This is a genomic window from Pedobacter sp. W3I1 (assembly GCF_030816015.1).
Taxonomy (GTDB): Bacteria; Bacteroidota; Bacteroidia; order Sphingobacteriales; family Sphingobacteriaceae; genus Pedobacter.
This window is the reverse complement of the sequence record NZ_JAUSXN010000001.1, coordinates 4,035,540-4,093,210: the sequence shown is the minus strand read 5'-3', so window position 1 is coordinate 4,093,210 and position 57,671 is coordinate 4,035,540. Positions and strand designations below refer to the sequence as shown.

At 38.9% G+C, this 57,671-nt stretch carries 34 protein-coding genes and 1 tRNA gene (2 of these 35 cut by a window edge); 24 read left to right on the top strand and 11 right to left on the bottom strand.

Features of this window, described 5'->3' with window-relative positions; all coding sequences use genetic code 11:
* The 19 genes from QF042_RS16760 to QF042_RS16670 form a co-directional block, all read left to right on the top strand.
* Positions 1-211 carry the 3' portion of a M1 family metallopeptidase gene (locus tag QF042_RS16760; RefSeq protein WP_307530433.1) on the top strand. 1,466 nt of this gene lie to the left of the window's left edge, so the window shows 211 of its 1,677 coding nt (coding positions 1,467-1,677); the start codon falls outside the window, past its left edge; it ends in the stop codon at positions 209-211.
* Positions 212-653: 442 nt separating this feature from the next.
* Positions 654-1,571 (top strand): dihydrodipicolinate synthase family protein, encoded by a 918-nt coding sequence (locus QF042_RS16755; RefSeq protein WP_307530431.1) that lies wholly within the window; start codon positions 654-656, stop codon positions 1,569-1,571.
* A gap of 15 nt (positions 1,572-1,586) precedes the next feature.
* Entirely contained in the window at positions 1,587-3,173 is a 1,587-nt protein-coding gene (locus tag QF042_RS16750) for an aldehyde dehydrogenase (NADP(+)) (protein ID WP_307530429.1), read from the top strand.
* The gene (locus tag QF042_RS16745; RefSeq protein ID WP_307530427.1) at positions 3,166-4,167 is read left to right on the top strand and encodes a 4-hydroxyproline epimerase; all 1,002 of its coding nucleotides are present in this window, start codon (positions 3,166-3,168) and stop codon (positions 4,165-4,167) included. Before QF042_RS16750 ends, QF042_RS16745 begins: the two co-directional genes overlap by 8 nt.
* Before the next feature lie 40 nt (positions 4,168-4,207).
* Positions 4,208-5,449: an FAD-binding oxidoreductase gene (locus tag QF042_RS16740; RefSeq protein WP_307530425.1), complete on the top strand. Its 1,242-nt coding sequence runs from the start codon at positions 4,208-4,210 to the stop codon at positions 5,447-5,449.
* A gap of 504 nt (positions 5,450-5,953) precedes the next feature.
* Entirely contained in the window at positions 5,954-6,856 is a 903-nt protein-coding gene (locus QF042_RS16735; protein ID WP_307530423.1) for an AraC family transcriptional regulator, read from the top strand.
* Between the two features lie 88 nt (positions 6,857-6,944).
* Complete coding sequence (locus tag QF042_RS16730; RefSeq protein WP_307530421.1) at positions 6,945-8,723, top strand: DUF885 family protein; 1,779 nt, start codon at positions 6,945-6,947, stop codon at positions 8,721-8,723.
* A 42-nt stretch (positions 8,724-8,765) separates the two neighbouring features.
* On the top strand, positions 8,766-10,214 hold the full coding sequence (locus tag QF042_RS16725; protein ID WP_307530418.1) for an APC family permease: 1,449 nt from the start codon (positions 8,766-8,768) through the stop codon (positions 10,212-10,214).
* A 76-nt stretch (positions 10,215-10,290) separates the two neighbouring features.
* Positions 10,291-12,588 (top strand): S9 family peptidase, encoded by a 2,298-nt coding sequence (locus tag QF042_RS16720; protein ID WP_307530416.1) that lies wholly within the window; start codon positions 10,291-10,293, stop codon positions 12,586-12,588.
* Positions 12,589-12,722: 134 nt separating this feature from the next.
* Positions 12,723-13,511 (top strand): NIPSNAP family protein, encoded by a 789-nt coding sequence (locus QF042_RS16715; RefSeq protein WP_307530414.1) that lies wholly within the window; start codon positions 12,723-12,725, stop codon positions 13,509-13,511.
* A 1,397-nt stretch (positions 13,512-14,908) separates the two neighbouring features.
* Entirely contained in the window at positions 14,909-16,201 is a 1,293-nt protein-coding gene (locus QF042_RS16710) for a glycoside hydrolase family 28 protein (RefSeq protein WP_307530412.1), read from the top strand.
* 734 nt (positions 16,202-16,935) lie between these two features.
* Positions 16,936-17,733 carry an alpha-glucosidase domain-containing protein gene (locus QF042_RS16705; RefSeq protein WP_307530410.1) on the top strand — a complete coding sequence of 266 codons (798 nt, stop codon included), beginning with the start codon at positions 16,936-16,938 and terminating at the stop codon, positions 17,731-17,733.
* Positions 17,714-20,827, top strand: a complete 3,114-nt coding sequence (locus tag QF042_RS16700; RefSeq protein ID WP_307530408.1) for a TIM-barrel domain-containing protein — start codon at positions 17,714-17,716, stop codon at positions 20,825-20,827. The genes QF042_RS16705 and QF042_RS16700 overlap by 20 nt, the downstream gene beginning before the upstream one ends.
* 176 nt (positions 20,828-21,003) lie before the next feature.
* The gene (locus QF042_RS16695; protein WP_307530406.1) at positions 21,004-25,128 is read left to right on the top strand and encodes a two-component regulator propeller domain-containing protein; all 4,125 of its coding nucleotides are present in this window, start codon (positions 21,004-21,006) and stop codon (positions 25,126-25,128) included.
* 228 nt (positions 25,129-25,356) lie between these two features.
* Entirely contained in the window at positions 25,357-28,524 is a 3,168-nt protein-coding gene (locus QF042_RS16690; RefSeq protein ID WP_307530404.1) for a TonB-dependent receptor, read from the top strand.
* 5 nt (positions 28,525-28,529) lie between these two features.
* Positions 28,530-30,230: a RagB/SusD family nutrient uptake outer membrane protein gene (locus tag QF042_RS16685; protein WP_307530401.1), complete on the top strand. Its 1,701-nt coding sequence runs from the start codon at positions 28,530-28,532 to the stop codon at positions 30,228-30,230.
* Positions 30,231-30,251: 21 nt separating this feature from the next.
* The gene (locus tag QF042_RS16680) at positions 30,252-31,763 is read left to right on the top strand and encodes a glycoside hydrolase (RefSeq protein WP_307530399.1); all 1,512 of its coding nucleotides are present in this window, start codon (positions 30,252-30,254) and stop codon (positions 31,761-31,763) included.
* A gap of 132 nt (positions 31,764-31,895) precedes the next feature.
* On the top strand, positions 31,896-33,713 hold the full coding sequence (locus QF042_RS16675) for a beta-galactosidase family protein (protein WP_307530397.1): 1,818 nt from the start codon (positions 31,896-31,898) through the stop codon (positions 33,711-33,713).
* A gap of 57 nt (positions 33,714-33,770) precedes the next feature.
* Positions 33,771-34,829 carry a cellulase family glycosylhydrolase gene (locus QF042_RS16670; protein ID WP_307530395.1) on the top strand — a complete coding sequence of 353 codons (1,059 nt, stop codon included), beginning with the start codon at positions 33,771-33,773 and terminating at the stop codon, positions 34,827-34,829.
* Positions 34,830-35,196: 367 nt separating this feature from the next.
* On the opposite strand, the gene QF042_RS16665 is transcribed toward QF042_RS16670, so the two are convergent.
* The 6 genes from QF042_RS16665 to QF042_RS16640 all read right to left on the bottom strand — a co-directional run bounded on the left by QF042_RS16665 (position 35,197) and on the right by QF042_RS16640 (position 42,872).
* Positions 35,197-37,983 (bottom strand): collagen binding domain-containing protein, encoded by a 2,787-nt coding sequence (locus tag QF042_RS16665; protein ID WP_307530393.1) that lies wholly within the window; start codon positions 37,981-37,983, stop codon positions 35,197-35,199.
* Positions 37,984-37,992: 9 nt separating this feature from the next.
* A complete protein-coding gene (locus tag QF042_RS16660) occupies positions 37,993-39,006 on the bottom strand; it encodes a hypothetical protein (protein ID WP_307530392.1) in 1,014 nt (337 codons plus the stop codon).
* Positions 38,999-39,793: a molecular chaperone gene (locus tag QF042_RS16655; RefSeq protein ID WP_307530390.1), complete on the bottom strand. Its 795-nt coding sequence runs from the start codon at positions 39,791-39,793 to the stop codon at positions 38,999-39,001. The genes QF042_RS16660 and QF042_RS16655 overlap by 8 nt, the downstream gene beginning before the upstream one ends.
* A gap of 91 nt (positions 39,794-39,884) precedes the next feature.
* On the bottom strand, positions 39,885-40,421 hold the full coding sequence (locus QF042_RS16650) for a hypothetical protein (RefSeq protein ID WP_307530388.1): 537 nt from the start codon (positions 40,419-40,421) through the stop codon (positions 39,885-39,887).
* Positions 40,422-40,855: 434 nt separating this feature from the next.
* Positions 40,856-41,734, bottom strand: coding sequence for an AraC family transcriptional regulator (locus tag QF042_RS16645; protein ID WP_307530386.1), 879 nt, complete (start codon positions 41,732-41,734; stop codon positions 40,856-40,858).
* A 217-nt stretch (positions 41,735-41,951) separates the two neighbouring features.
* The gene (locus tag QF042_RS16640; RefSeq protein ID WP_307530384.1) at positions 41,952-42,872 is read right to left on the bottom strand and encodes a hypothetical protein; all 921 of its coding nucleotides are present in this window, start codon (positions 42,870-42,872) and stop codon (positions 41,952-41,954) included.
* A 206-nt stretch (positions 42,873-43,078) separates the two neighbouring features.
* Here QF042_RS16640 and QF042_RS16635 point away from each other — a divergent pair.
* From QF042_RS16635 to QF042_RS16620, 4 genes are all read left to right on the top strand, one after another.
* Positions 43,079-43,151: transfer RNA gene (locus QF042_RS16635), tRNA-Lys, on the top strand.
* A gap of 1,422 nt (positions 43,152-44,573) precedes the next feature.
* The gene (locus QF042_RS16630; protein ID WP_307530383.1) at positions 44,574-47,720 is read left to right on the top strand and encodes an RHS repeat domain-containing protein; all 3,147 of its coding nucleotides are present in this window, start codon (positions 44,574-44,576) and stop codon (positions 47,718-47,720) included.
* A gap of 7 nt (positions 47,721-47,727) precedes the next feature.
* Positions 47,728-51,063: a DUF6443 domain-containing protein gene (locus QF042_RS16625; RefSeq protein WP_307530381.1), complete on the top strand. Its 3,336-nt coding sequence runs from the start codon at positions 47,728-47,730 to the stop codon at positions 51,061-51,063.
* Positions 51,063-51,512, top strand: coding sequence for a hypothetical protein (locus QF042_RS16620; RefSeq protein WP_307530379.1), 450 nt, complete (start codon positions 51,063-51,065; stop codon positions 51,510-51,512). Before QF042_RS16625 ends, QF042_RS16620 begins: the two co-directional genes overlap by 1 nt.
* On the opposite strand, the gene QF042_RS16615 is transcribed toward QF042_RS16620, so the two are convergent.
* On the bottom strand, positions 51,509-52,117 hold the full coding sequence (locus QF042_RS16615) for a hypothetical protein (protein WP_307530377.1): 609 nt from the start codon (positions 52,115-52,117) through the stop codon (positions 51,509-51,511). The two genes, QF042_RS16620 and QF042_RS16615, sit on opposite strands and share 4 nt — an antisense overlap.
* A 1,260-nt stretch (positions 52,118-53,377) precedes the next feature.
* A complete protein-coding gene (locus QF042_RS16610; protein ID WP_307530375.1) occupies positions 53,378-54,358 on the bottom strand; it encodes a GlxA family transcriptional regulator in 981 nt (326 codons plus the stop codon).
* Positions 54,359-54,534: 176 nt separating this feature from the next.
* Here QF042_RS16610 and QF042_RS16605 point away from each other — a divergent pair, with 176 nt between their 5' ends.
* Positions 54,535-55,029: an SRPBCC domain-containing protein gene (locus QF042_RS16605; protein ID WP_307530373.1), complete on the top strand. Its 495-nt coding sequence runs from the start codon at positions 54,535-54,537 to the stop codon at positions 55,027-55,029.
* 66 nt (positions 55,030-55,095) lie between these two features.
* Here the strand turns inward: QF042_RS16605 and QF042_RS16600 are convergent, their stop codons facing one another.
* The 3 genes from QF042_RS16600 to QF042_RS16590 all read right to left on the bottom strand — a co-directional run.
* Complete coding sequence (locus QF042_RS16600) at positions 55,096-55,461, bottom strand: helix-turn-helix domain-containing protein (RefSeq protein ID WP_307530371.1); 366 nt, start codon at positions 55,459-55,461, stop codon at positions 55,096-55,098.
* A 7-nt stretch (positions 55,462-55,468) separates the two neighbouring features.
* Entirely contained in the window at positions 55,469-57,412 is a 1,944-nt protein-coding gene (locus QF042_RS16595) for an LTA synthase family protein (RefSeq protein ID WP_307530370.1), read from the bottom strand.
* A 170-nt stretch (positions 57,413-57,582) separates the two neighbouring features.
* Positions 57,583-57,671, bottom strand: partial view of a hypothetical protein gene (locus tag QF042_RS16590; protein WP_307530368.1) — the end only. 616 nt of this gene lie beyond the right edge of the window; the window shows 89 of its 705 coding nt (coding positions 617-705); the start codon falls outside the window, past its right edge — the gene reads right to left on this strand; the stop codon is at positions 57,583-57,585.

Below are 57,671 nucleotides of genomic sequence, written 5' to 3'. Positions count from 1 at the left end.
CCTCAAAGATGGTAAAGCTTTTTACCGTTATAACAATTGTGTTAAAGGTTTCAATCTGCCTTTAAGCCTGAAAAAAGAGGGGATTAAAACGCTTAAAATTATTCCATCGCAAAACTGGCAGCAGGTTGCATTGGCCAAAGGGCAGGATGCGCTTTTTACAAAACCGGGTATCGAATTTATGTACTACCTAGAGGTGAAAAACACAAAGTAATTCCTGGTGAAATAGACAGGTCAGGAGGATGTTATCCATCCGGCTGATTTTTATTTAAAGAGGGTGTATCGTAATGGCGATTTCACCTCAGATGCTGTCATGTTGAGCCTGTCGAAACACCTTAAAGAGTTATTTAAACGGGTCCTTCGACAGGCTCAGGATGACAAATCTATATTTATGATACAACGTCTTTTTTTGTTATCTCATTTCTCCTACAAGAGCCTCAGCTTTTCCTAATCAATTCTGTCTGATTCAAATGGCGTATTTATGACCAATATCGGTTAAAATCCAACAATATTACTGCCTGGCAATCACCTAACTTTGAATATCGTTTAAATGAATTGATCGTCGATAATTTAATAAATGATTACCAATTATACCAGTTTGGATTAAAAGCCCAGATTAATTTTTTGAACCTTAATTATTAAAACATAACATTACAATGAGTATCAAATGGACCGGGGTTTTCCCTGCTGTAACGACAAAATTTACAGCAAACGATGAGTTAGATTTTCCGGCTTTCGATTTAAATATCGAAGCGCAATTAGAAGCAGGTGCTGAAGGGATTATTTTAGGTGGATCGCTTGGCGAGGCCAGTGTACTAACCGATGAAGAAAAGTTCGGTCTGTTATCGCATACCTTAACCGTGGTAAATGGCCGCGTACCGGTTTTATTGAACATTGCAGAGTCAACTACAAAAAAAGCAATCGAAGTAGCTCAAAAAGCCGAATCGCTTGGCGCACAAGGTTTAATGTTGTTGCCGCCAATGCGCTATAATGCTGCTCCAGACGAAACTTTGGCCTTTTTTGGTGCTATTGCTGAAAGCACAAGCCTGCCGATTATGATTTATAACAATCCTGTTGATTATAAAATCGAAGTAACGCTAGATATGTTTGAGGTTTTGACTAAATATGATAATATTCAGGCGATTAAAGAATCAACCAGAGATGTATCAAACATCACCCGATTGATTAACCGTTTTGGCGATCGTTTCAAAATCTTTACTGGTGTAGATCCATTAGCGATGGAAAGTATTGTGATGGGTGCACATGGATGGGTTGCAGGTTTGGTTGATGCTTTCCCGAGAGAAACAGTTGCCATTTTCAGGTTGATTAAAGAAAACCGCATTGCTGAGGCGCTAACTATTTACCGTTGGTTTTTACCTGTACTAGAGTTGGATATTCATGCCAAATTGGTACAGTACATTAAACTGGCTGAGGTAGCAACCGGATTAGGAACCGAAGCCGTTCGCGCACCGCGTTTACCAATAAGTGGCGCAGAAAGAGAAAAAGTATTGAAAATTATTAACGATGCATTAGCTGTTCGTCCAGAATTACCAGCAGGTAGCTGGGGTAAATAGTTTTAAAAACCAAATATGAACGGGAAAAATATTGTAGCCGGTACTTATATAGAAGTTAATGAAAGAAGCCTTAAAGCTGTTAATCCCGCAACGGGATTAACGCTTGATGGCGAATTTTTTAAAGCAAGCGAAAGTCTTGTTAATGATGCCTTAACGTCGGCAACATTGGCTTTCCAAAGCTATAGAAACCTAAACAAAGATCTTAAAGCCGCATTTTTAAATGCCATTGCCGATGAAATTGCCAATCTTGGCGAGGAGCTGGTAAACAGGGCTTCAGCAGAAAGCGGTTTGCCTTTGGGTCGTTTACAGGGCGAACTGGGCAGAACAACAGGTCAGTTAAGGTTATTTGCCAATCTGGTTGCCGAAGGCTCCTGGGTTGATGCCATTATTGATACTGCACTGCCTGAAAGACAGCCTTTGCCACGACCTGATATCAGACGAATGCTGATCCCAATCGGACCAGTAGTGGTTTTTGGTGCGAGTAATTTTCCGCTTGCTTTTTCAGTTGCAGGTGGCGATACGGCATCAGCACTAGCTTCTGGCTGCCCGGTGGTTGTTAAAGCACACCCTGCACATTACGGAACCAGTGCGCTGGTGGGTGGTGCCATCATTAAAGCTGCCGAAAAAACGGGAATGCCTAAAGGTGTTTTCTCTTTGTTGTATGATGATGGTTATACCATTGGTGCTGGCTTGGTTCAGCATCCATTAACTAAAGCGGTAACTTTTACAGGTTCGTTTAAAGGCGGAATGGCTTTGATTAATCTTGCGCAACAGCGCGAACAGCCTATTCCGGTTTTTGCCGAAATGGGAAGCATTAATCCAGTAATCTTTCTTCCCAAGGTGATCGAAAACCAGGCAGAAGGACTGGCTAAAAAATATGCTGCATCCATTACTTTGGGCGCTGGTCAGTTTTGTACCAATCCGGGTTTATTGCTAGCGGTTCAATCGCCGGCACTCGAAAATTTTAAAGCCGTTTTAAAAGAGGCCATTTCAACTATTCCATCAGCAACTATGCTTACCGAAGGCATTGCCAATAATTATGGTAAACTTTCTGCAGAGGTCGTAAATGAAGGTGGCGTTGCACTTTTATCGGTTTCAACCGTAAAGAATAGTGAGCTTCAAAATCAATCAGAGGCAAAAATCGCTCAGGTAAGTGCTGCCGATTTTATCAAAAATCCAAAACTCCGTGAAGAAATTTTCGGTCCGTATTCACTGTTGGTTGTTGCACAGGATATTACTGAACTAGAAAAAGCCATTGATGTATTGGAAGGACAACTTACGGTAACCTTAATGGCCGATAAACAGGAACTTCAGCATTACCAGGCTTTGATAGGTAAATTGACTGATAAAACCGGAAGAATTATTTTAAATGGTGTGCCTACAGGTGTAGAAGTTTGTGCAGCCATGCAGCATGGTGGACCATTTCCTGCTACTAACGATAGCCGTTTTACTTCAGTTGGTTCTACAGCGATCAATCGTTTTGCAAGGCCATTGGCTTACCAGGATTGGGAGCAGGAATTATTGCCAGATGAATTGAAAGATGGAAATCCTTTAGGGATTTTCAGAATGGTTAACCAGATATTAACGAAATCTCATGAGTAAAACCTTTTTTTGTGTAGATGCACATACTTGCGGAAATCCGGTTAGGTTAGTTGCCGGTGGCGGCCCTCAGCTTATTGGCTCAAATATGAGCGAAAAGCGTCAGCATTTTTTGAAAGAATTCGATTGGATCAGAACAGGTTTAATGTTCGAACCTCGTGGCCATGATATGATGTCGGGCAGTATTCTTTATCCACCTCACGATCCCGCCAATGATATAGCGGTACTTTTTATCGAAACCAGTGGCTGCCTGCCAATGTGCGGCCATGGTACTATCGGTACCATTACCATCGCTATAGAGGAAGGATTGATTCAGCCTAAAATACCAGGGGTGATCAGAATGGAGGCTCCGGCCGGATTGGTCTTGATTGAATACAAACAGGAAGGTAAAAAGGTTAAATCGGTTAAACTTAGAAACGTAGCTTCTTATCTGGCTGCCGAAAATTTAGCGGTAGAATGCCCGGATTTAGGTACGCTTACTTTTGATGTAGCCTATGGCGGTAACTTTTATGCCATTGTAGACCCACAGGAAAATTTCCCGGGACTGGAAAACTATACAGCTTCGCAACTGATTACCTGGAGCCAGACCATTAGAAAACGCATTAACGAGCAATATACTTTTGTGCATCCCTTAGATCCGACGATAAATGGCTGTAGCCACGTATTGTGGACCGGAAAAACAATCGACCCTACATCAACCGCCAGAAATGCAGTTTTTTATGGTGATAAAGCCATCGATCGGTCGCCATGTGGAACGGGTACCTCAGCCCGTTTGGCACAGTGGTTTGCTAAAGGAAAACTAAAACAGGGAGAAGACTTTATCCACGAAAGTTTTATTGGCAGCAAGTTTATCGGAAGGGTGGAAGAAGTTGTAGACCTGGACGGAATTAAAGCCATTATACCAAGTGTAGAAGGTTGGGCAAAAATTTATGGCTACAATACCATTAAAATAGATGCCGAAGACGATCCGTATGCACATGGATTTCAGGTGATTTAGGGAGTTTTTTAAAAAGAATATCAGCAGTATAAATTAAAATATGTCGAAAGTATTAATTATAGGTGGTGGAATAGTAGGTTTAACTTCAGCATATTATCTGCAGAAAAAGGGCTTTGAAGTAACAGTTTTGGATAAAGGAGATATTACCGACAACTGCTCATTTGGTAATGCCGGGATGATTGTACCAAGCCATTTTGTACCCCTGGCTGCACCAGGTATGATAAAACAAGGTATCCGCTGGATGTTTGATAGCAAAAGCCCTTTTTATGTTCGCCCATCATTAAATGGAAACCTCATTAATTGGGGTTTGAAATTTATGAAACATGCTACGGCAAAACACGTAAATCAATCGGCAGCGCCATTACGCGATTTATCGTTACTGAGCAAAAAACTATATGAAGGCCTGGCAAAAGAGCCTGATTTCGAATTTGAATTAACCAATAATGGTATTCTGGCGTTCTATAAAACGGAAAAAGCAGGGGAAGAAGAAGCACATTTAGCTGCAAGAGCAATTGAGTTAGGCTTAGATATGGCTGTACTAACTGCTGACGAATGTCGCGCGTTACAGCCGGATTTAAAGTTAGATGTTTTAGGAGCGGTACATTATCGTTGCGATGCACATCTTTATCCAACAAAGTTGATGAATGCTTTGCTTCAATATTTATTAAACAATGGTGTTAAGATAGAACGTAATCAAGAAGTTGATAAAATTGAAACGGTTGGCAATCGCATTATGAAGGTTTTTACAGGTAATACCGCCTGGGAAGCCGATCAGTACGTTTTGGCAACGGGTTCGTGGTCGCCTGCTGTGGCTAAAATGGCCGACGTTAAAATCTCTATAATGCCAGGTAAAGGTTATTCTTTTATGGAACCGGAACCTCAGCAGCGTTTAACTATTCCGGCATTGCTCTGCGAAGCCAGAGTGGCCATAACACCAATGAACGGACAGATTAGATATGGTGGCACAATGGAGTTAGATAAGATTAATACCCGCATTAATATGCAAAGGGTTAAAGGTATTGTAGAATCGGTTCCAGCTTATTTTCCAGATTTAAAACCTGCACTTCCTTCAGAAAAAGATATCTGGTATGGTTTCCGTCCATCATCACCTGATGGTTTGCCTTATATTGGCAGAAGCGAAAAAAGAGAAAATCTAATTATCGCTACGGGCCACGGTATGATGGGTTTAAGTTTAGGCCCGGCAACGGGTTTGTTGGTTAGCCAGATTGCTTCAGGCATGGCTACCGACCTGAAAATGGAGCCATTCGCAGTAGTTCGATAATATACTAACCATATTATGCGTTTCATCATTCCCAGATGTCAGGTTTAGAAAAAAGAGGTTGGTATGATATGTTGGGAGATACCGTCATCTCGACCGTAGTGGAGAGATCTTTTAAATTTGATTTCAATAAACTGGTACAAAGATCTCTCCATTTCGCTGCGCTACAGTCGAGATGACGACCACTCTATTGGAGTCTTTCAAAGGTAGCGTATGACTTCCTTGACTTAACTCAGTTTCTTCAGAATTTCCCCAAAAAACGCCCGAATAGACTGCTAATCCAAAAATAACGGACTTTACTCGTTCAAATTAATCGTTTTAGATGTTGCTTTACAGTTGGTTAACTAAATTTGTAGTAATTTATTAGCCGCAGAATTCATCATTAAATCCGTCATATATTATCAAGTTGTAGCAGGATTTTAACCTTATTTAAGTTTTATTGGTTTATTTGAGTTAATATTTATACATTCAATTCATAATCAAACTCAACCAACTAAACCAAAAATTATGAAAGTATTACCATTTACCATGCTTGTTCCTGATGACAAGAGTGTGATATCGGAACATATTGAACTTCCATATTTTTACCAGTATCTGCACCGACATGATGAATGGCAGATTACTTATATTGAAAAAGGAGAGGGGACGTTAATTGCGGGGAATGATATGCATGCCTTCCGCTCGGGCGATATTTTTGTAATTGGAGCCAAACTTCCACATCTTTTTAAAAGCAACCCCGAATATTTTTCTGCTGATAACAATAAAACGATCAAAGCATGCTCTATTTACTTTAATCCTAACGGTATTTTAGCCGCTTTATTCAATCTTCCAGAAATGAAGATGGCAAGTGGTTTTTTAGCTAAAAACAAACATGGTTTCAAAATCCCTGCTGCTTTTACTAAAAATATGGTAACCAAAATGTTTAATGTTCACCAGGCATCAGGAGTTGATGTGTTGTTTAACTTTTTGAAATTGGTTAACAGCCTCCAGGATTTAAACGAAAATGTAGAATCCTTGTGTTCGGATATGTACTCTTCAAATGTAACCGAGAATGAAGGTATGCGATTGAGTAAGATCATTAACTTCATCACTGAAAACTACAATAATCAAATTTCATTAGAAGATGTAGCCAATGCTGCGTTTATGACTCCTCAGGCCTTCTGCAGGTATTTTAAGAAACATACCGGACATACTTTCGTATCTTTTTTAAATGAGGTGAGAATTAACGATGCCTGCAAAAGCCTTATTTCAGGAGAAAAAGCCGATTGCATTTCAGGAGTGGCCTATAAAGCTGGCTTCAATAGCATTACCAATTTTAACCGGGTATTTAAAAGTATTATTGGTCAGTCACCAAGAGCATATATCGATACCTATAATAATGTAAGCAGGGTGAGCTATATAGGCGCTTAAGCAAAAAAAGATTCTATTTATTTTTTACAAAACCAGCCATTTTTTCAAGTGGAGGCAAATGCTATTTGCCTGTTTTAACCAACGCCAAATGCAAAACAAATTAAACTTTTTTGCCCTTTTGTTAATCGTAAGCCTGTTATCAGGCCCTTTAGTATTCGCTCAAACATCAAATGAAAGTTTGTATGAACAAACCAGCGAAATGGGTACGCTGATAGTGGGTTACCAAAGGGATGTTGATGCGATTAACGATTTCTACTATCCTTATTCCGCAGGGGGCACTTATTCCTTTCCGATGACTACTTTTAAAAGTCCGGAGCAAAGAAAACGCCTGCAGGATATCAATAATGATTACTTCAGCAAATTAAAGTCGGCCAAATTTGAAGGATTCAGCGTTTATGGTAAAGTAGATTATATTCTTCTTAAAAAACAGATCGAATCTTCTGTCTGGCTCTTAGGTAAAGAGGAAACAGAGTATAATGCCCTGTCGAAGTATTTTACCTTTGCCGATGCGATTTATGCCCTCGAAAAATTAAGAAGAAGAGGTACTTATAAAGAAGGCTCTTTATTGGCGGCCCAGATGGACGAAATTGCGAAGCAGATTGATATCCTAAATCTAAATTTTAAGAAAGGAATACTCAAACCCGATCAGCTTAAAATGGCAGCTGCCATAACCTTGAGTTTAAAACACCGGTTAAAGGGGTTTTACCAGTTCTATATGGATTATGAACCTGGTTTTACCTGGTGGGCGCCTAAACCATACCAAAAATTAGACCTTGCCTTAACTAATTACGCTAAACTTTTTAACGATAGCGGAGATGCTGTTCCTGCTGCAAAATTAGATAAACCAGAAATTAAGGGAACCCCCATTGGAAGGGAAGAACTGATCAGGCAATTAAATGCAGAGCTTATTCCATATACACCTGAAGAACTGATTAAGCTTGCCGAAAAAGAATTTAAGTTTTGCGATGAGGAGCTTTTGAAAGCGTCAGCAGCAATGGGCTTCGGAAATGACTGGAAAAAAGCGCAGGAAAAAATCAAGAACAGCTACGTGCCCTTAGGTAAACAACCAGAGCTGATTGTAAAATTACAGGATGATGCCTTAAGCTTTATAAAAGCCAACGATCTAATCAATATTCCGGCATTGGCAGAAGAAACCTGGGGTATGGTAATGATGTCGGCTGAACGACAGCTGGTAAATCCATTTTTTACCGGTGGACGGGAAATCAGCATTTCTTATCCAACAAATTCGATGGAGGAAGATGATAAGTTAATGAGTATGCGGGGTAATAATCCTTATTTTTCAAGAGGAACGGTACAGCACGAACTCTTACCTGGTCATCATTACCAGTATTTTATCAATAACCGTTATAAAAGTTATCGCGAACCTTTTAAAACGCCCTTTAGCGTAGAAGGCTGGCCGCTATACTGGGAGCTTTTACTGTACGATAAAGGTTTCGCCAAAACGCCTGAAGAAAAAATGGGAATGCTTTTCTGGCGCATGCACCGTTGCGCAAGGATTCTTTTTTCGCTAAACTTTCATCTGGGTAAATGGACGCCTCAACAATGTGTCGATTTTCTGGTTGATCGGGTAGGGCACGAACGCGCCAATGCAGAAGGCGAAGTGCGCAGGTCTTTCAAAGGTGATTATAGCCCTTTGTACCAGGTAGCTTACCTTACCGGTGGTCTCCAGCTTTTTGCCCTGAAAAAAGAATTGGTTGATAGTGGTAAGATGAGCTATAAAGCTTTTCACGATGCGGTGATTAAAGAAAATTTAATTCCTGTAGAGATGATCAGGGCTACTTTAACCAATCAGTCCTTAACACGCGATTTTACAACCTCCTGGCATTTTTACGATCAGCTTAAATAAATCAACTCACCAAACCCTTTGAACCACCAAACAACAGAACAGATGATTGAAAAAGAAACCACACAGTTTAAACCCTCACTTAAATTGATGGATGCAACAATGCTTGTAGCCGGAAGTATGATCGGCTCAGGTATTTTTATTGTAAGTGCAGATATTACCCGAAACGTAGGCAGTTCTGGCTGGCTGTTAGTGGTTTGGTTAATCACAGGCTTTATGACGCTTACTGCTGCATTAAGCTATGGCGAATTAAGTGCCATGTTCCCAAAAGCTGGCGGACAGTATATTTATTTAAAAGAAGCATATAACCCGCTGATCAGTTTTTTATATGGCTGGAGTTTTTTTACGGTAATCCAAACCGCAACTATTGCCGCAGTAGGCGTGGCATTTGCCAAGTTTACCGCATACCTCGTGCCTGCACTCAGTGAAGATTTAGTAGCCATCGATTTAGGTTTCTTTACCATTTCACCAGCACAACTATTGGCTATTGGGATAATTATATTGCTTACGTATATAAACAACAGGGGGGTAAACGGCGGTAAAGTAATCCAAACCACCTTTACAGTGGCCAAATTGTTAAGTTTGTTCGGCCTGATTGCGTTTGGGCTTTTCTTTTTAGATAAAGGAATCTGGAAAACCAATTGGGAAAATATGTGGGTTTTAGGTCCGCTATCTGCTGATGGAAATATTGGTTCTTATACCACTTTGGCAGCATTTGGTGCCATTGCTGCTGCCATGGTAGGTTCGATATTTAGCAGCGACTCCTGGCACAACGTTACCTTTATTGCCGGCGAAATTAAAAACCCTGCGCGCAATATTGGCTTGAGTTTAGCCTTAGGAACCATTATCGTAACAGTGCTCTACATCCTTACCAATGTGATGTATACAGGTGTACTTTCCTTACACGATATCGCCTATGCTGACAAAGATCGCGTGGCGGTTTCTGCTGCCAACCATATTTTCGGTACGGCAGGTACCATTATTATTGCATTAATGATTATGGTTTCGACTTTCGGTTGTAATAACGGTTTAATTATGGCTGGTGCCAGGGTATATTATTCCATGGCCAAAGACGGGCTTTTCTTTAAAAAAGTTGGCACGCTCAACAAAAATGCAGTACCTGGATTTGGGCTATGGATTCAATGCATTTTTGCTTGTTTGTGGTGCATTAGCGGAAAATATGGCGATCTGCTGGATATGATCTCGTTTGTGGTGGTGATGTTTTATATGCTCACCATCTTCGGGATATTTATCCTTCGTAAAAAACGACCTGACGCGGAACGTCCGTACAAAGCTTTTGGCTACCCTATTCTGCCGATCATTTATATGGTAATGGGACTGGCCTTTTGTATATTACTGATTATTTTTAAACCCAAATTTACCTGGCCTGGATTAATCATCACTTTAATAGGAATACCGGTTTATTACCTGATTAAAGGAAGTGTTGCCCGTCAGGATTTGAAAGCAAAAGATGCAATTGATGTGAGCGGTTAAAATATCAATGTTATTCATCAAAATCTAAAGGAAATCGGTAAAACCGTAGCACTATATTTACAACAAAAAATCTGTAATGACCATTTACATCATGGCTAAAAAATCAATAGCCTTCATCTTATTAAGTTTTGTTTCTTTTCAGGTGCTGGCACAGCAAGCGGGGTTGCAGCCTTATGCACCAAGTGCCGCTGAAGTCGCAAATGCTTACCAATTATCCACGAAACTGGATACTGCATTGCGTAATATTCCAACCAACAATGATCTGATTCCTTTCTGGAAAAAAGACGGAAGCGCATTTTGGTATAAAAAAAATCTTCCTAACAAAACATGGGAGTATTATAATGTAGATGCTGCAACTGGTAAGCGCAAAGCTGCATTTGATCATGCTAAACTTGCGCAGAACCTAGAAAAAGTTACCGGTAAAAAACAGAACCCGTTAAAGCTTCAGTTTGCCGAGCTTTATTTTGCCGATCAGGGCAATACTGCAAAATTAAAAATGCAGAATAACTGGTACCTGTTAAATCTTAACGATTATAGTTTAACTAATACCAACGATACCAGTATTTATCGTTATAATGCCAAAAGGCCTTTACAGCAACGGAGATCGCGCTGGCAACGAAACCGCGAATCAAGAAAATCGCCAGATGGCAAAAGCGAAATCCTGATTCGTGGTGGTAACCTGTTTGTAATTGATTTAGCAACAAAAACAGAGACTCAATTGAGTACCGATGGTAATGCCGATAAACCTTATGGTGAATTTGCATGGTCGCCAGATGGCAAAAATATTGTTGCCTATAAAATCGATCCAAAAGAAATTAAAAAAGTACATTATGTATTAAGTTCAGTTCCCGGTACCACGCGTGGCGAATTAAAATCGAGAGAATATGCACAGCCTGGCGATGACTTTACAGCTTATCAGCCCTATGTTTTTAATATAGCGGCTAAAACGGCCATTAAAGTAGATGCTGATCCGATAGATTTTTTTGGTGCACCAGAACTGCATTGGCGCGACAATAACAGTAGGTATTATACTTATGAGAAAGTAGACCGAGGCCATCAGCGTTTCAGGGTAATTGAAGTGGATGTTTTAACCGGCAAAACTAAAAATATTATCGACGAGAAAACAAAGACCTTCATTTATGAAAATCGTATTTATACAAGATATTTACCCAAAACAAATGAAATATTATGGACGAGTGAGCAGGATGGATGGCAACATCTTTATTTGGTGGATGCCTTAACCGGAAAGCAGCGCTTAATTACCAAAGGAAATTACGTGGTTAAGGATATTGATAGTGTAGATGTTGTAAAACGCGAGGTTTGGTTCAGGGCAAATGGAATGCATGCCGGTGAAGATCCTTATTTTATCCATTACTACAGAATCGGGTTCGATGGAAAAGGCCTGGTAAACCTCACGCCCGAAAAAGGTAACCATAACCTTAGCTTTTCTCCTGACCGTAAATATTATATCGATACCTACTCTCAGGTAAATGTACCCCCTGTTAGCGAGTTAAGGTTAACTGCAAGTACAAAAAAGATAAACGAAATAGAACATGGACAAGCAACTATTTATTTGGCTACCGGTGTTAAACTGCCTGAAGTGTTTGTGGCCAAAGGAAGAGATGGCATTACCGACATTTGGGGCATTGTTTGTTTCCCTTCAACAATGGATCCGAGCAAATCTTATCCTGTTATCGAAAATATTTATGCAGGTCCTCATGATAGTTTTGTACCTAAAAGTTTCTTGCCTGCCAGTGAGATGCAGAGCATTGCAGAATTAGGCTTTATTGTGGTACAGATTGATGGAATGGGAACGGCCAACCGGTCTAAAGCTTTTCATGATGTATGCTGGAAAAACATAGCCGATGCTGGTTTCCCCGACAGGATATTGTGGATGAAAGCTATGGCCGTTAAATATCCGAATGCTGATATTTCAAGAGTAGGGATTTACGGCACTTCGGCAGGTGGGCAAAGCTCAACAGGGGCATTGTTATTCCATCCCGAGTTTTATAAAGCTGCGGTTTCTGCCTGTGGTTGTCACGATAACCGCATCGATAAACAATGGTGGAACGAACAATGGATGGGCTATCCGGTAGGGCCGCACTATGGAGAACAATCTAATATTTCAAATGCCGGTAAATTAGAGGGTAACCTATTTTTAATTGTTGGCGAAGCCGATGAAAATGTACCACCAGAATCGACCTACCGACTTGCCGATGCATTAATCAAAGCCAATAAAGATTTCGATATTTTAAGCATTCCGGGTATGGGCCACAGTGATGGCGGTATTTACGGACGAAGGCGTAAACGTGATTTCTTTGTAAAACATTTATTGCATGCCGAACCACCAAACCCAAACTTATTAGTTCAATAGTCGTTGGTTCATAGGTTGTTAGCTGTTTTTTATTAGTCATTTGCTCATTCAAAATTTCAATAACTCAACTTTCTCTAATTCAATCATTAAAAATAAATTGTTACTTTGCTGCATTATCTAATCATCTTATAAACATGTTGCAAAGAATTAAAATATCCAGTCTGTTTTTACTCGTGCTATTATCTAGCGCATTTACTGTTAATGCATCGAAAATAGATTTCTATCAGATCAAAATATACCATTTGAAAACCGATGCGCAAGAAAAAACAGTAGATGATTATCTGCAGAAAGCATATTTGCCAGCTTTACATCGTTCTGGAATTGCAAAAGTAGGCGTGTTTAAACCCATTGTTAGTGATCCGGCGGTGGTTGTAGAAAAACTTATTTATGTGTTTATTCCTTTAAAATCGTTTGATGGGGTTTTGGAACTCGATAAAAAATTGGCAAAAGACCAACAATATGCCGTTGATGGTAAAAGCTATCTGGAAGCAAGTTATACTGAAGTTCCTTACGAACGATTAGAATCTATTGTTTTAAAGGCTTTTGAAGAAGCACCTCATTTTATGCTGCCTAATCTAAAATCGCCGATGAAAGAACGGGTGTACGAATTAAGAAGCTACGAAGGCCCTACTGAGAAATATTTTCAGAATAAAGTTCAAATGTTTAATAAAGGCGACGAGATCGGTTTATTTAAAAGGCTAAATTTTAATGCCGTATTTTATGGAGAAGTAATCGCGGGTAGCCGTATGCCTAATCTGATGTATTTAACCACTTTCGAAAATAAGGCAGATAGAGATGCGCACTGGAAAGCATTCTCTGCAGATGATTATTGGAAGAAACTATCGGCAATGCCAGAGTATCAGCACAATGTTTCTAAAAACGACACTAGATTTGTCTACCCAACAGACTATTCAGATTTTTAAAAAAGGCCAAAGCCAAAAGGCTAAAGCTGAAAGCAAAAAGCTAAATTAATTCCGTGCAAATCTGTGCCTCCGTGGTAGAAAAATAATCCAATCCAGATAGATCCTGAAAAGTTCAGGATGACGATCGCTGGATCTGAGTTATGAAAATCTTAATGTCCTTAATTACTTAATGGTAAAAAGGCAAAAGCTGAAAGCAAAAAGCTAAATTAAATTCCGTGCAAATCTGTGCCTCCGTGGCAGAAAAATAATCCAATCCAGATAGATCCTGAAACAAGTTCAGGATGACGATCGCAGGATCTGAGTTATGAAAATCTTAATGTCCTTAACTACTTAATGGTAAAAAGGCAAAATCTGAAAGCGAAAGGTAAATTAAATTCCGTGCAAATCTGTGCCTCCGTGGCAAAATAATTCAAGCCAGATAGATCCTGAAACAAGTTCAGGATGACGACCGCTGGGACCGAGCTATGAAATCTTAACGTTCTTAACTGTTTAATGGTAAAAAAGGGAAAAGCTGAAAGCAAAAAGGTAAATTAAATTCCGTGCAAATCTGTGCCTCCGTGGCAAAATAATTCAAGCCAGATAGATCCTGAAACAAGTTCAGGATGACGATCGCAGGATTTGAGCTATGAAATCTTAATGTCTTTAACTGCTTAATGGTAGGAAAGACTAAAGCTAAAAGACTAAAGCTGAAAGCGAAAGGTAAATTAAATTCCGTACAAATCTGTGCCTCCGTGGCAAAAAGCTAACGAGAAAGATTCTGAAATAAATTCAAAATGACGCAACTTTTAGATCCTGAAACAAGTTCAGGATGACGATCGCCGGATCTGAGTTATGAAAATCTTAATGTCCTTAATTACTTAATGGTAAAAAGGCAAAATCTGAAAGCAAAAAGCTAGATTAATTCCGCAAATAACGGCGATTCTTTCTTCGTGTTTATAGAAGCCTGTAGAAGCTTTCTGTAACTCTTCACTTCTAATTCCTCAATAGGTAAATCGAAAAGAAAAGTCATTTTTGATAAATACATTATTACTTTAATATTGTACCCTATAGCGCATGACAGTTAATCTGATCAGCCAGTTATATTTGTAAAGAGATAACTGTAGTACCCATCATTATTTCGCTAACCGAATAAATTTCCTAATCATGATTATACCGATATTTATTAATAAAATAAGCAAGATTTTGGTGTTACTTATGTTCGTTTTTTTCTGTATTTTAAAGCTGGTGCATCGGACATAAATCAGTTTAATCTTTTAGTTGCCCCGGGTACGCTATCAGAAAATACTGTAGCCTTATTATGGGATAAACAATATGTTGCACCAAATATCACTTATCAAATCTTTTTAAATGGTAAAGTACAAGGTGCTACCCAAAAAACCAATTATACAATAGAAAATTTGATACCAAATACCTGGTACATAGTAAGTGTAAGTATAAAAGGGAATAAAACCGCCAGCTTAAATGCCATCCGTTTTAAAACAAAAGCAAAAGGAAAAACGTACAATATTTTAGATTTCGGCGCAAAAGGAGATGGTATAGCCAATAATACGAAAGCCATTCAAACAGCAATAAATGCCTGTAGTGCAGGTGGCACGGTTTATATTCCCAAAGGAATTTTTGTATCAGGTGCATTATATTTAAAAAGTAATATGACCCTCCGGATAGAAGAAGGTGGTGTGTTAAAAGGATCAACAGTGGTTGAGGATTATTTACCGATGATTCTAAACCGTTTTGAAGGCTGGGAGCTGAAAACATACGCCAGTTTACTCAACGCAGGTACGCTTAACCGTAACGGAACTTATAATGTGAAAGATTTAAGAATTACAGGTAAAGGCACCATTAGTGGCGGAGGGAAAAAACTTGGTGATGCGATGATCAAAGCCAGTGGAATAAGAAGCAGAGGCCGTTTAGTTTGCTTAATGAACTGTCAGAACGTAAGTCTTTCTGATTTAACGATTACTGAACCTCCTTGCTGGACCATTCATTATATTTATAGTAATAACATAACCTGTCAAAATTTAAACATTATAACCGTAAACATCCGTAATGGGGATGGTATAGATCCTGATTCTTCTACTGACACTTATATTTTTAACTGTACTTTCGACACTGGTGATGATTGTATTGCCATTAAATCTGGTAAAAATCCTGAAGGCTTTTTTGTAGCTAAACCAACTAAAAATGTACGGATAACAGATTGCGACTTTAAACGTGGCCATGGTATTTCGATTGGTAGCGAAATGTCGGGCGGGGTAAGCAACGTTTTGGTACAGGATTGCAAGGCAGGGAAACTATTGCACGGCATGCAGATAAAAGGAACAAAAGATAGAGGTGGTTATGTGAAAAATGTAACCGTAGCAGATTGCCAACTTTTACAGATTACCATCTACTCAGCAGTTAACTACAACAACGATGGCGAAGCCGCACCGCAAATACCAACTTTCGAAAATTTTGTATTCAAAAATATCGATATGTCTATGGCTTCAAATGCAGTCGCAGCGATTGATATCAACGGTTTTAAAGATCCTGCTCACCGCTTGCGAAATGTAACTTTTACCAATATCACACTGCCAGAGCAGTCAAAAATTATGGTGAACGATGCAGAGAAGATAAAATTCACTGCAGTACAATCAGTAACAGGTACCAAACCCCAATATGTCGTGAACAATAGTTCCGAAGTGGTTTATTAGTTCATTGGTCATTTGTTCATTAACTGTGGTAAAAAACTAACCATAAAGATTCTGAAATAAATTTAGAATTACACAATTTTAGATCCTGAAACAAGTTCAGGAGGACGATCGCTGAATCTGAGCTATAAAAATCTTAATGTCCTTAACTGCTTAATGGTAAAAAAGGCAAAATCTGAAAGCAAAAAGCTAAATTAAATTCCGTGCAAATCTGTGCTTCCATGGCAAAAAAGCTAACCAAAAAGATCCTGAATAAATTTAGAATGACTCAATTTTAGATCCTGAAACAAGTTCAGGATGACGATCGCAGGATCTGAGCTATGAAATCTTAATGTCCTTAACTGCTTAATGTTAGAAAAGGCAAAGCTGAAAGAATAAGCTAAAAGCAAAAAGGTAAATTAAATTCCGTGCAAATCTGTGCTTCCGTGGCAAAATATTCAAGCCAGATAGATCCTGAAACAAGTTCAGGATGACGATCGCAGGATCTGAGCGATGAAAACTTAACATTCTTAATGGCTTATAGTATAAAAGAGAGTGGGCATCTAGCTTTAATGTCCTGAACTTATTGGCGATGACAATAAAATCATTCCGGGTAAAAAATTTGATAGGCAAACGATTGCGCGGTCTTTGTCTGCAAAAACGCGCTAATTCCTTTAATGTGTTTATTAACTTTAGCCCACAGCAACTAACTGTTTTGCTTGTCTAGCATATAAACACATAACCAAATCAAACCTTTAATGACCCCGCATTACTTTTTCAAAAACTTTAAAATAACCAATTCCAAAAATCAGCCTAAAAGCGTTGTTTTGGTATTTGCGTTTTTTTTAATCACCTCTCCGTTTTTTGTTTCTGCTCAACCGGCTGCTCAGAAAACCAATCAGGTAGCACAAAAGGTTACGAAAGTGCTTGGTGCAAAAAAGATTAATACCACCACGGTAGAATTGTTGCTTTCTGATAACCAACGCTTGACCTTAGATTTTTATGGCGATCATATTTTCCGCCTTTTCGAAGATCCTACAGGAGGTTTTATACGCGATCCGGAAGCCAAACCAGAAGCCAAAATTTTGGTAGAAAACCCGCGCAGACCTGTTTCAAAACTGGATATTAAGGATGAGGGTAATCAACTGTTCATATCTACGGGTAAGATTACTGTTCTTTTCGATAAAAACACCTCGCTGATCAAAATTATTAACCTTGCTACACAAGCTGTAGCTGTTGAAGAATTAGCGCCGATTCAATTCGAGAAAGGAAAAGTAAGCCTTAGCTTAAAAGAAAATCCACAGGAATATTTTTATGGTGGTGGTGTACAGAACGGCCGTTTCTCACACAAGGGAAGAAATATTTCTATCGAAAACCAAAATTCCTGGACAGATGGAGGGGTAGCTTCGCCAACACCTTTTTATTGGTCTACCAATGGTTATGCTGTAATGTGGTATACCTTCAGTAAAGGAAATTACAATTTTGGTGCTAAAGAAAAAGGATTGGTAAAATTGGCGCACGAAACCGATTACCTGGATGCAATTTTTTATGATTAACGATGGAGCAGTACCTTTATTGAACGATTTTTATCAACTTACCGGAAATCCGATTTTGTTGCCAAAATTTGGTTTCTATCAAGGACATTTAAACGCTTACAACCGCGATTTTTGGAAAGAAGATGAAAAAGGAACCTTATTTGAAGATGGCAAACGTTACAAAGAAAGCCAGAAAGATAATGGCGGTGTAAAGGAATCGCTTAACGGTGAAAAAAACAATTATCAGTTTTCAGCCCGTGCTGTGATTGATCGTTATAAAAAACATGATATGCCTTTGGGCTGGGTACTTCCAAATGATGGTTATGGTGCAGGTTATGGCCAGGCCGAAACATTGGATGGCAATATTCAAAACTTAAAGAGTTTTGGCGATTACGCCCGTAAAAATGGCGTAGAAATTGGTTTATGGACACAGTCTGATCTTCATCCGAAACCAGAAGTAAGCCCTTTATTACAGCGCGATATGATTAAGGAAGTCAGAGATGCTGGTGTGCGTGTTTTAAAAACCGATGTGGCATGGGTTGGTGCAGGTTATTCGTTCGGGTTAAATGGCGTTGCAGATGTGGCGCAGATTATGCCTTATTATGGCAATAGCAGTCGTCCATTTATCATCTCATTAGATGGCTGGGCGGGAACCCAACGTTATGCCAGTATTTGGTCAGGTGATCAAACTGGTGGTGTTTGGGAATATATCCGTTTCCACATTCCTACTTATTTAGGCTCTGGTTTATCAGGTCAACCCAATATTACTTCTGATATGGATGGTATTTTTGGTGGTAAAAACCTGACCATTAATACGCGGGATTTCCAATGGAAAACCTTTACGCCAATGGAATTAAATATGGACGGTTGGGGAGCTAACGAAAAATATCCACACGCATTAGGCGAGCCTGTAGCATCAATCAACCGCAATTATTTAAAACTGAAATCAGCGCTGATTCCGTATACTTATAGTGTGGCAAGAGAAGCTGTTACCGGATTGCCGATCATCAGAGCGATGTTTCTGGAGTATCCAAATGCCTATACCAAAGGTACTTCAACACAATATCAATATCTATACGGGCCTTCTTTCTTAGTAGCGCCAATTTATCAGGCAACCAAATCAGATGAGAAAGGTAACGATATCCGCAATGGCATTTACCTCCCGGAAGGAACATGGATTGATTATTTCACAGGAGAAAAATATACAGGAAACAGCATCCTTAACAGTTTTGATGCACCGTTATGGAAGTTGCCTGTTTTTGTGAAAAATGGGGCTATTATTCCGATGACGAATCCGAATAACCATGTTGCTGAAATCAATAAAGCAAACCGCATCTATGAATTGTATCCTTTTGGAAAAACTTCATTTACTGAATACGATGATGACGGTGCAACGGAGGCTTATAAATTAGGAAAGGGCGCTTCTACTTTAATCGAATCAGAACTAAATCAAAAAAACAATGCCTTGGTTACCATTCATCCTTCAAAGGGCGATTTTGATGGCTTTGTGAAAGAAAAAACAACTGAATTTGTGATTAACGTTACCGAAAAACCGAAAAGATTAACGGCAAGAGTTGGGAACAATAAAGTCAAACTAATAGAAGTAAACTCGAAAGAAGAATTTTTGAAGCAGGTTAATGTGTATTTCTACGATGCCATACCAAACTTAAACCGTTTTGCAACAAAAGGAAGCGAGTTTGAAAGTGTGGCAATGGTTAAAAATCCTCAGTTGCTGGTTAAACTTCAATCTACCAATATTACCCTCAATCCGGTAACACTTAGTATTGACGGGTTTAAATTTGAGCCTGCAGATAAACAACGTTTGTCAATAGGCAAATTAACCGCTCCTGTTAATGCAAAGGTGACTGATAAAAACAGAGAAGCCTATACGCTTACCCCAGGCTGGACCAAAGTGAGCAATGCAGATTTTTATGAAATCGATTTTAACGATATGCATTATACTACGATCCGTGATACTGCTTTGATGTTTGATGGCTTGTTGGCTGAAACACCTTATTCATTTAAACTGCGTGCAGTAAATAAAGATGGTTATTCTGATTGGACAGAAATTAAAGCAACTACTAAAACTAATCCGCTAGAGTTTGCTATTCAGGGTATTGTAGCCGAAACTACAGTCGAAAATCAAGGAGGCTCTGGTATCAATAAATTGTTCGATTATGACGAAGGTAATACCTGGCATACCAAATGGGTTGTTAAGGCAGTTCCTTTTGATATGATCATTGATCTCAAATCGATCAACCAACTGGATAAATTCCACTACCTGCCACGCACGGGAAAAGGGAACGGGATTTTATTAAAAGGTAAAGTGTTTTATAGCAACAATAAAGAAATCTGGACAGAAGCTGGCGCATTTGAATGGGCCAATAACGACGAAATTAAACTATTTAATTTTACAGCGCATCCTGCAGCACGTTACATTAAAATTGCAGTTGCTGATGGTGTAGGTGGTTTTGGATCAGGTAGAGAGTTATATGTATTTAAGATTCCTGGTACCGAAAGTTATCTTCCGGGCGATATCAATAACGACCGTTTAATTGATAAGAACGATTTAACTTCATACATCAATTATACTGGTTTAAGAAAAGGTGATGCCGATTTTGAAGGTTATATCAGCAATGGTGATATCAACAAAAATAACCTGATTGATGCTTACGATGTTTCGGTTGTGGCTACACAGCTTGAAGGAGGTGTAAAAAATGCTAAAATTGATAAAGTTGCAGGTAAACTAGAAATCAGTACCGCTAAACAAGCTTACAACAAAGGCGAAATTATCGAAATTAAAGTAAAGGGAGTAAACCTGAAATCAGTAAATGCTTTAAGTTTTGCGCTGCCATACAATGCACAGGATTATGATTTTGTAAGCGTTCAGCCTTTAAACACCAAACAGATGGATAACCTGACCAACGATCGGCTGCACACCAATGGTGCCAAGGTGCTATATCCAACCTTTGTAAACATAGGCAACAAAGATGCTTTAAATGAAACGACTGATCTGTTTATCCTGAAATTAAAAGCAAAACGGAAACTACAATTCGGGCTTAAGCTTAGCGAAGGCATTTTAGTAGATAAGAATCTCAATTCAGTTATATTTTAGTTAGTGTAATTAGTATGCGAAGAGGTCGGTTTTAATCGGCCTCTTTTTTATTGGCACTAACTTGAATACAAGAATAGATTCGGTAATAAGTTTGCAAATTGTATCTTTACAACTCGTCTATTTCAAAAGAGACGGGGTTTGGCTAAGGCATGCTCTATCAATTTTGTTGTTCAACTATGAGATTTATTAGGCTGACTTATTTTATTCTACAATTTTTATTGCTCTTTACCAATGTTAGAGCGCAGGTATTCGATATAAATAATCAGCCAGTAATAACCAGCCACTATGTTATCAAAACATATGGTATAAATGAAGGTCTTCCATCAAAAAGTACAACAGCTGCCTTAAAAGATAAAAGAGGATTTATATGGGTGGGAACAGAAAATGGCCTCTGCAAGTTCGATGGTTACTCATTTAAAATTTATGTAAATATTCCTGGCGATACCACTTCACTAACCAATAACTATATCAATGCTGTAGTAGAAGATAGCAATGGTGTCTTTTGGGTGGGTACCATGAATGGTTTAAATAAATTTGATCCTGTAACGGAGAAATTTGAGCGTTTTTATCATAAAGAAAACAGGAGAACATCACTGAGCAATAATAAAATATGGTCGCTACTCATTGATAGAGGCAATAAACTTTGGGTAGGTACCGATGATGGTTTTAACCTTTTTAACAAAAACTCAAAATCTTTTACCGTTTATCAGCCAGACATTAAAAATCCAAATGCCATTAAAGGGAAATCGGTTAATGCTATTGCAGAAGATAAAGAAGGTAACTTATGGTTAGGCAACTGGAGCAAAGGACTAAATAAATTTGATCAAAAAACTCAAAGCTTTACCAATTACACGCAAAAGGAAGTAGCGGGCGAAAAAAATCCAAATGATATCTGGACACTTAGTATAGATGCTGATGGCATGATATGGGTTGGATGTTATTGGAAAGGCGATCTGTTCAGATTTGATCCGAAAACAGGGAAATTTAGTACTTATAGCAGTAAAGGCACCGGTAACAATTCAGTATTTAATGTATTGAATTTAGGTGCAAAAAAGATGTTGGTTGGCGGAAACGCCGGATTATTTTGGGTAAACACCGAATTAAATAAATGGGAGAAAATAGAAGAACTCGAATTTTTTGCCAACGGAGGTCTATACCGGGATAAAACAGGAATGATCTGGGTTTGTGGTAAAAATGGTCTCAGTAAAATAGACTTTAACCAGTATAAATTTAATTTTATTTCCCTTCCTTTTGGGCAGGCAGACATCAAATCTATCATTAGTTATGGAAAGGATTTTTGGGTAGGCACAAATAAAGGCTTGTTTAAATATAATCCCGATAATCGTTCCGTAATTAAACTGCTGCATACCAGTAATCCGAATAGTTTATCCAGCTCTGATATTATTAACCTATCTACCGATTTAAATGGCAGGCTTTGGGTAATGGGTGAAAATGGTTTTGATCGTTACGACGAGAAAGAGCATAAATTTGTTCACCATCATCACCGTTCGGCACTTGGTAGCTTTTTTAATGAAGATGTTTTTAGAGATTTAATTGAGGTAAATAATAACGAATATTATTTGGCTACCGATGCGGGTTTGAAAGTTTACAACGATAAAACCCGCAGTTATACACATTACTTTAACGACCCTAAAAACCAGGCTTCATTAAGTAATAACCATTTGTACTGCCTTTTAAAAGATGCGCAGGGCAATGTTTGGATAGGCACATACGGAAGTGGGCTCAGCCGTTTTAATCCTAAAACCAGAAAGTTTAGCAATTACATGATCAATAATTCAAGAAAAGGTGGCATTAGCAATAACATTGTAAATAGCCTTTATCTGGATTCGCACCAAAATGTTTGGGTTTGCACCCGCGATGGCCTGAATAAATATGTAGCTAAAACCAATACTTTCGAAATATATTCAAAGCAAAACGGTTTTGCTAGCAATGTTTTTACTGATCTGGTGGAAGATAATAATGGCAGGTTATGGGTAACAACCGAACAGGGGATCTCGCTGTTTGACCCTGTAACCAAAATGGTGAAAAATTACGATGAGAAAGACGGTGTTTATGCCAATTCAGCTATCTGCAAAAATGCAAAAGGCGAAATTTATCTCGCCGGCAGTAAAGGCATCGTTTATTTTAATCCACAACAGCTAAAATATAATAAAACGGCTCCAGCCGTTTATTTTTCCGATTTTTCTATTTTCAATAAATTAATTCTGCCTGGTGATGATTCTCCGTTAAAATTACCGGTGTACATGACCAAGGAGATTACATTGCCCTACAGCCAGAGTGTGCTCTCTTTTGGTTTTGTATCACTCAATTATACCCTTTCCGAAAAAAACAAGTATGCTTATTTTCTCGAAGGTTTCGATAAGAAATGGAATTATAGTGGAAGTGAGCACAAAGTTACCTACACCAATTTAAATCCCGGTAAATATGTATTAAAGGTAAGGGCATCAAATAATGATGGGATCTGGAATATGCAGGGCAATTCGATCGGGATTACCATTACACCGCCATGGTACCGTGCCTGGTGGGCTTTTTGTATTTATGGACTGGCTTTCTTTGGGGTAATTTATGCCTACCTTAAGTACCGTGAGCATCGGGCAAACCTCGAATTTCAGGTGAAACTGGCGCATATTGAAAGTGAAAAAGAGAAAGAACTGAGCGAGAAGAAACTTTCTTTTTTTACCAATGTATCGCATGAGTTCCGTACACCACTTACGCTAATTATTAATCCGGTTAAAGAGCTTTTATACAAAAACGATAAAAATGTTGATACCACTGATTTAAATATTGTTTACAGGAATGCCAAACGCCTTTTAAGTTTGGTAGATCAACTGTTATTGTTCAGGAAAGCAGATACTTACGGCGAAAAATTAAAAGTAGCTCCGGTAAATCTGGTGAGTTTGTGTAAGGAGGTATTTCTTTGCTTTGTACACCAGGCCAGATCTAAAAATATCGTATTTGAGTTTATATGTGCCGATGAAGTGATTCCTTTTTATGCTGATAGGGAAAAAATAGAGATTGTGTTTTTTAATCTTCTTTCAAATGCTATAAAATTTACACCTGAAGGTGGTACGGTTAAAATGATTGTAGACAGCCGCCAAGAAAATATAGTGGTTGGTATTGAAGATACAGGTTGCGGCATTACCAGCTTTGCAGGAGAAAAACTCTATGAAAAATTTTATCAGGATCCAGGAAATAAATCAGCAAAAGGAGGTTTCGGTATAGGTTTGTACCTGGCGAAGAATTTTATAGAAATGCATGGTGGAACGATAAGTTATACCAGCGTTGAAAATAAAGGTACAGCATTTAATATTGGTTTATTAAGAGGCATAAGCCATTTTAAAGATGCGGTAATTTTGCAGGAGGCATTGGTAGATACCGATTCGTCGTTATTTAAAGAATTGATAGAAGATGAAATAACGGCCAATAAAATTGTAGAAGCTGCAGAAGAGCCATTACTGGATAGTCAGCTTGCTTTAGATTCGAAAACGCTGTTGATTATTGATGATAACATCGAGATCAGAGCGTATCTAAAGCAGGTTTTTAGAATGGATTATCACCTTTATGAAGCGAGCAATGGAGAAGATGGGTATGATATGGCTAAAGAACTGTTGCCCGATATTATTATATGTGATGTAATGATGGATGGCATAACCGGGATAGAACTTTGTAGTAAAATAAAGGAAGATGTAGCTATTTCTCACATTCCGATTATCCTGCTTACCGCTATTTCTGCACCAGAGGTTAAACTTAAAGGAATAGAAGGTGGTGCCGACGATTACATTAGTAAACCTTTTGATAAAGATTTTTTAAAAGCGAGGGTAGCCAGTATATTAAAAAGTAAAAATGCCCTGCAAAAATACTTTTATAACGAAATTACCCTCAATTCTAACAGCACCAAAATCTCTGCAGAATACAAAGAGTTTTTAGATAACTGTATCCGTATTGTAGAAGAACACCTGATCGATCCCGATTTTAATATCGATACGTTGACTGCGGCTATTGGTATGTCGAGATCTAATCTTTACCGCAAAATAAAATCCATTTCTGGTCAATCATCAAATGGCTTTATCCGTTTCATCAGATTGAGGAAAGCCGCTGAAATTTTTATCAATACCGACAAAACCATTCAGGAAACTTCTTATATGGTGGGTATTAACGATCCGAAATATTTTAGAGAGCAGTTTTATAAGCTCTTTAACATGAATCCATCGCAGTACATTAAAAAATTCCGCAAGCCGTTTTCCAATAATATTAATACCACAGTTAAAAAAGGTAAATAGAAAATAGACATCGCCTCTATTTTTAATAATCGCCTCAAAATGTTCTTTTGGGCTCATTTCGGTTTGTTTACCCCTCTAATTTGGATTGTTTGTACCCTATAAGAGTTGTTTGTGGGCGCTAATTTAGCCTTCCACAAAGCAGCGCTATAATCGCGATTCCGATAGAGGGTTCTGTTGGGTAGGTTATAAAATTGATCTGCTAACCAAATATTAAACTTGCAAACCAATATGAGAAGAAAAGTTCTGAAAGGATTTTTGCCAAAATTCTTTACAATTAAAACACTGGCATTTCTATTTATCGTATCCATCAGTTTACCGGTAATGGCATCTTTAGTTCCTGTTAAAACAGGGATAAAAAGCCAGCTTAAAGAAATTGTGGTAACGGGTACCGTAACAAACGAAACAGGTGCTACATTTCCAGGTGTAGCGGTTAAAATTAAGGGAACCGAAAAAGCGGTGCAAACTGATGCAAATGGTAAATACAGCATCAATGTTGCGGCCAAAACTGATGTACTTATCTTTTCTTTTGTAGGCTATACCAACCAGGAGCAAACGGTTGGTGATAGAACAACCATTAATGTTCAGCTTAGTGCCGATACCAAAACACTGAATGAATTGGTGGTTGTTGGCTATGGAACACAGAAAAAAGCAACATTAACCGGTTCAATCTCGCAGGTAAAAGGTGCCGACCTGGTAAAAAGCCCGCAACCGAATTTATCTAATTCATTAGCAGGCCGGTTTTCTGGTGTAGTAATTAATAATAGAAGTGGTGAACCGGGTTTTGACGGTTCAAACATCACCATCAGGGGTTTGGCTACAACCGGTAGCAACAGTGTATTAGTTGTTGTAGATGGAATACCCGGACAAATTGGTGGCCTTGAACGTTTAGATCCTAATGATATTGAAAGTGTTTCGGTATTAAAAGATGCCTCTGCTGCCATTTATGGTAACAGGGCAGCTAACGGGGTAATTTTAGTGACAACAAAGAGAGGAAGAACTGGTAAGCCTACTATCAATTATAGTTTTAACCAGGGGTTTAGCTCCCCAACAAGATTACCTAAAATGGCTGACGCTGCAACCTATGCACAGATTATGAATGAAATTAATTTCGATTCAAATCCTGCAGGCGGCCTTAATCAGTCGTACACAGCAGATCAAATCGAAAAATTCCGTAATGGTTCCGACCCATTGTTATATCCCAATACTGATTGGATTGACCAAACCTTAGAAAAAACTGCGCTGCAAAGCCAACACAGCCTTTCTATTAACGGGGGCAGCGAGGATGTAAAATACTACATGTCTTTAGGTACTGTTTCTCAGGATGGTTTATATAAAAATGGGGTAACCAAATACAATCAGTATAATTTTCGCACAAATATAGATGCCAACGTTTCTAAATACCTTAAAGTTGGCTTATCGGTATCAGGCAGGCAAGAAAACCGTTTGTTTCCTCAGGTAGGGGCTGGCGATGTTTTCAGATCCATTTATAGGGCAAAACCTATTGTATCAGCTTATTATCCAAATGGCTTACCAACAACCGGTATCGAAAATGCAAATCCTGCCGTACAGGTTACAGATATAGGCGGAACAAATAAATCGCCTACACAGGTTTTAAATGGAATTTTAAGGGCTAGTTTTATTATTCCTGGAGTACAGGGTCTTTCTGTTGATGGTTTCTTTTCTGCTGATAAATCCAATGTATTTACCAAAAGTTTCAGCAAACCATACCTGCTCTACCAATACGATCCTACATCTAAAAACTATAATAGCGTAATTGTTGGTGGCAATAACCAAAAAGCTACCTTGACCGAAAGCCATAAAAATGAATCGCTGCTTACCACAAATATCAAACTGAATTATGCCCGTAAGTTTGACCTACACGATATTAATGCCTTTGTAGGTTACGAACAGAGCGAAAATCATTTAGAATATTTCGATGCACAACGTTTTAACTTCCTTTCTACTTCTTTGCCCGAACTCTCTCAGGGAGGTACTGCGGCTACTGATTTCTTAAACTCAGGTTATAGCACAAACTATAACCGCCGAAGCATCATTAGCCGCCTGGCATATAGCTATGATGATAAATACCTTTTTGAAGGGCAGTTGCGTATAGATGGATCATCAATTTTCCCTCAGGGCAAACAATATGGTTATTTCCCTTCAGTTTCTGCAGGCTGGGTAATCTCAAAAGAAAAGTGGTTTAATGAAAACGTTAAATTCGTTGATAATTTAAAAATCCGTGCTTCATATGGAGCGCTGGGTAACGATAACGTAAATGGTTTCCAGTACTTTGATAATTATGTTCTGGTTGGAAATGGATTTGTAGCCCAAAGCCCGGGTGCAACATCATCAACCATACAGCCGGGCGTAAACTTAGTTAAACTGGCAAACCCGAACATTACCTGGGAAGTAGCCAAAAAACTCGATATAGGTTTCAATGCCGTTATATTTAAAAACTTCAGTATCGAAGCCATCTATTTTCAACAAAAGAGATCTGATATCTTGGCCACCCGTAATGCATCATTGCCAGGTTCTTCAGGGATAGTAAACCCTTATGGTTCCGATCCGCTGGTGCCTTCAGAAAATATCGGTAAAGTTAATAATACTGGTTTTGAAGCTACTTTAGGTTATAACCATAATGGCGAAAACTTTAAATGGAATGCATCAGGCAATATCACTTATGCAAAAAGCAAAGTAATTTTTATTGATGAAGCCAGTGGCACGTTAGATTATCAACGCCAAACCGGCAGACCATTAAATGCTAACCTGCTTTACAATAGTATTGGCATATTTAGAACGCAACAAGAGTTAGATGCTTACCCACACGTAAGTGGTGCTAAAATTGGCGATCTTAAATACCTTGATTATAATAATGATGGTAAAATAACTGCCGATGACCAAACCAGAACTCCATATAGCAATATTCCTCAGATTACTTATGGTTTTACACTTGGAGCATCTTATAAAAACTTTGATGTATCGATGGTATTAGCAGGGCAAACCCAGGTAAGCCAATACGTTTTGCCAGAATCTGGTAGTGTCGGTAACTTTTATAGCAGTTGGGCCGATAACAGGTTTAGTGCAGCAAATCCGAACGGAACTTACCCAAGGGTAACCGATCGTGCATCAAATGCGATTAGCGGGGGGCAGTTTAACAATACTTTTTGGTTAAATGATGCCTCATTCTTAAGGCTTAAAAATGTCGAAATTGCCTATAACATTAAGGCCAGTTTCTTAGATCGGATAAATGTTTCTGGACTAAGGCTTTATGCGAGTGCATTTAACTTGTTCACCATTTCTAAAGTCAAAGATTACGATCCCGAAGGAACCAGCGGTAGCGGGCAATTTTACCCACAGCAACGCATTATTAATCTGGGCGCCAATATTAAATTCTAAACATCATGAATAACAAATCAATATATGTAACACTTTTAGGCCTGTCTCTTATCTCAATGAGTATTGTGGGCTGTAAAAAAGATTTTTTAAATGTAGAACCAACAGACCGGATCTCTACAACTGCTATAGAAACCGATACGGCTGTTTTTGAGGCCTATGTAACCAATCGTTATATCGCCAGTAGATTACAGGATAAGGAAGGCGACGGTTCTTCGCCAGGTTTTGGTAGGGGTTTTGAATATAGCATGTGGAGTTCTTTTACCGATGAATCTATTTATAATAACGACGATGCTACCTGGCTAATTCAAAGAGGACAGCTTGCTCCGGAAAATTTAGGAAGCGCAGGAGTGTATTGGGGCAGGAGTTACAAAAGCATCAGAGAATGTAATTATGCGCTTGATGTGCTAGCTAAAATTGCCATGAGTGCGGCCCATAAAAAACAGTTAGTGGCCGAACTCAAATTTGTAAGGGCTTTCCGCTATCAGGATCTGATCCGGAATTATGGTGGTGTAGTTTTAATGGGCGATAAGGTAACCAGCCTAACTGATAATTTACAGGATCCAGCGCTGTTTCAACGCGCTTCTATTAAAGAATGTATAGATTATGTGGCAGCACAGCTAGATCAGGCCGCGGCAGATTTACCTTTAGATAACAGCAATAGCTGGATGGTAGGAAGAGCAACAAAAGGTGCTGCACTTGCGCTAAAATCCCGCTTACTTTTATATGCTGCTAGTCCGTTGTATAATGCTGGTACCTGGCAGGCGGCTGTTACGGCAGCGCAGACAGTTATTTCTTTAAATAAATATGGAATTTACACGGGCGGCTATAGAAACTTATTTTTAACCGACCAAAGCAATGAAATTATTTTCGCGAGGTTGTTTACAAAAAATGCTAACCATACCCACTTAGAAATTGCTAACGGGCCAAACGGTTATGGCGGCTGGGGAGGAAATCTTCCGATGCAGAACCTGGTAGATGATTACCAAATGGCCAATGGTAAAGCCATTACCGATCCTACATCTGGTTACGATAGCAATGAACCTTACAAAGGTCGTGATCCACGTTTTGCAGCAACCATTTTATACAACGGAGCAGCATACCGCGAGCGTAATGTAGAAACTTTTATTCCGGGAGGAAAAGATAGTAAAGATGGAAATGATAACTGGAATACAACCAAAACAGGTTATTACCTTAAAAAATTCATGAATGATGCTTACCCTTTGCAAAACCCTTGGGGTAATGCAGGGTTTCAGCCCTGGATCTATTTTAGATATGCAGAAATTTTGCTTAATTATGCAGAAGCGGCAAATGAAGCTTACGGACCAGATGCTGTTCCTGCCGGATCAACAATGTCGGCAAGACAGGCTATTAATATGGTAAGGGCAAGGCCAGATGTGAATATGCCTGCATTGGCCGTCGGACTTACCCAAACGCAAATGCGCGATGCGGTTCGTTATGAGCGTAGGGTAGAGCTCGCCTTTGAAGAACACCGTTATTATGATGTAAGGCGATGGAAAATTGCCGACGTTACAGAAAACAAACCTGCGGGCGGAATCATTATTACCAAAGCGGGTACAGGATTTACTTATACGCCTAAAATTGCTTTGGATGGACGCAAATTTGAAACCAAACACTATTGGTTACCAATACCAAGAGCAGAAATTTTGGCTTCCGGAGGTAAATTGCAGCAAAATCCTGGTTACTAATAAACAGAAACTAAATTTTACATGATCAAGCCACATTGTTTTTTAACCTTTTTAGCCTTGTTTTTCTTTAGCGGGGCTTTTGCCCAAAAAGCTACTGTAACTGTAGAAATCGATCCAACTGTAACATTTCAAACCATTGAAGGTTTTGGAGCTTCAGATGCATGGACCTGTCAGTTTGCAGGATTATGGCCCGAAGAAAAACGAAGTAAAATGGCCGATTTGCTTTTTAGCACACAGCTAACAAAAGCAGGGCAGCCACTGGGTATAGGTTTAAACATGTGGCGTTTTAGCATTGGTGCCGGAAGTGCAGCACAAGGTAAGGCAAGCGATATTGGCGATGAATGGCGTCGTCAATACGCTTTTCTGCAACCAGATGGTAGTTACGACTGGAATGCGATGCCAGGGCAAACCTGGTTTCTTAAAGCAGCCAAAACTCGTGGCGTAAATCAATTTATTGGTTTTGTTAACAGTCCGCATGTATTGTTTACCAAAAATGGTAAAGCATACTCAAGTGATGGTAACTGTAACTTAAATTTCGATAAACTACCTGAATTTTCAGCCGATTTGGTTGCTACAATAAATGGACTAAAGAAAATAACGGGAATTACATTAGATTATGTGAGCCCTGCAAATGAACCGCAATGGAAATGGAATGAGCACAAACAGGAAGGCTGCCCCTATAACAATACCGAATTGGCCCGGCTTTATAAAGGTGTAAATGATGCGTTCGCTAAAAATCAAATCAAAACCAAAATACAGATAGGAGAAGCAGGTCAGCTCGATTATTTATATGATAATGGTAATGAGGTAAAAGGAAACCAGGTTTTTCAGTTCTTTAATACTGCATCTCCCAATTACGTTGGCAATCTTTCCAATATTGATCATTCGATTTCAGGACATAGCTATTTCACAACAAGTCCGGAGCAAAAGTTTATTGATACACGTACAAAAACAGCCCAGGCTGTAGCACAGGTTAAAGGTTTAAGATATTGGATGTCTGAATATTGTGTGCTTGGTGATGATGTACTGAAGGGTGAAAAACGCGATTTGGGTATGGTAACCGCTTTGTTTATCGCAAGGCTAATCCATCACGATCTGGTGATATCCAATGCTACATCATGGCAATGGTGGTTAGGTGTATCAACAGGTGATTATAAAGATGGTTTGGTTTACATCGATCGAAATAAAACCGACGGCGAGGTGTATGATAGTAAAATGTTATGGGCCCTGGGCAATTACAGCCGTTTTATAAAAGAGGGGAGTAAACGCCTTCAGGTTAAAGTATCAGATGAAAAAGCAACTCCACTTTATGTATCGGCCTACCTGCAGGATAAAAAACTGGTAACGGTTGTTGTAAACACCAGTGATCATGATGTGGATCTTGATCTGGAGGTTAAAGGACAACAATTACAAAAAACTGTTCAAACTTATGTTACTTCTGCTGAATATAGTTTGGCACCCTATAAACAATATAAAAACACCAAAAAAATCCATATTCCGGCAAAATCGGTTACCACAGTGCTTAGTAATTAATTTCTAAGGCATTCCATATAAATCCCATTTGATTTTAAGGCCGAAAGGCTCTGTTTAGATCAATATGGCTATGCTTTGTCTTAAATTTTACCTTAACAATAATATACGATGAAACTTATCCGTAAAAATTTAATGCTTATAGTAATCCTGATTACTTGTTTAGCGAGCCTTAAGGGCCATACTCAGGCTCACCATACTTTTAAACTTGCCGACTCTGTTTTTCTGCTTGATAATAAACCCTTTCAGATTATTTCTGGCGAAATGCATTATCCACGAATACCAAGAGAAGCATGGAGAGATAGGATGAAAATGGCTAAAGCCATGGGTTTAAATACAATTGGTACCTATGTTTTTTGGAATGTACATGAGCCATTAAAAGATAAATTTGATTTTTCAGGAAATAACGACATTGCCGAATTTGTACGTATTGCAAAAGAAGAAGGTTTATGGGTAGTGCTTAGGCCAAGTCCGTATGTATGCGCCGAATGGGAATTTGGTGGTTATCCTTTTTGGTTACAGAACATTAAAGGTTTACAGGTTAGGAGTAAAGAGGCGCAATACTTAAAAGAATATAAAGAATATCTTACTGAGGTAGGCAAACGCCTTGCTCCATTGCAGATAAACCATGGTGGCAATATATTAATGGTTCAGGTAGAAAACGAGTATGGTTCTTATGGAAATGATAAAGAATACCTGAAAATTAATACCCAGCTTTTTAAAGATGCCGGTTTTGATGGGGTACTTTCCACCTGCGATCCGGTTCCGGCATTGGAAGGCGGGCATTTGGCCGGATTGCTGCCTGGCGTAAATGGGATTGATAATCCAGCAAAAATCAGAACACTGATCAGGAAGTACAATAACGGGGTTGGGCCATATTTTGTGCCTGAATGGTACCCAGCATGGTTCGATTGGTGGGGTACAAAACACCATCAGGTAGATCCCAAAACCTATGCCGATAAACTGGATACGGTACTAAAAGGCGGGATTTCTATTAACATGTACATGTTTCATGGTGGCACCACCCGCGGCTTTATGAATGGTGCAAATTATAATGATACTACAGCTTACGAGCCACAGATTAGCAGTTATGATTATGATGCGCCATTAGATGAAGCTGGCAATGCAACCCCTAAATTTATGCTTTTCCGCGAAACCATAAAAAAGAATCTGCCAGCTAAGCAAACCCTGCCCGATGTTCCTAAGCCTAAACCTGCAATTACATTACCTGCAATAACCCTTACCAAAACAGTAGATCTATTTAGTCTGATCGGGAAACCACAATTAAGTGAAAATCCATTAACCTTCGAAGCACTTAACCAGGCCTATGGTTTCGTGTTGTACAGCAGCACAATAAAAGGTGGACGTAAAGGCGTAATTAAGATCAACGAGCTGCGCGATTACGGATTAGTATATATCAATAAAAAGCGCGTAGGTGTTTTAGATAGAAGACTTTATCAGGATAGTTTAGTGCTTGATCTTCCTGCTGGCGATGTACAGCTGGATATTTTAGTAGAAAATATGGGCAGGATTAATTTTGGCCCTTATCTGCTTAAAAATAACAAAGGGATTACTAAAAATGTAACATTTAATGGCAAAGAGATTAAATCGTGGAAAATGTACCCATTGCCATTTGATAACATAGATACCCAAAAAATACAGCCTAAAGTAAACAGCCAATCAGCGGCTGCACTTAAATCGGCTTCCTTTAATTTAACAAAAGTTGCCGACACTTATTTAGATATGCGCCAATGGGGAAAGGGACTGGTTTGGGTTAACGGACATAATTTAGGTAAATATTGGAGCATTGGACCACAACAAACACTTTATCTGCCTGCAGAATGGCTTAAAAAAGGAAAGAATGAAATTGTAGTTTTTGAACTGCTTAAGCCTACGCAGAATACACTAACTAGTTTAGATAAAGCTATTTTAAATGAGTTGAAAAATAAATAACCTATCGATTTTCTTCTGGTTAACGCCTCACTAACCAAATATTAATTACAAAACCCTATGAAAATTAAAACGTCAATCGCAACGATGGCCGTTATGTTAAGCGTATGCTTAATGGGCTGTGAAAAAAAAGAATTAATTACAGAAACTCTACCCGAAATTGAGAAAACAGAAACCTCAAATGCTCAACAAGCAACAGTAGAGGGGTTAGGCGCCGCAGGTATTGCCGGGGTAAACTGGGCTGATGGCCGCGACAATTTTGTGGATGGCTGGGTAATCCCTTCAGGATTAACAGCTGGTGACAATTATACTACCGTATCAGCAAAGGCAAATGCGATACTAACGGGTTTTCAAAATAATATGCCGGGTGTAAACACCGTGAGGTTACCGATTAATCCACCTAGCGTGGCAGAAGCATGGTGGGCTGCTTATACAGGCGCTATAGATCGTGCACTAAGTAAGAACATGAAAGTGATTTTGGCTTGTTGGGAGAGTGCATCTTCCCATAATGGTACTATTGATGACACCACTCAGTTTTGGGCCATGTGGCAAACCGTAGTTAATAAATATGGAAGTAATGCTAACGTGTATTTCGAACCTATGAATGAGCCCTATGGTTATACATTGGCCCAATTAACCACTATTTATGCCGAATGGCTTTCCCGTTACCCCAATGTAAGCAAAGGCCGGATTCTTTTAGGTGGTACCGGCTATTCGGAAAATGTTACTGCTGTTGGCGCAGATAGCCGCTTTTCGGGTTGCCTGTTGTCCCTGCATAATTATGCATTTTGGGCTACCAGAACACAATCAGCCTGGGAAAGCGATTGGCGAAGCCGCTTCGGTAATTATGCAAGTCGTACCGTTGTTACCGAATATGGTGCAGCCATGACTACTGGTAAAAATTATACAGGTTCGGTAGGTAGTGATAATGAGATTGCCTATATAGTTGGTTCTACCAATGTATTTAGAAACGATAAAGTGGCAAGCGTATACTGGCCAGGGCTTAGAGATAACGATAGCTACAGTATTCAGAACCGAGGTGGAAGCGGAACAAATATTACTTTAACTACCACTAATCAATCGGGATTAACTCGTATCAGATATGGCTGGGGTTTATAGTAAGATTTAAAAAGCAGAAAAAAAGCCGTCTCCTAAATTATTATTTAAGAGACGGTTTTGATTAGGAATGTTCAATTAGCTTTGATTGGTGTTGATCTCAATTTCACTTTCTACAAAAATGTGTGCACCAATTAAAACATTTTCTGAAAGGAATTGTTATAAAACTTAGAAATTGAATTTCAACATCAGGTTTCGTGTAAAGAAATAAGGAGTTGATGTAAAAAAAGTTTTGATAGGTTTTAAATAAGCCATCTTTGCAGAGTTATTTCCGAAAGGTAAAATACACCTGAAAATATTTAAAGTCATATGTCAAACGCCGGGTTCCCTAAAAACCAATCCTTCAACTGACATATGATTTTTTTTTGTCCTAATTTTTAAAGCGTTTAATTTCGATCTTTTTTTCCTTAACCTTTAAAGTTATAGTGGGTATCGTGGTCGCTATTGCCGATTCTACGGTAATCATAGCTGGTTCGCCATCAAAGTAAATATGTTCTGGCAGATGCATCACATCTGGATAAGCCTGATAACTACCTTCCGGCAGATAAACAAAATAATCTCCATCTTCTCCTGTTTTAACGGCTCTGATCATACCATCCTTGCCTTTTATTAGAATACTGATACCTGCCAGCGACGGATTGATCTGCAGACTTCTGGTTTCGTTAAAATTAATAGCAATTCTGCCAGTTACATTTCCACTTTTCTGCATCGGAACATTAACTTTCATGTTCTTCTGGTCTATGGTGATATGCGTTGGCATAATCTGATATCCGTTTTGTAAAGGCATGTTCAAACTATAATCACCATAAGGTACTTTACTGTATTGGATGGTTCCGTTAGCCGGGATAATGAAAATAATTTTGTTGACCAATACGGTACCTGAATTTGCAGGTTCATCACCAGCGTCGAAAATACCATTCTGGTTGTTGTCTTTATAAATTAAGATGGCAATATTCCCTTTTTTACCAGGAATATGCTGCCTTGGATCAGGTAATTTTTGGGTAATACCTGCCTGTAAGCTTCTAAATGAAGAATTTGCAAAGCTGGTTCTGTACTGATACATATAAGAGCTGATGTAGAAAGCTGTTTTAGGCGTAATTTTATAATCTGCTTTAACAGTATAAGTAGTATTGTTGCCGAATAAAGCATCACGGTAAAAAATTAAACCTGCTTCAGCGCGTAACTTTTTATTAAAGAAATATTGATGAAAAGATGGACTGATGCTAAACCGGTATATCTCTTGCTCATTTAATCCACTATTATAAGATTCGGCAAGTAAAAAACTTCCTTTTTGTAGATAGGTATTAAGGTTCATCCAGCTGTTAGACCATGTGGCGTTTAAGCGGAGCTGGAGTTCTGTTTTCCCATTTATATTCTGCCCAAAACCATTATCCATCGAGAAAAAGATATTCTCTTTAAAATCACTGCTGTGCCAGTTGATGGATTCATTTAAGCGGTATGCCGTTAATTTATTAGTCTCGGTCTGCAAAAAGTTGTAATCTGCTTTTTCCTGATCGCGTGAAGCGGTAAGGGTTAAATTTAAGTTCACCTTAACTGGAATTGCCCAACCTGCCTCCATACGCTGTAACGAATAGTTTCGTTGAAAAAAGAATACATTTCTTTGATAGGCCGGATCAAAACTGTACAGGCTAAAGCCGAGCCAGGTATTGTGTTTTCCAAAGTAACGGCTAATCCGCTCATTTAATTGAAGTACACCCCGGCGTATACCTGGGTAATAGGCAGTAGAAAAGAAATTATTGCTGCTAAAGTTTAATTTTTGCCAGTTGCCGCTAAAATTGGTACCCAATGCCAAAGAGGGTTTAATGTCATCCGGATTTAAAAGGTCCTGAGAAAGGCCACCACCAACGTTAACGCTCATGACGAGGTTGCGTTTGTTTAGCAGAGAAACCGTGTTGGCGAATAAAATACTCCTGCTTTGTTCTAATGGAGCATAATCAAAAATAAGCGAACTGCTGAGCTCATGCCCACTGGTATCCTTTATGTTCGTTTTTACGTAAGCAGAATAGCCGTAGTTTAAATTGTCGCCCAATAGATTGTAAGACTTTTGTACAAATGCCGCTTCCACACCATGGCGGTCTTCATCAGCCCGGGTATAAATTTTTGCACCCCTTCCGTTGATAAAATTTTCGAGGTTTTCGGAAATATTTCCCACAGTAATCCCCTTTTTATCTCCTTCGTAGTTAAGCCAGGTATTGCTAATGAGCGGGCGGTTAGCGAGGCTGTTCCATTGATAGGCATCTACGCTAAAGCCGAGTATACCCTGCCCCAATTGAGTAGCCCCGGTGCCATTAAGCTGCCAGGATTGCGAATCGCTAAAGAGGTTTTGGCCACTGAGCGAAATCTGATTGGTTAAGTTTCTGTTTAATATGTTCTGAGGTATTTCGGCATTAACAAATTGCCTGTTGGCTGCTGCATTTTGCACATAGGTGATGCCATTGCCAAAAAGGTCGCCGTTTTTATAAATACCAGCAATGTTGACGTAAAAGTTATTGAGCTGGTACAACTCACGGTTAATGATTTTTCCAAAACTTATCTGTTGCTCCGTTCCCGGAGATAGTTTGATATCTTTTTGTAACACATTTTTCCCTTGCCCGTTATCTGAGGGGAAAGAGGCGATCAGTTTTAATTCTTCAACCTGATTGCCAGAGTTGCGGATGAGCAGGTTAACTGTTAGCGAATCGCCGATCTGTTTTAAAAGAATGCTGGGTGTAAGTACAATAAGCTCTGTAGCGCGCAAAGGCAGCATGGAAATGCTCGTTTTAACTTGGGCACGTAAAGCATTGTTTAAGTCGTGGAGTTGAAATACCATTTGACTCGTTTCGGCATCAGCATTATTGAGTACAAGAAATTTAAAGGGGTAAAAGGTATGTGCTTTTTTTTGAACTTTCACCTTAATGGGCTGGTCGGCAACCAGGCCAAAACCTTTAGGTAAAACCGGCATAATACGGCCTTCAAAGTCCTGATCGCTGTTGTTATCGATCCTGATGCTTAAGGAAATTAATTTTTCGCGGCCGATATTGATCAAGCTATCAGTGCTGATCTTAATATCGCTGCTGTTTTGGGCGAAAGACGGCATACTAAAGCATAGCACCAAAATGCTACACCATAAAAATATCCTTTGATGGAAAAATGCCATTTGCGTATTTTACTGCGGAATAATCTCGTAGATTAATATGCCACTATAATTATTAGGTACCGCGTTCATCAGCCTGTTATCGTTTGCTTTGGTAAAATAGCGGAGATTGTATTTGTAAGCCTGGGCATTGGTGGTATTGCTTCCGCCGGTGCCAATGGTTTGGCTGGTTTCTGATAATGCTACAGTAGCTCCGGCAGAACTGCCTGCACTTAGCTGTAAATTTACGACCGATACGGGAAGGCTATTGTTACCAGCGGTAAAATTTGCACTGCTGGTTCTTACCTGGATAGCATAAGGGGTAGCTGCAGTTACAGTTAGTCCGTTTGCATAACTAACCGAAGCACCATTGGTATAATCGGCCATTGTTTTCAATTCCAGCAATCCCGATCTGGCATTGTCTTGAATCTGAATGCCATAACTTGCCGGCGTAGTATAATTACCATCCGGACGGATCTGCATACCATTTACGGCGCTAGAGCGGCCAAGCTCTGTTCCGTTTTTATCCAGCAGTACAAACGCCAGATTAATGGAATAGGCCTGCCAGGTTTTTAGCGCGTCGAGATAGGAACCTCCCTCAAGGATCACATCAATAGTGATCACAATATCTTTATAAAATTCTTCGTTGCCATTTGTTAAAGGGTAATTGGAAGAACTGATCAATAAAGCTTGAATGCCAGGTGAATTTAATGGAACAGGGGTAGTACCACTGCCGATCTGCTGAAAAGTTGCACCGTTAATGGCACTCAGTTTTAACTTAATTTTGTTGTAGGGAAGGGTTTTGCCCTCACTATTGGTAATCTGCTGGTTTAAAACTGTGGCCAGGCTCCAGTTAGGATAGCTTTTGTTTTTTCCTTCGAGCGAAAGCTGAACCTGATAAGCATTGCTAAAGGTTTGTGTTTGCGAAGAACTTACCTGCATGTAATTTTGGTTGCTGGCACCAATCCGTGGCTGCGCCATCGCCTGTTGTAAAAGACCAGCCATCAAAATAATAATAGCCGTAAGCGAAATGCTGATTCTATTCATGTTTAAACTCCAGTTCAGCTAGTTTTACGGTGGCATCATCGCCATAATTTAACACGGCAGAAGCTACGTATTCTCCTTTTTCGAGTGTTTGGGGAAGGGCAAAATAAATATCGCGTTTATTGCCTGGCAGAGAATAAAAAATAATGTCTTTCAAGGTCGTTTTTTTTCCGGTTTGTCTGTTTAGTAATTCGCAGCTGGCGGTGCCATCAGCCCAAACATTGCCGATATTGGCAAATTTTAGCACCAGTTCTTCTTTAACCTTTGCAAAATTTTCGATATCCAGATTTGCATTCCTGCTTATCGGAAGCCTTTGGTATAATTTAATACCGGTACGAACAGCTACTTTAATATTGGTGCCTTTCTGGCTCACATCATCAACCGGATTAAGCTGGCTTACATAAAGCATGGCCGTATGCACCGCGATGCTATCTTTTAAGTTTGCTGGCGGTGCGAGCTGAATTTCAATATCGCGGTGCTCGCCCGGTGCAAGTGAAAAAAACGATGAAGGAAGAATAGCTACCCACTTTGCGCATGATACCGGTGTGCTGCCTGCATTATGGATCAGATTGTTCCCTTTTTCATCATACGACCAATCATTTAGTGAAATGCTTAAATCAAGTGTAGAAGTTTTACTTACATTACTTACCGTAATTTTCTGACGCTGAGATTCTCCGGGAGCTACTGTAAAGTACACTCTTGGTGGAGTTACCGATAAGCCCGTTTGTGCATGCCCCACAATAGAAAGCATTAACATCAAAAGTGGCATAAAGTAAAATATTTTTTTCATAACAGCGGCGGATGATTTTAGAAAGGCAAATATACAACAAAGGCAACTTTGAGTATCTCCCAAAATTGCCTCTGTGTAGATTTATTTATAACTAGTTTGCCTCAATAGTATAGGTTACAGTTGTAGTATATACTGTAGGGTTTTCAGTTTTGAAATATTTATCAACGTATTTCTGAGCACCAGCAGCTTTATAGGTAATGTTAAAGTTTTTATTCACACTTCCGGTATTGCTCGAAATAATCATTTGGTCTGTATTGCTCAGGTTACGTGGAGTATAACTAGCGTTAGCCAATTGGTTGCTGGTACCAGCTAATGGACTAATAGTTACATCACTCGCATCAATATTTGCTTTTGCGCCAGTTAAGTTAGCTGATGCTGATTTTACTTTAACGATAAATGCACCAGTACTGTAAACTGTTAAGTGATCAGCTTCTGCTAAACTTACTCCATCAGTATAGTCAGCAGTAGTTTTGTAATCAAGGTTTACTGTTTTTTGAGTAGGGTTAACAGTAATGGTTTGAATAGGGTAAAGACGGATATTAAGTGTTGCGTTATCAGTTTGTGCAATGGCTACTTTTCCAACCAATGTTAATGCGATTACTGAGATACTTAAAAGAAATGATTTCATGATTTTTGATTAATTATTTTGCTTTTTAAAATTTTATGCTATTTTTGTTATACCAACCAAAAAAGAAAGACTTATTCTAGTCTGTAAATTTTATGTTACTTTCTTGTTTGAATCGAGTGCAAAGGTATTGCTATTCCGAATCAAGAAAATATGAAAAATAACCAAAAACATATTAAAAAAAACAGACAGGCCTCAATCTTTATTATTTCTAATTAAACGCCTGATAATCAGTGCATTAATTTTTGTTTTTTGATGTTGATAATTGTCAAACATTTTGACTTTGTCTGTCTGGGTAGTCGCTATGAGGAGCTTTTTGATTGTTTTTGGCGATGACGTAAAGCCACAGTGCGGCCTGAACATGCCTGATAGTTTCATTTTTTAGACCAGTTTATGGTCAGAGAAAAAAATATAAATTCAGAAACAGGAAGAGACTTCTAGTCAGCGTGGATACTTAACTGAAGATTTCTGTATTTTTTTGGACTGTAACCAGAATGTTTAGTAAAAAAAGCGCTAAAATTATTTTCTTCGGTAAAGCCCATGCTGTAGCTAATTTCTTTTATGGTAAGTGCACTATGCGCCAGTTTACTTTTAGCTTCTTCAAAAATCTTTTCAGTTACCAGCTGTTTGGCAGAACGGCCATAAATATTTGTAATGGCTTGATTTAGTTTTCTCGGTGTGGTTTTTAAAGCATTGGCATAATAATCTAACTTCTTTTCCTTTTGATAATGAATGTGCAGCAGTTCGCGAAATCGGTTTGCAATATCACGGTCTTCGTTATTATTGTAGTGGATTTCGGGGTTTTGAAGTCCTTGCGAAAGAAAAGTAGATCTTAAAAGAATGGCCTGAACCGCATTGTGTATAATGTCGCTCATAAGGGGAACCATGGGTTTATTGGTCAGGTTTTCGAGAAAAGCCATTTGAAGTTCAACATATTCTCCGATATCGATGGAAGGTTTGCTGATGTAAATTTTACTTAAATCGAAAAAAAGAGCACTGTTCTGTATAAAATAGGCATCATTTGGCGTGCGCGCATAAAAGCCATAGTCAAAAAATAATACCCAGAATTCGCCCTTTTGCTCAGGAATAAATGAATGAAAGCGATCTGGTCCAATAAAAATAAAATGATTGAGGGGTACCAGGATTCTTTCATTTTCGATGCAATGCAAAGCAGGTTCACCAATAGAAAAAAGCACAAAAAAATAGGGCCAGCGCCTAAGGCTACTGATATCCTTAAAATGAGATTTTAAGTTGGTGGAACGGCAAATATGGATATGATCTTTGGTTATAAAATCTATCCTTTCACTGATATTCATAATGAGACGACAATTTGTAAGGTGCCAGACTTTTAAAGGGACAGGCAATCGCTAATATAATAGTTTTCTAGTTATAAAAGCGCTTGGTTGATTGCTAAAATTTGAAATAAATTAGCCTGTTGTTTTAGCAACAATCTTTGTGAAAAAACCAATTTTAATCGTGCTTTTAGTTTGTCCACATCTGATTGTCAAAAATGCAAGTACCATCTACATTAGATTAGGTATTCAGATAGGATGTGTTTTTTAATCTATTGGGCTTAAGGTAGATAAAATTTCGTTCTGCATTAATAATGAAGTTAAACCTTTTAAGTAAATCGCCTCCGATGATGCTCATTTTTTGGCGACCTATTGCACCCTGGAAAAAAGCTACAGGAACATTTTTTAACAATATTTTTGCTATGGAAAAGCAGGGTAAAATTGCTTTTTTTGTTTTGAGCACGTTTCCGTACGAATCTTTAAGGCTTTTTTCTCCAATAATTTTTAAGCTACTGTCTATTTTAGTTTGGGAAGCAAACTGATCATCAAAAAGAATTGCGCCCGAATAGCCAGAGTGAATCAGGAAATTATTAGGGTATGTTTTAGCGCCTATAAGGGAGGTTGCTTCAATAAATATCATCTCATCCTGGGTAGTAAGCTTTAATTTTTGGTATTCCTTTATCTTTTTGGGCAATGCCTCATGAATGATGATTACCTGCTTATCAAAATCTATCTCTATCGCTTTTTTGCCAAATAAGTCTAACCCAAATTTTCCATCTGTTTCAGGGCCAGAATTTTTATTTTCCCATATTTTAATCCCCGTCCATTGATGGCCGGCGATAGCAATGGTGTTGTGCTCACTATATCTTGAGGTATTGGCATTGCCACCCCAGCTTTTTATGCTGTCGGTTCGGATAAAGTTAAGACTGGTTATTTTGGCAGTGGCTTCTTGGGTCAATGTAAAATCGCTTGCAGCCGTATGCAACATTAAGCTTAATGTATCTTTGGTATTTAGTATGGCCTTTACCACAATGTTATTTTGCGAAGTAAGTTTAAAAGGAATGCTGTATGGGCTAGGATTGATACTGGCTTGCTGCGCCATTGTAGCCAAAGTAGAAAAAATAAACAGGAGGCTAAAGATTTTTCTGAGCGTTAAAAACATAATTTTTGGGATATTTATTGATTTCGACAGCAAAGTAGCAAAAAACAGATTAATTATGATTTTTTTTATCGCTGTTTAACCGCATGAACCATAAAGATTTAACCGTGGTTTATTCAGTTAATGTTAAGTTTTTATTAAATAGATTGACTTTGTTCTTTGCAGGAATGAATTAAATTTCTAACTTCGCAGCCTCGAAAGGGACAAATGATTCCGTAGCTCAGCTGGTAGAGCATTACACTTTTAATGTAGTGGTCCTGGGTTCGAATCCCAGCGGGATCACGAAAAAGCCTCACAGAAATGTGGGGCTTTTTTGTTGGTGTGCGAGCGTTGATTTAGATTGATCCGCGAATGGTCGGTGAAAAAAAAGTCCGTTACATCCCAGTGTACTTCTGTAGCTGTTTTATGAGATCAAAACGGGCTGTTGAGAGTTTTATATAGAGCCTTTCTTGCACATCTATTCCAATCTCTGATATTGATCAATTTTCATTACCAATAAGTTCAACTAAGTAATTTTTGCTTCTAAATATCAATAAATCCAACCCAGCCGATTCAACTTCTAATTCACTGAATTCTGTGGAATCAATAACCCTAATACCACCTGCGGGATTTAGTTCTGTTCCATTTTCAAGCGTAATTCTAAAGTTAAAATCTTCAAGATTAGAAATACCTTTTAATTCAAAATGCTGTTGAATGGTCGGCTGGTATTTATGTAGTTTTTATTATGAATTAAGTCGCCCAATATCACGCTCATACTTTCATCGATTACCTCGAAGTCAATTTCACCGATTTTCACGTTACTATGTGCAAAAAAAACATTTCATTTAGGTTAATCTAGTTATTTTTTCCAATAAATCTCGAAATATTGTTTATTAAAACAATTTCTAAAAAATTATATAATGCCTGTCCTAGCGAAATGCTCACTTTAGCTTAGATCAAGAGGGTATTCAGCAAATAAGTTTTGAGCTTTACATTCTTCAAAGTGCAAGAATGACCCAGTAGAAAAATAGGGATTAATTTAGCAACTAGTGAATTAGTAATTCCTGATATAATTTAAAATTATTGAAAGACCATTGAATTATTCATCTATTAAGTTTGGTCACAAAAACTGGCATGTTCGTGTAATTTTTTTGTATTTATTTTATCAAAAATGGTAATTTGTTATTTCTAAGAATAGAATATTAACCTCTTAACATCTAAGTAAATTTAATATGTACAGATATGCCTCTCAGAACTTTCACAACTTTCTCCGCTTATTCCAGTTTTATTTTCTGTTGGAAATTTCGCAACAGGATAATATCTCGTAAATCTTTTAGTTTTTAATTAATTGCTCAACCTGGTCGATCAATAAAAGTACAGATGGCTTAGTTTGTCCAAATAAATACGGATTAATTTGGTTTTGTACCATTTTACTGATTGACCACTAACTTCTATTTTATCCAAATCTAAACTAACATGAATTTCTTTGACTCTACCCCTATCAGGGTTCTCATACTGTCAATGATTGTCGGCACTTTCACGCAGCCGGCCAAATCCCTTGTCAGATTAACATTATCTATGAAAACTATAGACATCAAAAATTATCATTTTTTTTTCGGAAAAAGTCTGCCCAGGGAATTTTTCATTGGTTGGAAAAGTATTTATTTGATTTTTTATTTTCTTTTTCTCTTCAGCCTGACTTTATCCGCGCAGACGGGCAATTTGATGCCAAAAAATAATGTGATCGGTCCATCGCCTACAGCAGCTTCTTTAGGTAAGTATGCCGAATGGCCTGTTAGCTTATATACGGGTACAACCAATATTAGCATACCTTTGTATACGTTATCGGAGAAAAATATTTCTGTTCCAATCTCCTTGAGCTACCACGCTTCTGGCAACAGGGTAGATGATTACGCATCATGGGTAGGGCTAGGATGGACATTGAACTGCGGCGGGGTAATTACCAGGACCGTCAGGGGGCTGCCAGATGATAATCCCAGTCACGGTTATTTTGTCACCAGGGCACTGCTGAGAAACCCGGATAGGGCTTATGATAACATATCAAATTTTACAATATTCCATAATCAGGCCCTTGGGACGTTGGATTCTCAGCCCGATGTTTTCATGTTTAATGCCCTGGGACAGTCTTTCAAATTTTTTATCGACTCTAATTTCAATATTCAGAGCATGCCAAAAAGTGCTATCAAAGTATCCCTATCTCCAAATCATGACGGTGTATTCTTAGCCAATGATGAGTGGAAGGTCGAATTGGAAAATGGCACTAAATTATATTTTGGTGGGGTCGGTGCAGTTGAACGTACACAGAACATGAGTAATGGGATCGTCATCGATGACTATTATTCTGGTACGGGCTTTGTTTCGTCATGGTTTTTGAAAAGGATTGTTTCGGTTACAGGCGAAGTTATAAATCTCCACTATGAACCGGAAGATTATACAACATCGAATACATTATCCTTTACCGATTATACCAGGCAGACACTGGGGGCTCTAAAGCCTCAGGAAATCAACCTGAGCGAGTCGCGGATCAGCGGTGTCCGCTTATCCAGGATAGAAAGCAGCAACCAGCTCATAAAGTTTGTCCCTCAACCGGCATCCAGATTAGATTTAACATACTGCTATGCCCTCGATAGTTTAAAGGTTTATGAATCCTCTACCCAGAAGGTGGTTAAGCAGTTGTCGTTTAACTATGGTTATAGCGAAAGTTCACGTCTTACACTCGATCATATTAATGAGATTTCTTCTGATCATTCAGAAACAATAAACCAATATGGGTTTTCCTACTCAGAAACCAAATTGCCTGTAAGAGGTTCTTATGCCCAGGACCATTGGGGATATTACAACGGTGCAAATAACCAGACCTTACTTCCGTATGTCCAGGGTCTGCTACCAGGCCAGTTGTCAGCTGACAGGGAAGCCCACTTCCCCTTCTCCTCAGCAGAAATTTTGACCCAGATAGACTACCCGACCGGCGGAAGTTCGAAATTTATCTATGAACCGCATTCGTACCCCGATTTTATAACCGAAATTGGACAGGCATCGGCTACAGTGACATTATTAAATACCGATCCTCTGGGTACGGAAAAAGTAATGAGTTTCCATAAGAGTACGGGAGGAGAAGTTAAATTATACTATTCATTTGTACGAAACCCACAGGAAAACGATCCGCTATACGTCCTTATAAGTATCAAGAACTTAGATAATGGAACTACTATCAATAGGGCTCCCAGTGTTGATGGCAGTTATGAAGATCTGTTTTTATTACAGGCAGGTAACTATACCATTAGTGTAAGGAGCATTGATATGGCAAATACCTATTGCACGGCCACCGTATCCTGGACTGCTGAAGGGGATCCACATCCAGTTGACAGACTTGTGGGCGGAGTGAGGATCAAGGAAATAATAGCTTCTGAGAATAATCAGGTACTCAGTAAAAAGAAGTTTGTTTATGAAAACGCATTCTGTGCCGCTCCTTATAAAAACGAACATTATGCCTATGTGATGAGGGTCTTGACAATAGATCCCTGTATTCCTGCTCCCGGTCAGACCTATATAAACAGAACAGACCATTATCTGGCCAGAACCTCATACTCCAAGACAGTTCTTGGTACAACGAGCGGTGGTCCGATTGGATATGGTAAAGTGACTGTTTTGAATGGCGATAATGGTAGCAATGGACTTGAAGAAAATTATTTTTCAATAAGTCCAGGAGATTGGGTGAGTACCAACTTTCCATTTCCTCCACCGAGCAGTTTCGATTACAAAAGGGGATTACTGCTCAACCAGATTATTAAGGATGCTAGCGGGAGAATTAAAAAGGAGATTTTAAATACCTATGATTTTATACCCAATTATATACAGCAGGGTTATGTAGCGAGCTTTGCACTCTATAACGCATGTTATGATGGGAGCTCTGGTTTAAATGTAGCGCAAAGGAGTGAGATTATTTACGGCCCATTTATAAATAGTTCCGAATGGGTCCAGCAGACAGGTACAAGGGAAGACACATATGATGACAATGGTAACATCTCTTCAGTTCTGAAAAAATATTACTATGATAATCCGGTCCATCTTCAAATGACAAGGTCGTCAATCAGTAACAGTACAGGAAAAACAATTGTATCGTTAAAGACCTTCGCCCAAGACTACAGTTCGGGTACGCCTTTTATTGATAATATGAAAAACAACCATCAGATTGCATTGCCGATAGAAGAGGTGTCCTATGAAGAAGATGCAAACGGTTTAAAAATTCTGGGAGGGAACATTACTGAGTATACCCACCTTGGGGCAGCTTTGCCGAATAAAGTTTACCAGCTCGAAACGGATTCCCCAATCCAATTATCCTCATTTAAGTTTTCTAATTATGTAATAGGGCAGCTCCCCAATTTTACGGGCGGCAGTTCCTATCTTATGGATTCAAGGTACCAGCAAAGGATAAATTATAATAAATATAGTACCGGTGGTAATTTATTGGAAGTGCAAACATCCTTGGGGCCTAAAAGTGTTTATTTATGGAGTTATAATTCACAATACCCAGTGGCTGAGATCAAGAACGCCGATTATGCTACAGTTGAATCGGTTCTTGGAGGATCAACAGCTGTAAGTAGTTTTGCGGATTCCAATCCAACCGATCAGCAGGTTAAAGATTTCATCTACCAGCTGAGAAATTTCTCTTTACTTAAAGATGCCCAGATCACCACTTACACCTACAGACCGTTAGTCGGTATGACGAGTATGACCGATGCCAAGGGGATGACTACTACCTATGAATACGATGCCTTCCAACGCTTAAAAACGGTTAAGGATCAAAACGGCAATGTTTTAAAACAGAACGACTACCACTATAAAAACTAACGCCTCCATGAAACAACATCTAAAATATTTTTGCGCTGCGGCATTACTATTGTTATGCAGCCGCTCTTCTGGCCAAAAGGTTGTATCGGTTTATAATGGCGAAAGCGAAATCAGTGCGCCGTTGAGTGTAACGCTGAGCGATGGTTTTCATACTACTGGTCCTGTTCACATTTTTACCACAGGGTTAAGCTATGTAAACTGCATGCCCTTTGTATCGGCGGCGAGCAGTAGCCAAAACTATATAAGTACGAAGATATTCAAACAGTCGGGCATAGACCCGAACAATCTTTCGGGTCGTAGCATTTGCGATGTAAACGAAACGATCCAGTATTTCGATGGATTGGGCAGACCTTTACAGACGGTACAGGTTCAGGGCAGTCCCGGTTTCAAGGATATTGTACAGCCTATAGCCTATGATGCCTTTGGAAGGGAAAAATTCAAATATCAACCTTATGCAGCGCAGACCGGTACTACAGGGAGCTTCCGTGATGCAGCAATCGCAGATCAATTTAACTTTTTCCATTTGCCAGCGGTAGCTGGGATAAAAGCTACAGATTATCCCTTTGCCGAAACGGTTTTCGAGGCTTCGCCCCTGAACCGTGTACAACAGCAGGGTGCTCCGGGCGAGGTCTGGCAGATCAGCGCAGGCCATACCGTAAAGGCAGAATACGGCACAAACCTTGAAAACGAGGTGAAGCTATGGATAATCAATGGTTCCGATAATGGCGCAGCAGCAACGGTTTACGGGCCTGGTAAACTATATAAAACCATCAGTAAGGATGAGAACTGGAAGCTAACTGATATAAAAGCAGGCACAACAGAAGAATTTAAAGATTTTGAAGGACGTGTAATACTCAAACGGGTATGGGAAACAGATGGCAAAAGCTTATCTACCTATTATGTTTATGATGACCTTGGCAACCTGCGTTATGTGCTGCCCCCGGCAGTGAACGAGAACGGGCAGGCTGTATTGAGCAACTTTGATGAAACACTGCCGGTGTTCGATCAATTTATTTACGGCTACCATTATGATGGCCGCAAAAGACTGGTTGAGAAAAAAATACCGGGCAAGGGCTGGGAGTTTATGGTGTACAATAAGCTCGATCAGGTTACGCACATACAGGATGCCAACCAGAGGGCGGTGAGCCAGTGGAGCTGGATCAAATACGATGCTTTTGGCAGAGTAGTACTTACAGGCGTGGAGAACGGTCAGGGTATCGGCCGTATTGGCATGCAGAATTATAATGACGGGGTCGCTGCACAGTGGGAAGAACGGACAACTGTTAACCTTGAAGGCTATACAAGGAATACACACCCTTCAGCTGGAGAAGATAACCTCAATATCGTTTTCCTTACCGCTAACTATTATGATGACTACGATTTTCCAGATAGTTTTGGCCAACCTACAGGCAATCAGGCCCCTGCAGCGCGGACCAAAAGCCTGCTTACCGGTAGCAAGGTAAAGAATTTGGGCACCGGCGCCATGCTGCTAACGGTAAACTATTACGATCTGGAAGGGCGTGTGGTACAGAGTAAGAGCAACCACCAGCTGAACGGCAGCGATGTGGTAGACAATACCTACAGTTTTGTTGGAGAGCTAACCACCAGTACCCGCACACATACTGCAAACGGAACGACAACAACGATAGCCTACCGTTTTGAGTACGACCACATGGGCAGAAAGCTGGCTACTTTTGAGAACATCAACCACCAGGGAGAGGTGGCACTGAACCATTTGGGATACAACGAGATCGGGCAGTTAAATAAGAAAAACCTGCACAACGATACACAGGCTACTACCTTTGCTTACAACGAGCGTGGCTGGATGAAAAACAGCACTTCCGATCAGTTTAGTTTGAAGCTCGATTACGAAGATGGTGTTGCTCAGGGCTATAATGGTAACATCACCAAACAGTACTGGGACTGGACAAATACCCTTAACCCTACTGCAAACATTTTCAACTATGGTTACGATAAGCTGAATAGGTTGGAAACGGCAGCGACTGTTGCGGGTGTACCGATGAGTGAATCATTGACCTATGATGTAATGGGGAACATCGCAAGCCTTAACCGTGATGGCGGCGGGGCAAGAACATATAACTATTATAATTCAGGCAATAGCAATAGATTGCAGAGTGTAAGTGGGCTAACTACACAAGACTATGAATACGATGCAAACGGTAATGCTACAAAGGATGGACTGAACGGTTTCAGGTTGACCTATAATTACCTCAACCTCCCAGCAACGGCAGTGCGCATAACAGGCACACCTGTTAACCTGTCGTACACGTATGATGCAACAGGCAACAAGCTGGCCAAGAACAGCAATGGTTCGGTCAGGAACTATATAGATGGCATAGAATACAAGCCGGATGGCACTACTATTGATATTATCCATACCGAAGAAGGTGTGGCACAGAACAATGGTAGCGGAACTTATACCTACCATTATAACCTGAGCGATCACCTGGGTAATGTACGTTATACCTTTGATGTGGCGAACGGCATTATATCGCCTTTGCAGAAAGATGATTATTATGCCTTTGGAAAAAGAAACACATCTATGCAGGGTTCGGCAGATAATAAGTATCTTTATAACGGCAAGGAGTTGCAGGATGAGTTGGGACAGTACGACTACGGCGCTAGGTTCTATGACCCGGTAATAGGCCGATGGAATGTGATTGATCCGCTGGCAGATGAGTTTGAGCATGTTTCGCCATACAATTATGCGATGAACAATCCTGTGTTGATGATCGATGAATTCGGGATGGCGGCTGACACTACAAAAAAAGTAAACCCCACACCTAAGCCGGAGCCTAAACCTATACAATTAAAAGAAGTAGAAGTAAAAGGATGGAGATGGCCGGCTTGGACATTTAATATTCCAATAATAGGTGCAGCAGCAGAAAGTGGAAATAATCTTTCTGATGGTAATTATGGAACTTCTGCTGCAAAATTTGGACAGGCTTTATTGGAATTATTTACTGCAGGATTTGCTTATGAGGCTAAAACAGGTGTTACTATAGCGACCAAGACCGGAACTACCGTATATGCATCTGTCACAAAGGAGGGTGTAACTCAATATGTTGGTATTACGAATAATCTTGCTAGAAGAGCTGCGCAACATTTGGCTTCTAAAGGCATTATTATAGAGCCACTGATGAAAGGGTTATCAAGAACAGAGGCAAGAGCCGTAGAACAAGCTTTAATTGAAATACACGGGTTAGGTAAGAATGGAGGTACGCTACTTAATAAAATAAATAGTATTTCTACTTCCAATCCTTCGTATGGGGCTCAATTACAAAAAGGGTATGAACTTTTAAAATCGATTGGTTACAAATAATGAGGAATAAAATAGGGGATATTTTTGAAATCAATACTCCAAAAGGAAAGGCTTACTTGCACTATATTTATAAAGATCCTACAATAGGAGATTTAGTAAGGGTTCTGCCTGGATTGCATTGCGAGCGACCAGCCAACTTTGATAAGTTGGCTGGTTCTAAAGAAAGATATATGATATACTTTCCACTGGCGGCAGCTAATAAGCAAAAGATAGTAGAGAAAGTTGGTTCTTATCTTTTCAAGTTCGAAAAACCAAAGTATATGCGTACAGAGCATATTGTGAAGGGGGAGTTTTTAGGATGGCATATCATTAATACGGATACGTGGCAAAGGCAGCTGGTTAAAAGTCTAAACTCTGAACAAAAGCAATTATCACCCTGGGGAATTTGGAATGACACTTTACTGGTTGAAAATCTAGTTGCTGATTGGAACTTAGAGAAATGGGGTTAATTATTTAACTCCAAATGATAATCCTGAATGATTTGTGGCAAATTTTCAATTGGAAATAAATTATTGACCTCAGTTTCATCTAATTGCTTTTTATAGATATGGCTCAAACTCATTTCTGTGTGATATTCACCTATTACATTATCTAATAAGATAAAGATGCCGGCAGTCCATTCTGGCGACTCATAAAAGCCTCTGATATTTAATTCAAGGCCTACTTGTCCTTTGTCTTTTGAATATCTGAAAAAGACATCCTTAAGGTTTATCGTAAGGTCTTGATAGTTTATTTGCGTAACTTCTTTATGAGGTTGCCGAAAGGCAATAATCTTCCATTTTTGTAGGATTGGAGCTTGTTTTACCAATTTGATTACAATCGGAAATATACTTTTAATGCCATCTGCAGAAATTACGAGTTCTCTGGTTCCATCTTCAAAAACAGGACTAAACTCAAACGTAAGATCAGGATGAATCTTTTCCAGCTCTGCCTTTAGCTTAGAGAATAGGACATCTCGATTCCGTTCAAAATGAAAATATAAATCAGCCTTTTTTGAAAACCAATTCCAGAAAATATCTTCTGGCTTTTTCTTTTTAAATATTCGCTCAAGCATTTGTAACGGGCAAATTATTTATAAGCAATCCTTGTCTTAGCATGCTGTATCAGTCCATCTAGGGAATACATGACATGTTCCTTGGGTAGTTTTTGTATGGTTTATCACTTTGTCGAGTTCAACATCTGTTTTACCTACCATAAAATCAAGCGAAACACCTAACGTCGGCAATCTTCATCCCATTTCTACACAGGGTGTGGCTTCTTCACGTTCATATCTTCCGAGTAAGTTTGAGTGTATTGCTGGCCTTTGAGCAAGTTCGCCTTGCGATATCTTATGATCCTTACGGATCGCTGTTAAACGGCTTCCAAAAATCATATCAGTAGTGCTTTAACCTAAAAAGGTATTGATATTACAAATATAGCAATCTTATTTGTAGTAAAAATTCATAAAGTTTGTTAAATCACAGAAGTGTTTCAGCGAATAGCTCCGGATATTGAACTTTGAGCAGAGCGGTCAAAGGGATATGCCAAAAAATATTATCCGAGTTCCTAAGTTATCTGACAGAAAGCAATTGCAACAACATCAAGAAAACGACCGATGGGGTTTTCAAGAATCATGTATTGCTCATTGATAATGCCTTAGTTGGTATTAGTTTACTGGATAATTAATCCCAGTCCACTTAATATATATTATTGAATTTAAGCTGCTGCAAAGCCCATTAGATATTTAGGCTTTGCTTGATTAAAAAAGCAAACTGCATTCATCGTTTCTTGAAAACAATTAAATCTGTAGAGAAAAGAGAAAAATTGATGAGAAAAATTCTCGAAACTGAAACTATTTTAATATGATCCTAAATGCTGCATATCAGCCTGGTTCTCCTATATACATCGGCCGGAAAAAATAAGATAAAAGTGAATAGAAATAAGTTTAAGGAAGAAGTGTTTAAACTGTTACCCCATTTCGCTTTAAGTGACCACCTGTTCCAGGGCAGACTAGCCGTTCCGATGTTTCGATCAGCTCTTCAGGCTTAGCTTCTCGGGATAATCTTTTTGATACTACATAAAATAATAGTCCCAAGGAGGCATATCTAACTTCTTTTAGCAGACCTTTTAATCGGAATGTAGGTCTGTCGCCTTCAAGTTATCAGGTACAATGCAACAATTAAAGTTAGCGATCAAAAAATCGCCTGTTTCTTTCATGTCAGGTTGTTTTGCCTTACAGCAAGCATGACTGGTTGAAAAAATAGCAAAACCTGGTAAAATGGATCTGGTAGACTTTATGGGAAAAACTATATGTTCAATATGCCGATATAGAAATTTATATGGCCATTTCCTTGTTGTACCGGTTTCTGTATTCTAGCGGCGAGACTCCGGTTATTTTCCGAAAAACTTCTCTGAAAGCTTTTACATCTGCATAACCTACCTCATACATGACTTCGTTAACCGTTTTTCTGCTGGTTTCCAGGGCTTTTTTGGCCGATTCTATTTTAGCGCGTTGCAAGTATTCTATTGGTGTGTTTCCGGTTGCTTTGATGAATCTTCGATCAAAACTTCTCCTGCCAACTGCAAACCTGGTTGATAAATCTTCTATCGATATTTTTTGCTGTAGATGGTTTTCGATATAATATTGTGCTTCTTTTACCATTTCATCACCATGTTGTTTTTGTCCTTTAAAAATAATAAAGGTCGATTGGCTTTGCCTGTCCATCTCAATCTGGAAAACCTTTGAGCAAAAGATAGCCGTTTGCCTATCAAAGTATTTTTCTACCAGATACAGGAGTAGATTTAAAAAAGAATAAGCCCCGCCATTGGTATAAATACCATTTTCGTCAGTAATCAGTTTATCAGGCTGTAAATCTACTTTAGGAAACATTTTGCTGAAATGATCAGCTACAATCCAGTGGGTAGAACAGGTTTTGCCGTCTAATAAACCAGTTGACGCCAATAAGTATGCACCGGTACAAACACTCGCTATTTCGGCACCATTTTTATATTGCGCCGCAATCCACCCAATTAGTTCTTTGTTCCCTTCCATGGCTTGCTGATAGTTGTGGTTTAAGGAGGGGATAATCACCAGGTCGGTTTTGTTGATGGATGAAATATGTTTGTGTGGTTTCACCGAAAATAAACCCTCATAAAAATCAACCACTGTAGAAATACCTGCCAGCTCAATTTTGAATAGCTGTGTTTTGCCGCTTTCCTGCCAATACGCATTAGCCCTGCTTAGTATTTTATATGAACCAACAATGCTACTTAAGTTATTCGGTCCGTCGGGTACAAGGATGGTAATATGTTTCATCTTAATGGTTTTATATTGGTTTAGCATCAATCTGCTAATTTTCTGTAGTAAAGATAAAGTTTAAAACTGTCCAAATCAACCCGCTACAATGTCTATTTTACACCCTGCTTGCAGTGCATATTGCTGTTAACTTTGTTTTATTCTAATCAATCTTTAATTTAAACAACAGCAGAACCATGGAAAAGCAAGATTTTACAGCCACCATTTTGGTAGATCAAAGTCCGAATGAGGTATTTAATGCAATCACCAATATGAGCGGATGGTGGTCGGAAGCTATTGAAGGAGCTACCAATATCATTAACGCCGAATCCGTTTATCATTATAGGGATATTCATTATTGTAAAATGAAGTTGATAGAACTGATTTCAGACCAAAAAGTGGTTTGGCTGATATTAGATAACTATTTTAAGTTTACTACTGATAAAAGCGAGTGGATTGGTACAAAGCTAGTTTTCGATATTAATAAAAAGGGCGCACAAACTGCTGTAACTTTTACACACGAGGGATTGGTGTCTCAGTACGAATGTTATGAGATTTGCAGGGAAGCGTGGACCAACTATATTAAAGAAAGTTTGTATAAACTAATTACTACAGGAAAGGGGCAACCAAATCCTAAAGAAGATGATGGTTTTAATACTGAGTTGGCAAAAAAATGGAAATTGGAAGCCTGATAATAGTGCAGCCTGTTAAATTTAATGAACAGGCTGCAATTGAATATTTAAAGTAGATATAATGTGTTAGTGTTTTCGAAGATTTTCGAGAGTGCCAATAATCTTCTTTTGGCTTTTAATGGTTTCTTCGTAAAGCCCGAGCAATTTGTTTTTTTCTTTGATTAAATTTTTGAGCTCGTTAAGTTCCTGGTCGCTTTGTGCAAAGGTATCGATTTCAAGTTGAGTCAGATCTTCATCTTTACGATAGTATTCGAAAAAATTAATACCAAGTGCAATAGAGATCCGGGTTAATAAATTGGTATCTATCGAGTCCGATTTAAGTAAAGTATCCACCCGGTGTTTGCTCACGTTTATTTTCCCGGCAAGCTGTTCTCTACTCATTAATTTTGCCTTCATCTCTTTCCAGATCAGCAACCCAATATTTATACTCATGGTTAGATTAGGGTTTCTTTTTAGACTCAAAGCCGTACAGATTATTCTGGTAAAGGTATGATGCCATTTGATAATTGGAAATCGCTTCATTGATCAATTTCTCATCTGCAGGTATAGCTACGGCGCTTCCAGTGGTGAAATCGGGCTTGTATGTAGCTGCTTTTTTATTTGGATTGAGAATAACTAATTTATTGTTTTTAAGGTAACCTAAACTCTGGTAGGTGCTTATAAAAGCCCTTTCATCGCTATCTTTCATCTTAAACACATCCTGACCGAAAAACTTACTGTCGTAACTGAAATTCAGGTAACCCAAAATGGTTGGACCGATATCAATCTGTGCGGTTAGTTTCCCGAATTTACCTGGTGCAATGTGTTCTGGACTGTAAAAAATCATTGGAATGTGGTATTTATCTACTGGTAACTCTACTTTACCTGCACTAGAAGCACAATGATCGGCTACAATGACGAATAAAGTATTCGAAAACCAGGGTTTTTGTTTTGCTTCGCGTATAAATTTGCCAATAGCGTAATCGGTGTATTTAACTGCGCCTTCTCTGCCGGTGTGCGATGGAATATCAATCCTTCCTTCAGGATAGGTATAGGGGCGGTGGTTCGAAACCGTCATAATCTGAGCGAAAAAAGGTTTCTTGTTTTTATAATCTTTATCCAGTTCGCGTAACGAAAGCGTAAATAAATCTTCATCGGCAACACCCCAGATATTCGAATAGTGGATTTCTGAATCCTGAAGTGAACTTCTATCCGTTACCTGATAGCCATTATTTGAAAAAAACTCGTTCATGTTATCGAAATAGCCATAACCACCATAAATAAACCTGCTGTTGTAACCTTTTGAACGAAATATGCTGCCTAAGGTGAACAGGTTTTTATTATCAGGGCGTTTTACGATCGATTGTCCGGGGGTAGGCGGGATGCAAAGTGAAAGTGCTTCCAGGCCTCGTACAGTACGCGTTCCCGAAGCATATAAATTGTTGAATAACAAACCTTCTTTTGCCAGCGAATCGAGCTGTGGCGTAATGTGCTGTGTATTACCAAATGTGCCCAAAAACTCAGCGCTTAAACTTTCTACACTGATTAGTACCACATTCATCTTGTTTTCAGTACCAATGCTACTGATGGTTCTGGAAGTATTTTTAAATGCTCCATTCTTAACAGTAGAATCTTCCTGAAGCAAATGGCTCAGAATAGATTCGGCACTTTTAATGGGGAGGGTTTTGTAAAAAGTATTGTAATCGAGCTGATTGTTCCAAAAAGCGAATCCAAAATCGTACATGCCATTGCCCGAAAGCTCGTTTACATATTGATTTTTGCTTAGGTATTTCCATCTATGGCTTACACCGAAGTAAGTAAGAACTGGCAGACATAAAAGAATAAGGGCAATTTTTGTCCGCTTACCAAAACCAGTTTTAGTGGTGGTAGATGTTGTGATAGGTTTTCTTAAAATATAGACAATTAGCGCCGTGATGATCACCAAACCAATCATAATGCTGTTGATCGGGTACGATTGGCGGATATTACCGATAACTTCTGTGGTGTAGACCAGGTAATCGACCGCTATAAAGTTATAACGGACTGAAAATTCTTCCCAAAAGAACCATTCTGAAATGGCATTGAAGATTAGCGTAAAAACAACAAAGAAAAAATAAATGAACAACAATATTTTGTTGAATTTGCTCGCATACCATTTTGAAGGAAGTAACCACAGGTAGATCACAATCGGGATTACTGCGAATGATGCAGCAGCAAGATCGTAAAATAAGCCAATAACAAAAATTTTAAGGAGGTTAAGTACCGACCAGTCAACTGATGATGCACTATAAATTAATAAAGAGAGCCTTGTAATCAGCGATATGGTACATAATAATACTGTAACTAAAAAAACTGGTCCAAATCTATTATCGAGTAATTTATTTGTTTTTTCTTTAATGCTCATAGTTAATGATGAATCCAATTTTGAATTAAACTAGCCAGACTTTGTAGTTGGCGAAGGTAAGTTTCAATTCTGAAGGAATTCTGAAGGTTTGGTTAGTGCCCTAAAGGTATTGTTTAAGTATTGCACTTAACGATTTATTAATATTTAATTTGTGATCGGTTCATAATTGATTATTGCTTTGAAAAATTAACGCTCAGCGTTGAGGTAAATCTCGTAATAAGCTTGTCGCATAACGTTTTATTTATGGTGTTAGAGATTA

Coding starts and splice junctions, on each gene's coding strand:
- QF042_RS16755 (WP_307530431.1), top strand. CDS start 654: ATGAGTATCAAATGGACCGGGGTTTTCCCTGCTGTAACGACAAAATTT.
- QF042_RS16750 (WP_307530429.1), top strand. CDS start 1,587: ATGAACGGGAAAAATATTGTAGCCGGTACTTATATAGAAGTTAATGAA.
- QF042_RS16745 (WP_307530427.1), top strand. CDS start 3,166: ATGAGTAAAACCTTTTTTTGTGTAGATGCACATACTTGCGGAAATCCG.
- QF042_RS16740 (WP_307530425.1), top strand. CDS start 4,208: ATGTCGAAAGTATTAATTATAGGTGGTGGAATAGTAGGTTTAACTTCA.
- QF042_RS16735 (WP_307530423.1), top strand. CDS start 5,954: ATGAAAGTATTACCATTTACCATGCTTGTTCCTGATGACAAGAGTGTG.
- QF042_RS16730 (WP_307530421.1), top strand. CDS start 6,945: ATGCAAAACAAATTAAACTTTTTTGCCCTTTTGTTAATCGTAAGCCTG.
- QF042_RS16725 (WP_307530418.1), top strand. CDS start 8,766: ATGATTGAAAAAGAAACCACACAGTTTAAACCCTCACTTAAATTGATG.
- QF042_RS16720 (WP_307530416.1), top strand. CDS start 10,291: ATGACCATTTACATCATGGCTAAAAAATCAATAGCCTTCATCTTATTA.
- QF042_RS16715 (WP_307530414.1), top strand. CDS start 12,723: ATGTTGCAAAGAATTAAAATATCCAGTCTGTTTTTACTCGTGCTATTA.
- QF042_RS16705 (WP_307530410.1), top strand. CDS start 16,936: ATGACCCCGCATTACTTTTTCAAAAACTTTAAAATAACCAATTCCAAA.
- QF042_RS16700 (WP_307530408.1), top strand. CDS start 17,714: ATGCAATTTTTTATGATTAACGATGGAGCAGTACCTTTATTGAACGAT.
- QF042_RS16695 (WP_307530406.1), top strand. CDS start 21,004: ATGAGATTTATTAGGCTGACTTATTTTATTCTACAATTTTTATTGCTC.
- QF042_RS16690 (WP_307530404.1), top strand. CDS start 25,357: ATGAGAAGAAAAGTTCTGAAAGGATTTTTGCCAAAATTCTTTACAATT.
- QF042_RS16685 (WP_307530401.1), top strand. CDS start 28,530: ATGAATAACAAATCAATATATGTAACACTTTTAGGCCTGTCTCTTATC.
- QF042_RS16680 (WP_307530399.1), top strand. CDS start 30,252: ATGATCAAGCCACATTGTTTTTTAACCTTTTTAGCCTTGTTTTTCTTT.
- QF042_RS16675 (WP_307530397.1), top strand. CDS start 31,896: ATGCTTATAGTAATCCTGATTACTTGTTTAGCGAGCCTTAAGGGCCAT.
- QF042_RS16670 (WP_307530395.1), top strand. CDS start 33,771: ATGAAAATTAAAACGTCAATCGCAACGATGGCCGTTATGTTAAGCGTA.
- QF042_RS16665 (WP_307530393.1), bottom strand. CDS start 37,983: ATGGCATTTTTCCATCAAAGGATATTTTTATGGTGTAGCATTTTGGTG.
- QF042_RS16660 (WP_307530392.1), bottom strand. CDS start 39,006: ATGAATAGAATCAGCATTTCGCTTACGGCTATTATTATTTTGATGGCT.
- QF042_RS16655 (WP_307530390.1), bottom strand. CDS start 39,793: ATGAAAAAAATATTTTACTTTATGCCACTTTTGATGTTAATGCTTTCT.
- QF042_RS16650 (WP_307530388.1), bottom strand. CDS start 40,421: ATGAAATCATTTCTTTTAAGTATCTCAGTAATCGCATTAACATTGGTT.
- QF042_RS16645 (WP_307530386.1), bottom strand. CDS start 41,734: ATGAATATCAGTGAAAGGATAGATTTTATAACCAAAGATCATATCCAT.
- QF042_RS16640 (WP_307530384.1), bottom strand. CDS start 42,872: ATGTTTTTAACGCTCAGAAAAATCTTTAGCCTCCTGTTTATTTTTTCT.
- QF042_RS16630 (WP_307530383.1), top strand. CDS start 44,574: ATGCCAAAAAATAATGTGATCGGTCCATCGCCTACAGCAGCTTCTTTA.
- QF042_RS16625 (WP_307530381.1), top strand. CDS start 47,728: ATGAAACAACATCTAAAATATTTTTGCGCTGCGGCATTACTATTGTTA.
- QF042_RS16620 (WP_307530379.1), top strand. CDS start 51,063: ATGAGGAATAAAATAGGGGATATTTTTGAAATCAATACTCCAAAAGGA.
- QF042_RS16615 (WP_307530377.1), bottom strand. CDS start 52,117: ATGCTTGAGCGAATATTTAAAAAGAAAAAGCCAGAAGATATTTTCTGG.
- QF042_RS16610 (WP_307530375.1), bottom strand. CDS start 54,358: ATGAAACATATTACCATCCTTGTACCCGACGGACCGAATAACTTAAGT.
- QF042_RS16605 (WP_307530373.1), top strand. CDS start 54,535: ATGGAAAAGCAAGATTTTACAGCCACCATTTTGGTAGATCAAAGTCCG.
- QF042_RS16600 (WP_307530371.1), bottom strand. CDS start 55,461: ATGAGTATAAATATTGGGTTGCTGATCTGGAAAGAGATGAAGGCAAAA.
- QF042_RS16595 (WP_307530370.1), bottom strand. CDS start 57,412: ATGAGCATTAAAGAAAAAACAAATAAATTACTCGATAATAGATTTGGA.